This window comes from Mailhella massiliensis, from assembly GCF_900155525.1.
Lineage (GTDB): Bacteria > Desulfobacterota > Desulfovibrionia > Desulfovibrionales > Desulfovibrionaceae > Mailhella > Mailhella massiliensis.
This window is the reverse complement of record NZ_LT706952.1, coordinates 138,084-195,015: the sequence shown is the minus strand read 5'-3', so window position 1 is coordinate 195,015 and position 56,932 is coordinate 138,084. Positions and strand designations below refer to the sequence as shown.

Here is a 56,932-nt window from a genome sequence, read left to right as displayed (position 1 = left end):
TCACCGAACGCGTGGTGCCTCTGGAAAACAAGCTGCTCCCTCTGCCCGAGGATTCGCCCTACCTCATCTCCCACCCCATACTGGAACCTTCCTTCGTCACGGTGAAGGGGCCGGAAACCCAGGTCAATTCCCTGGACAGGCTCATCGTGGTCTACGACCCCACCAAGAACGCCAGCGAAGGCCCGCATGAAGCCAACGTGGCCATCGTGGCTCCGCCGCAGGTGGAAATCACCCCGCCCGTCACCACGCTGCGCTACTCGCTGGACATGAAGACCGAAAACGTGACGCTCACGCGCGACATTCTGCTCGACAGCGAAAACGCGATATACGAAGTGAGCCCGAACAAGGCCAGCGTGGAGATTTCCGTCCCCGAAGCTCTGGTGGAAGACAAGGACTACCTCGACGCGGTGCGCGTCATCGTGCGGGAGCCGGCCGCCTTCACGCCCGGCGACAGGGCCGAGATTCCGCCCATCGTCATGCTGCCTTCGGGCGCGGGGCTCGTGTCCATCGAGCCTTCCAGCGTGGTTCTTTCCCTGCGCGAGGAAGAAGGCGGCGCCGTGTGGGCGCCTGCGGAAAGCATTTTCTCCATGCCGAGTTCCAGCTTCGGCATGGGCCTGCCGAACCAGCGCGTCACCGGGGATTTCTCCCTGAACGACATTCCCCTGCCTGCGGACGTGCTCCAGCCCGGCGATCTCAAGGCCCCCACCATGATGTCCGGCGAAAAGCCCCGTGAGGAAAAGGCCTCCGGCGCGGCACAGAAGCCCGCGGCCGTCGCCGGGGCGGCAGCTCCCGCTCCCGCAGCTCAGAACCGGAACGGCGCAGCCCCGGAACAGGCGCAACAGAAAGCAGAAAGCGCCGATCAAGAACACAAGTAAGAACAGGAAGAGCCATGTCTGAACGTCTTTTCGGAACCGACGGCCTGCGCGGCCGTGTGAACACCTATCCCCTCACCGCAGAAATGGCGCTGCGCCTCGGCCTTGCCGCAGGCACGGTGTTCCGCTCCGACGAATGCCGCCGCAAGGTCATCATCGGCAAGGATACGCGCCTTTCCGGCTACATGTTCGAATCCGCCCTTACGGCGGGGCTCTGCGCCTCGGGCATGGACGTGTATCAGGTAGGCCCGCTTCCCACGCCCGCCATCGCCTTTCTCACCCGCAACATGCGGGCCGATTTCGGCGTGGTGATTTCCGCCTCGCACAATCCCTATCACGACAACGGCATCAAGTTCTTCGACCGCGAGGGCTTCAAGCTCCCCGACGAGGTGGAAGACCGCATGGCCGAGCTCATCCTCAACAAGGATTACGAGTGGGACTACCCCGCCTCCAACAAGGTGGGCCGCGCCTACCGCATTGTGGACGCCTCGGGCCGCTACATCGTGTACCTGAAGAGCAGCTTCCCCCAGCAGCTCACCCTGGACGGCCTGCGCGTGGTCATCGACTGCGCCAACGGCGCGAACTACAAGGTGGCTCCGCTGGCGCTCGAGGAGCTCGGCGCGGAGGTGTTCCGCCTCGGCACCTCGCCCGACGGGCTGAACATCAACTATCAGTGCGGCTCCCTGCACCCCGAAAACCTTCAGGCCAAGGTGCGCGAAGTGCGCGCCGACGTGGGCCTCGCCCTTGACGGCGACGCCGACCGCCTGCTCGTGGTGGACGAAAAGGGCCGCCTGCTCGACGGCGACCAGATCATGGCCATCTGCGCCGAAGACCTCATGAGAAAGGGCAAGCTGAACAACAACATCCTCGTGGGCACGGTGATGAGCAACATGGCTCTGGAAGTGTTCATGAAGGAACGCGGCGGCGAGCTTCTGCGCACCAAGGTGGGCGACCGCTACGTCATCGAGGCCATGCGCCGGCACAACGCCATGCTGGGCGGGGAACAGTCCGGCCACCTCATCTTCCGCGAATACGGCACCACCGGCGACGGGCTTCTGGCCGCGCTGCAGATTCTGCGCATCATGCGCGAATCGGGCCGCCGCCTCTCCGAACTTGCGGACAGGCTCAAGCTCTACCCCCAGAAGCTCATCAACGTGAAGATCACCCGCAAAACGCCCTTTGAGCAGTGCGAGAAGCTCATGGCCGCGCAGAAGGACATCGAGGAAAAGCTCGGTTCCCACGGCCGCGTGCTGCTGCGCTATTCCGGCACGGAAAACCTCTGCCGCGTCATGGTGGAAGGGGAAGACGAGGACTTCGTGCGCCGCGCGGCAAGGCAGCTTGCCGAAGTGGCGGGAGAAGAACTTCGCTGAAACGCCGGGCCTTCGCCCGCCTCCTTCGCGCCGGAAGAACCGGCACATCAGAAAACGCCAGGGGACATTATGGCTATCGAAATACGGCAACAGTTCAAGCTGAGCCAGCAGCTCCACATGACGCCCATGCTCAAGCAGGCCATTTCCCTGCTTCTGTTCTCCCGTCAGGAGCTTGTGGAAGCGGTGCAGCGCGAACTTCTGGAAAACCCTTTTCTTGAGGAGCGCGAGGCGGAAAGCGTCCCCGCGACTCCCGAGCCTGAAAGCGGCAGGAACGCTTCCGAACAGGACAGTCCCTGGCCGCAGGAGGAAGTGAACCGCAGCGCGGAATGGGAGGAATATCTCGGCGAATTCTCCAGCCAGTCGCGCATCGCCCAGCAGGAATACGAATCTGCGGAGGAAGACAATAATCCCCTGGAGGCCTGCCATTCCGCCGAACCCACGCTGGAGGCCCACCTCATGGCCCAGCTTCTGCTTTCCCCGCTGACCGAAAAGCAGAAGGCCATAGGCGAGTGCATCATCGGCAACCTCGACGAAACGGGCTACCTCACCGCCACCGATGAGGAAATCGCCGCTCTTGCCGGGGCGGACGCGGCGGAAATCGCGCCCGTGCTTTCCGTCATACAGAACTTCGACCCCGTGGGCGTGGCCGCGCGCACCCTTTCCGAATGTCTGCTCATTCAGATGCGAGCCGAACATTACGACCGCGACCCCATTCTCGTGAGCCTTGTGCGCGATCATCTCGAAGACCTGGAAAAGCAGCGCTACAAGCCCCTGCTGCGCCAGTTCCGCATCGACATGGAAACGCTCAAGGACTACATCTGCATCATCCAGAGTCTGGAACCGCGCCCGGGCGGGAGCCTCGGTTCGAGCACGCCCTGCTATGTGAGCCCCGACATTTTCGTGCGCAAGGTGAACGGCGAGTTCGTCATTCTCATGAACGACGAAGACCTGCCGCACCTTCAGCTTTCCCCCCTTTCCGAGGAGCTTTCCGGGCAGAACCGCTCCAGCGAGGAAAAGGACTACATGAACGACCGCCTGCGCTCCGCCGTGTGGATCATCCGTTCCCTCGAAGAGCGGCAGCGCACCCTGTATCAGGTGATGGAAAGCATCGTGAAGCATCAGCGAGACTTCTTCGAGCACGGCATCTACGGCCTGAAGCCCCTGGTGCTCAAGGACATCGCCGAAGACATAGGCCGCAGCGAATCGAGCATAAGCCGCATTACCACCAACAAGTACGTGGGCACGCCGCACGGAATCTTCGAGCTCAAATACTTCTTCAACAGCGCCCTTTCCTCCAGCGACGGCGGACAGGTGGGTTCGGAAAGCGTGAAGGCGCGCATCCGTTCCCTCATCGACAACGAAGATTCCGCCCACCCCCTTTCCGACGAGGAAATCAGCACGCGCCTCAACGACGGACTCGGCGTGAAGATAGCCCGCCGTACCGTGGCCAAGTACCGCGAGGAACTCGGCCTGCCCTCCTCCTCCCGCAGGAAAAAACACCTGTAGCACGCCGGTCTGCGCCTGCTCCCTCCGTCCGCGCGCAAAGATGCGCCCCTCTCCTCGTCCGGGCCTGCCCGGAGGGAAAGCAAACGCCCCTTCTGGAAACCCCGCTTCTGCGGGGTTTCTTTTTTCCTGCTTCCGGCGGCATTGCAGGGCAAGGGCCGCAGAGGGATACACGGCTCTGCTGCCGGAAAAGCCTTGAGGGAAAATTTTCCTGCACCTCCCCCGCCGCAGGATGCCGGAAAGACACCAAAAGCCACCTCCCGGCCCGCACCTCCCCCGCCGGGCCTTCCGAGTTCGCCGGGGCAGGAGTATCCGCTGCCGGGAAAACGCCGCACGGCATTTCCCAGGCGCAGATGGCCGACAGGCCGGGCATGCGCCGCACCTTACTTCGGCGCGCCCTGCGCGAACTCAGAAAGCGCGGCGTCATCCATACCCTGAACGAACGCCCGCTCGTCATTGCCGACATGGATGCGCTGCGCCGTCTGGCCGAAAACGGGCAGGCGTAGCCCGCCCGGCAGTTTTCCGCCCATACGGAGGGAGGGGCATTTCTCCCCCGTCCCGCTTGAAAGGCTCATGATGCGGCGTTACTCTTTCCCCGTGCCGCCTTTTTCCCGGGCGGCAGGCCGCAGCGAGTTTACCGAAGGAGCGCCCGCATGAATGAGGAAACTGCCGTCCGTTCTCTGGAAGATGCCCTGAAGAAAAAACACTTTGTCGTCAAAAGCTATCAGCGCGGCTACCGCTGGACGGAAAGGCAGGTGAGGGAACTTTGCGAAGACATCGCCACTTTTGCAGAGAAAAGGAAAAAGCCCGGCGAAGATTCCGCCTCCGACGGAGAGAGGGGCGACATCTATTTTCTGCAGCCCCTCATCGTCAGACGGGATGGGGAAGACTGGGAACTCATCGACGGACAGCAGAGACTCACCACCCTTTTTCTCATGGATGCCGTGCTTTGCCGCGCCCTGCAGAAAGAAAGCGCCCTTTCCTTCCACATCACCTATGAAAACCGGCCGCAAAGCGGCGAGTTTCTGAAGCGCCTTGCCGAAGACCCGGACCATGCCGACAGCCCGGAGGGAAAGGCGCAGGCCTCGAAAAACATTGATTTTCACTACATGGCGCAGGCAAGCTGCGTCGTACGGCATTACTTTCAGGAGCATACGCCGGACGAACACCTGTACCGGATACTCACTCAAAACGTCCGCGTGCTCTGGTACGACGTCACCCATGAGGAAGGCAGCGCGGAGGAGCGCTTCACCCGCCTGAACATGGGCCGCATACCCCTGACGTGCGCGGAACTGTGCCGCGCGCTGCTTCTCAGCGCCCCCGGTGAAGACGACATGCGCGAAAAAAGCCGGAAAAGCGCCCTTCTCGGCTCGATGTGGGACGACATGGAACGCTCCCTGCGCGAGGAAGACTTCATGGCCTTTCTCGGCGGCGATCAAGGGGACGATGCGCCGCGCATGGGTTTTCTGCTGGACCTGTACACCGGAAGAGGGAACAATACGGACGAGCTTTTCTCCTTCCATGCCATAAGCAAACTGCTGGAGGAAAAAAGCGCCGAAAGCATTCTGCACGAACTCTCCCTTCAGCATGAATACCTGCGCTTCTGGTACGAAGACAACGAGTATTATCACCGGCTGGGCTACCTGAACAACGTGGAGGGTAGAAGCGTTCTCGGAGAACTTCTGAAGCAGGCGAAAATCAGCCCGAAACCGGCCCTCAGGGACTGGATATCCGACCGCATACGCGGAAGCCTCTCCCGTAACGGGGCCTTTCCCGTGCTGGAAGACCTGCACTACCCCCAAAACAACCATATCATTTTGCGGCTGCTTTTCCTCTTCAACGTGAAATATGCGCGCAGAAGAAAACGGCGCTTCCCCTTCCGCATGTACCGGAGAAACAGCTGGAGCCTTGAGCACATTCAGGCGCAGAACGTGGAGGCGCTGCATACGAAGGATCAGTGGCAGACGTGGGCGAAAGAGCATGAAAAGGCCCTTTCCACCCTGCGCTTCGCCGCGCTCCCGCCTGCGGCAGGCGTGACGGAAGAAGCCTTCACCGCCGAAAGGAAGCGCTGCACCGAGGAACTTCAGAGCTTTCTGGCCCAAAAAAATCCGACGCGGGAGGACGTTGACGCCCTTTCCCGCACCGTGTTCGACTTCATGAAGCGCATGGGCGCTTCGGACGGAGGCGATGTTCATTCCCTCTTCAACCTCGCCCTTCTGGACCAAAACGCCAACAGCAGCCTGAACAACTCCCTGTTCGTGGTCAAGCGCATGAAGATACTGGAAAAAATCAAAAACGGCGAAGACATTCCCCCGGCCACGGAAGCCGTGTTTCTGCGTTACTTCACCGAAGAGGAGGAAACGCTGCCCTGGTGGTCGGAAAAAGACAGGGAGGGTTATGCAAAGGCCCTGCATGAAATGCTCGACGCCTTCCGGCCGGAACAGGGAGAAGCCACGGTATGAAAAACACGACCTTTCACACGCTTATCCGGGAACATGAAATCCGCATTCCCCTCATCCAGCGCGATTACGCTCAGGGCAGGGAGGATGCCCGAAGCCGCCGGGTGCGCCGGGACTTTCTTCGTGCGCTGAAGGAGGCGCTGACCTCGGAAAAACCGCTGCATCTCGACTTCATCTACGGAGAAGAAGACGGGCGCACCTTCCTGCCCTTTGACGGACAGCAGCGCCTGACCACGCTTTTTCTGCTGCACTGGTATGCAGGTTTGCTGGATGAGAGCACCATGCCCTTTACCTACGAGGTGCGGGAAAGCGCGCGGCTCTTCTGCCGGGAACTGCGCTCCCGCCCCCATGCCGGGCACCTCCCCCGGAACGGGGAGAAGCTTTCCAGCTTCATCAAAAATCAGTGCTGGTTCAGCCCCGCATGGAGGCACGACCCCACCATCGCGGCCATGCTGGTCATGCTGGACGAGATGGACGACACCTTCCGCGATATGCCCGACCTTGTGCGGCGGCTGAAGGAAAAAGAGCCCGTGCGCTTCTTCTACGAAGGCGTGCGGAACCTCGGCAACTCGCCCGAGGAAATCTTCATCAAAATGAACGCGCGCGGCAGGCTGCTCACGGACTGGGAACACTTCAAGGCGCAGTTTCTGCCCCATCTCAGGGAAAAATTCCCGGAGAAACGGGCCAAAGATATCGCGGATAAGCTGGACAACGACTGGCTCGACGTGTTCTGGACGCACTTTGCCGACAGAAGCGGAAAGGAAGACCCCGCGGAAGCGACGGACCGGAACTTTGCCGCCTTCTGCCGTTACCTTGCGGATATGATGCTTGCCCTGCCGGACCCGGAAGCACCGGACGACGCGCCGGGAGACGACCTTTTCTCCCGCATGGTCGCCGCCCTCTCCCCTTCCCGCGAACGGCTCTGCCCCTCCTGCGACAATCTCGACTTTCTGACGAAGGCGCTGGATGCGCTGCATGAGCGTATTGTTCCAGAAAAACGGATACCTTCCTTTTTTACAGGGTTCTTTATCAAGGCCAGCCCCGCCACCTTACCCCAAAAAGGAAAGATTTCTCTTTTCAGTCAGAGCGTCGACGAGAATGCCGACCTTTTAATATGCTGCTGCGAAGGCAGGGCCGGTCATGCCGAAAACTTCCTGCTTTTCGCCTGCCTGCTGGTGCTTGCGGAAGGCATCGGGCAGGAGGAGGCGAAAACGAGGCTCCGCATCCTGCGCAACCTGCTGGAACATTCCTCCCACGAATTTGTGCCCGAATACAGGGCCGCGCAGCTCAAGGGCGTGTACAGCCTCATGGTGAAAGGACGCCTGGATGAGGAAAGCCGGTTCAACGCCTGGCAGCTCAGGGAAGAGCAGGCGAAACGCAACCTGCGGACGGCCTTTCCAGACGATGCGGAACTTCAGGAAGCTGTGGACTCTCTGGAAGACCACCCCCTTCTGCGCGGCAGAATCGCCGTGTTCTCCCGCGAAGAGAAGGAAACCGAAGCCAAAACAAAGACGCTTGTTTTCGAACGCGAACCCGTGCTCCTCGCATGGCGCTTCTTCCGCCTCGCCTTCGGCGAACATCCCGTCCCTTACGACACGGTGCTGCGCGGCCTTCTCAGCTTCGGCGGCTATGAGCCGCCACGCCGGAAGTTCTGCCTGAGCAGTCATGAAGGCAACATCGGAAAAAAGCGGGAATTTCTCTGTGCTTCCCCGGGAAACGAAGAACACTTTTCCCGCATGAGGCACGCCCTTCAACTGATGGCACGAACCGTCCGGGAAGCTGAGACCGCGGAAGAAGCAGAAAAAAGCATGAGCCGTGCCGCAGAGGCATGGCTGAACGCCTGTGAAGAGCGGTTGCCGTGGCGCTGGTATTTCGCCGCCTACCCTTTCATGCGGCCCGCCCCCTGCAACACGCGGGGCTGGTACAGCCATGCCTTCGGCACCAGTCCTTACAAGACCTTTGAATGGGAACATTTGGCGACGGGCAACAGGAACGGCTCGTACTGGTCCCCCTTTGTCCGCGCCGCTTTTGAGCTGGCGCGGGAAAACGGCGTCGAAGGCCTGATATGGGATGACGAGTCCAAACCGTGCAGGCTGCTTGCGCCCTGCGGCCTTTCCCTGACCATGAACGAATGCGCCTGGATCATCACCGGCGCCGAAGGCAGGGAAACGCCCCTGACGGAAGCACAAAAAAGCCTGCTTGAACGCCTGCGCGCCCTTCATCCCCGCATCGACGAAGAGGGATATCTGCCCGTCCGGGGAAAAGATTCGGAATACGGCGTGGACTGCCACGACATCCAGGGGCATCAGTGCCGCTTCTACGATACCGAAGACCGCATACAGCTCATCCTGCCCGTGCTGGAAAGCATGGCGAAGCTGGAACACTCCTGAAAAACCGGGCCTTGCAGGGGCTAGGCTCAGGACTCATTAATTGCCAAAAGGGTAAGAAGTTCTTATTGTCGGCATAGGGAGGATGCCATGAAGGAACTTTTTTATCTTTCTCATGAACAGATTGCTCGTATCAAACGCTACTTTCCTCGTTCCCATGGCATTCCGAGAGTCGATGACAGGCGTGTCGTCAGCGGCATTATCTATGTCATCAAGCACGGCCTGCAATGGAAAGATGCTCCGCGCGAGTATGGACCATACAAAACTCTCTACAATCGTTTTATCCGCTGGAGCCGATTGGGGGTCTTTAACAGGATTTTNAAGGAACTTTTTTATCTTTCTCATGAACAGATTGCTCGTATCAAACGCTACTTTCCTCGTTCCCATGGCATTCCGAGAGTCGATGACAGGCGTGTCGTCAGCGGCATTATCTATGTCATCAAGCACGGCCTGCAATGGAAAGATGCTCCGCGCGAGTATGGACCATACAAAACTCTCTACAATCGTTTTATCCGCTGGAGCCGATTGGGTGTCTTTAACAGGATTTTTGCGGAGCTTGTTGAGCAAAACGGCTCCACAACACGCTTGATGATTGATGCCACACATCTCAAGGCACACAGGACAGCAGCAAGTTTGCTGAAAAAAGGGGCCTTTCCCGATGTATCGGACGCACAAAAGGCGGCCTGAATTCAAAACTCCACGCTGTCTGCAATGCCTTCGGTCAACCGTTGGCCTTCCATCTGTCCGGCGGTCAGGTGAGCGACTACAAAGGCGCTGCTGTCCTGCTTGATACTCTGCCGCAGGCCGGGGAGCTTCTGGCGGATAGAGGCTATGATGCCGACTGGTTTCGTCATGCCTTGTCCCGTAAAGGAATCACGCCGTGTATTCCCGGCAGACACAGCCGGAAAACTCCGGTGGCCTATGACAAGGAGGTTTACAAGCAGCGGCACAAGATAGAAATCATGTTCGGCCGACTCAAGGATTGGCGCAGAATAGCCATGCGTTATGACCGTTGTGCCCACACGTTCTTTTCGGCTATTTGTCTCGCTGCCATTGTCATCTTTTATATTTAATGAGTCCTGAACCTATTCTTCCTCCTTCATGCGCCTTTGCCCCCCTCTTTCCGCTCCGCGGAAAAAGGGGGGCAAATTTTTCCACACTTTTTCCACCGTGTAAACACAAAAATGAAAAAAGGGCGTTTTTTCTTCCCCGCAGGAAAAAGTGCAAAAAAACCTATATTTTTCCTAACCATGCACACAAAAAAGACATCTTTATTCTCAAAGAGGCGCTTCGCCGGGGGGAAGTATGCGTTTTTACCGCCTTCGTGATTGCACATAATCGTAAGATTCTATACTATCCCTTCATCTCTTTTCACACGAACCCGTTTCGCTACCCGGAGGACCCGTTATGAAACTTTCCCGTGTGTTCGCCTCCGTCGCCATGGCCGCTCTGGCCTGCGGCGTCGCCTTCCCCGCCATGGCCGCCGAACCTGTCAAAATCGGCGTGTATCTGCCCCTCACCGGCCAGAACGCCTTCGGCGGACAGCTGGAACTCGACGGCATCGAACTTGCCAGAAAGGCCAAGCCCCAGGTGCTCGGCCGCGACGTGGAACTCATCGTCGTGGACAACAAGTCCGACAAGGTGGAAGCGGCCAACGCCGTGAAGCGCCTTGTGGAACGCGACAAGGTTTCCGCCTACATCGGCACTTACGGTTCCTCCCTGGCCATGGCCGGCGGCGAAGTGGGCGAAAAGGCCAAGGTTCCCGGCGTGGGCACCTCCTGCACCAGCCCCCTCGTCACCCAGGGCAAGAAGTACTACTTCCGCGCCTGCTTCATCGACCCCTATCAGGGCGCGGCCGCCGCTTCCTACGCCTACAAGAACCTCGGCATGAAGAAGGCCGCCATTCTCATGGACGTGGCCAACGACTATTCCGTGGGCCTGTGCAGCTTCTTCAAACGTTCCTACAAGAAGCTCGGCGGTGAAATCGTGGCCGACATGAAGTACAATTCCGGCGACCAGGACTTCACGGCGCAGCTTACCGAAATCATCAATCAGAAGCCCGACATCGTGTTCATGCCCGCCTACTTCGCCGAAGGCGCCATCATCATGAAGCAGGCCCGCGAACTCGGCGGCACCTTCGTCATGATGGGCGCGGACGCCATGGACAACCCCGATACCGTGAAGATCGGCGGCAAGGCCGTGGAAGGCTTCCTGCACACCACCTTCCCCTATGACGTGAACATGCCCAACATGAGCGAGGCCGCCAGGGCCTTCACCGCCGAATGGAAGGCCGCCTACCCCGACAAGGACCCCAACGTGAACTCCGCCCTCGGGTATGTGTGCTACAACCTCATCCTCGACGCCATCACCCGCGCCGGTTCCGACAACCCCGAAGCCATCACCAAGGCCCTTGCGGAAACCAAGAATTTCGCCACTCCTCTGGGTACGCTCTCCATCAACGCCACCCACGACGCCGAACTGCCCGTGGGCATCATTCAGTACAAGGACGGCAAGCGTTCCTACATAGGCGAAGCCATCGCCGACTGACGGCCTGAACGGCCGGATTCCCGGCCCTGAAAAAAACGCTGACGCGCCGCCCGCGCCCTCTCCCGCGCGGGCGGCGCAACGCGGAAAAAGCCCGCACCTTTTACCACGGCCGAATCTTCCCGCTTCCGCCCTTCGGCCGGAAAGGGTTCCCCATGAGTCTGGAATTATTCCTCCAACACTTTTTCAACGCGCTTACGCTCGGCTCGCTCTACGGGCTCATCGCCATCGGCTACACCATGGTGTACGGCATCCTGCGCCTCATCAACTTCGCCCACGGCGACATCCTCATGCTCGGCGCGTACTTCGTGTTCTACGGTACCACGCTCTTCTGCCTGCCCTGGCCCGTGGCCGTGGTGGTGGCCATCTTAGGCTCCGCCGGGCTCGGCGTGCTCATGGACAAGATCGCCTACCGCCCCCTGCGCGACGCCCCGCGCATTTCCGCCCTCATCAGCGCCATTGCCGTTTCCTTCTTCCTGGAAAGTCTGGCCGTGGTGGTCTTCACCGGCCTGCCCCGCCCCGTGCATCAGCCCGAATGGCTCGTCAGCATCATCACCATCGGCGGCGCGCGCCTCATGCCCCTCACCCTGCTCGTGCCCGGCGTAACGGCCATTCTCGTGGCCGCGCTCCTCTATGTGGTCTATCATACCAAGCCGGGCCTCGCCATGCAGGCCATTTCCAAAGACATCGAAACCACGCGTATGCTCGGCGTGTCCGTGGATAAAATCATAGCCCTCACCTTCGCCATCGGCTCCGCCCTCGCCGCGGCTTCGGGCATCATGTGGGCCCTGCGCTACCCGCAGATCAACCCCTACATGGGCGTGTTCCCCGGCTTCAAGGCCTTCATCGCCGCCGTTTTCGGCGGCATCGGCTCCATTCAGGGCGCCGTCATCGGCGGCCTCATGCTGGGCTTCATAGAAATCATGGCCGTCGCCTTCTTCCCGGAACTTTCCGGCTACCGCGACGCCTTCGCCTTCATTCTGCTGGTCGTTGTCCTTCTGGTGAAGCCCACCGGCCTGTTCGGTGAAAAACAGAAGGAGAAGATATGATGACCGCGCAAAGGGTACCCTTCTCTCTGGCCCGCAACCGCACCTTCAACGCCGCTGCCGTGGCGCTGCTCTTTCTCTTCCTCTGGTGGGCCGACGGCAGCATGGCGCTGGATCTCGGACTTTCCTTCCTGCCGGAGCCGCTCAACGGCTATGAGGTGCAGATTCTGAACCTCGTGGCCGTGTACGGCATTCTCGCCATTTCCCTGAACATCATCTACGGCTTCACCGGCATGTTCTCCCTGGGGCACGCCGGATTCATGGCCATAGGCGCCTACGTTTCCGCCCTGTGCGTGCTCACGCCCGACCAGAAGGAAATGATGTGGATCATCGACGAGATACTCCCCTCCCTCGCCTCGCTGCACACGCCCTTCTGGTTCTCCGTCATTCTGGGCGGGCTGGTGGCCACGCTCTTCGCCCTCGTCATCGGCATTCCGGTGCTCAGGCTCGGCGGCGACTACCTCGGCATCGCCACGCTGGGCTTTTCGGAAATCATCCGCGTGCTCATCGTGAACGCCACGCCCATCACCAACGGTTCTCTGGGCATCAAGGGCATTCCCTGCCATACCGACCTGTTCACCAGCTACATCTGGCTGCTGCTGGTGGTGTTCTGCACCGTGCGGCTGCTTTCCAGCAACTTCGGCAACGTGCTCAAGGCCGTGCGCGACGATGAAATCGCCGCTCAGGTCATGGGCATCAACGTCTTCCACGCCAAGCTCTTCTCCTTCTGCCTCGGGGCCTTCCTCGCGGGCGTGGGCGGCGCGCTTCTCGGGAACCTCCTCACCACCATCGACCCGAAAATGTTCACCTTCCTGCTCACCTACAACATTCTCATGATCGTCGTGGCGGGCGGGCTCGGTTCCATTACCGGCAGCATCATAGGCAGCGTCATCATCACGGTGCTGCTGGAATGGCTGCGCGTGGTGGAAGAACCCATGAACCTCGGCTTCGTGGAAATTCCCGGCATTCCCGGTATGCGCATGGTGGTGTTTTCCGTATGCCTGCTGCTCATCATCCTGTACCGCAGAGAAGGCATCATGGGTATGCGCGAAATCACCTGGGACGGCATCGCCGCCTTCCTTTCCCGCCGCTTCGGCGGCAAGAAGGAGAAAAAGGCATGAACGGGAAGAACATCATTGAAGTAAGAAACGTGACCATGCGCTTCGGCGGCGTCACCGCCGTGAGCGGTCTCGACATGAACATTCCCGAGGGCGGCATCGTGGGACTCATCGGTCCCAACGGGGCGGGCAAGACCACGGTGTTCAACGTCATCACCGGGTTCTACAGACCCACGGAAGGCGACGTGGTCTTTGCAGGCAGAAGAATCACCGGCATGGCCCCCCATGCCATCTGTTCCCTGGGCATGGCGAGAACCTTCCAGAACATCCGCCTCTTCTACAACGAAACGGCTCTGGAAAACGTGATGATCGGCCGCCATGTACGCCGCAAAAGCCGCTGGTGGGGTTCCGTGCTCGGCCTGCCCGGCACCATGCGCGAGGAACGCGACATACGCGAAAAATCGCGGCAGCTTCTGGAACGCATCGGCCTTTCCGCCTACGCGGGGGAAGTGGCCTCCGGCCTGCCCTACGGCGCGCAGCGCCGCCTGGAAATCGCCCGCGCGCTGGCCACGGAACCGAAGTTCCTGCTGCTCGACGAACCCGCCGCGGGCATGAACCCGCAGGAAAGCCTGGAACTTATGAACTTCATCCGCCAGATACGCGACGAGTTCCATCTGACCATTCTGCTCATCGAACACGACATGAAGGTGGTCATGGGCGTGTGCGAACATATCTGGGTGCTGGAATACGGCAAGCTCATCGCCGAGGGCGACGCCGAGGCCATACGCTCCAACCCGCGCGTCATCGAAGCATACCTGGGCGAGGATGTGAACCATGCTGCAGATTAAAGACCTTCATGTGCATTACGGCGGCATCCATGCCGTCAAGGGCGTGTCGCTTTCCATCCCGCGCGGGAGCGTGGTCACGCTCATCGGGGCCAACGGCGCGGGCAAGAGCAGCATCATCCGTTCCATCGCCGGGCTGGTGAAGGGCGCGAAGGGCGAGATTCTGCTCACCAGAAACGAGGGCGACAAGCCCCTGAACCTGCTGGGCCTGCCCGCCGAGAACATGGTGAGAAACGGCATTGCCCTGAGCCCCGAAGGCCGCCGCATTCTGCCCCATCTCACCGTGGCCGAAAACCTCACCCTCGGCGCGTGGTGCCGCAAGGATGAAGACGGCATCGCCCGCGACAGGGAACTGGTGTACGACATGTTCCCCCGCCTCCGGGAACGGAGCTGGCAGAAAGGCGGCACCCTTTCCGGCGGCGAGCAGCAGATGCTCGCCGTGGGCCGCGCCCTCATGAGCCGCCCCGACCTCGTCATGCTGGACGAACCCTCCCTCGGGCTGGCCCCCCTGCTGGTGCGGGAAATCTTCGACATCATCCGCCGCATCAACGAAAACGGCAAAACCGTGCTCCTTGTGGAGCAGAACGCCTATGCCGCCCTTTCCATTGCGGACTACGCCTATATTCTCGAAACCGGTTCCGTGGTGCTGGAAGGCCCGGGCAGGGACATGCTGAAAAACCCCAAAGTGCGCGAGGCCTACCTCGGCGGCTAGAACAGAGGCCCGACAACCGTTTATGCCTGAAGGCCGGGAACGTTCCCGGCCTTTTCTTTCCCTGCGAAAAAACGCGAACACCGCCCCGCACTGAGGGAAGAGCACGACGAAGGCCGGAGAGGCGGATAACGGCGGAAAAGGCCGCTGCGCGCCTCAAAAGCGCCGAAGAGGAAAACACGGGCCGTTCTCCCCTTCCGCATTCGGCACGGAAACGGCGGGAAACTCGCGACGTTGGCGGGGAAAGACGCTGTTCCTGCCGCTGTGCCATCCGGTCCCCGGCGGAAAAACGGCGCGTACCGTGCCGCCTTTCCGGCAAAAGCCTGACGCAGACGCGCCCGCACACTCGCCGCGCCTCGCCCCCCCGGCGTTTTCCGCCCGCGAAAAAACGCCGCCCGCCCCGAAGGCGCGAACGGCGTTCTTTACGGGGCGCGTTGCGCCCCCTCCCCTGCCGCAGGCGGAAAACCTCCCCTGTAACGGCTACGCCATATAGAATATGACGGCCTGGTCTTCCTTTGCGGCCTCCTCGAAGAATTCCCGCAGTTCTTCCACCGCGTCCCAGACATAGTCGAAGAAATCTTCCTCATCGTCGTCTTCCGTGACGGGATAGATGTCGTTTTCCAGCATCTGCTCCACATCGAAGCGTTCCCGGAAGTCCTCCCGCGTGAGCGCGGCGAGCGCCGGAACCATGGCCTTCACGTCGGAAGCGGAAATGAGCATGGGGGAAAATTCCTCGTCGCCTTCCATGAGCATGTTTCCGCTCAGAACAAGGCGGCTGAGAATATTGTCGTCGTCCCCGCCGTAGGCATTGCCGGCAAGAGTGAAATGCAGGGCGTGCCATGCCTTGTCGATATCCACGATATTATCCTTCTGAGCCTTATCGCAGATGATATCCGACAGCGCAACCGCGCCCCGGCGGATATTCTCGACAGTACTTTCATCCGTTCTGAAGTAATTTCCCGACATTCCCATACATATTCTCCTTAACGTGAACCGTGAAACCATGTATGTTTCACCGCCGCATCAAAGTGCGGCGTCTTCATACGCATGTTGTCCGCACGGCTTTCCGCCGTGCCGTCGGATTCCGTTCCTGTCCCGACAGTCCGCGTTGTGCGGACATGTACGAACGCTTACTCCTTCCTTTCCCGTCATGTTCAATAAAGCACTTATGATTTTCTCCGTCAATGCCTGTACCTCCGCCATGCGGCTGCACGGGTCCGGCCGCATCACCGGGCCGCGCTCCGCGCAGGCCAAGGCGCACGGAAACGGCGGGAACTTGACATCTTCGCCCGTTAAGTTTCTGCTGTTCTGCCGCACGATTCTCTCTTTCCGCCCGCTGCGGCGGGTCCGGCTTTTCAGGTGAAGCATGAAAACAGTTCTTTCCCTTCTCGTATGCCTTGTTCTCGGCCTTTCCTCCCCGACGGGAGCCGCCGCCCGGGAAATCACGGCTTCCGTCTTCCCCGTATGGCTTCTGCTGCGCGAGGTGGCGCGCGACGTGCCCGACGCGCATGTTTCCCTTCTTCTGCCCCCCGGCACGGGCTGCCCCCACGACTATGCCATGACGCCGCAGGACAGGCGCGGCCTCGCCCGGGCGGACGTGCTCGTCATCAACGGCCTCGGGCTGGAAAGCTTTCTCGGGGAAAAGGGACGCGTGGAGGAACTCATGAAGAAAGGTTCCGCCGTCATCGACGTTTCCCGGGGCGTGGAAGGGCTCATGCATGATGAGGACGACGACCACGGCCACAACCACGGGGGCGTGAACCCGCATATTTTTGCAAGCCCGGCCATGATGGAGCGCATGGCCGCCTCTCTGGCAGAGCAGCTTGCCGCGCTGGACCCGGCAAACGCCGCCCTGTACGGGGAAGGCGGCAGGCGCGCCGCCGCGCTCTACGCCGCGCTGGCCGAGGAATGCCGNCCGCCGTCATCGACGTTTCCCGGGGCGTGGAAGGGCTCATGCATGATGAGGACGACGACCACGGCCACAACCACGGGGGCGTGAACCCGCATATTTTTGCAAGCCCGGCCATGATGGAGCGCATGGCCGCCTCTCTGGCAGAGCAGCTTGCCGCGCTGGACCCGGCAAACGCCGCCCTGTACGGGGAAGGCGGCAGGCGCGCCGCCGCGCTCTACGCCGCGCTGGCCGAGGAATGCCGCGCAACCGGCGCGCGCCTTGCAGGCAAGGGCGTGCTCGTGCAGCACGAAATCTTCAGCTACCTTGCCCGCGACATGGGGCTGCGCGTGGACGGCGTGATCCGGCAGGGCGAAGGGCTGGAACCTTCCGCACGCGGTATGCTGACCCTGGTGCGCGCCATACGCGAAAAGGGCACCTCCGCCGTGATTACGGAACCGCAGTACCCCGACCGCGCGGGCAAGACCCTGGCTGCGGAAACGGGCATCACCTGCATTACCCTCGACCCCATGGCGAGCGGCCCGGAAGACGCGCCCCTCGATTATTATGAAAACGTCATGCGCGAAAATCTGCGCATTCTGGAGCAGGCCCTTGGAAGCTGATACCCCCGCCATTGTTTTCGACCATGTGAGCGTGACCAGAAGCGGGCTGAACATTCTCGATCAGGTGAACGCCGTCGTGCCCAGAGGCAGCTGCACGGTGCTCATCGGCCCCAACGGCGCGGGCAAGACCACGCTGCTGCTCGCGCTTCTGGGGGAAGTGAACTACAGAGGCCGCATCACCCTCGGCGGCGGGAAGGGCCTGCGCATAGGCTATGTGCCGCAGAAGCTCATGCTCGACCGGGGTATGCCCTTCACCGTGGCGGAATTTCTGGCCATGGGCGTGCAGAAGCGCCCGCTGTGGCTCGGCATTTCCCGCAGGGCGAAGGACGAGGCCATGGCCCTGCTGGAACAGGTGCACGCCGCGCATCTCATAAAGCGCCGCGTGGGCACGCTTTCCGGCGGAGAAATGCAGCGCGTGCTGCTTGCCCTCGCCCTTCAGCAGAAACCCGAACTGCTGGTGCTGGACGAACCTTCCGCCGGGGTGGACTTCGAAGGCGGCCGCCTGTTCTGCGAACTTCTGGACGATCTGCGCCGCACAAGAAAGTTCACCCAGATCATGGTGAGCCACGACCTCGGCATGGTGGCCCATCACGCCACCTGCGTCATCTGTCTGAAACGGCGCGTCGTCGCGCAGGGAGCGCCCCGGGACGTGCTTACCGGAGAAGTGCTTCAGGCCCTGTTCGGTATGCACATGGGGCTTATCTGCGCGCAGGACCACACCCACGCCATGCCCTCTTCCGGGCACAACCACCACGGGGAGCACCGTCATGCCTGATCTTTCGTGGCTCTTTTCCCTTGCCTCCCACTTCCCGCTGGACGGCATGGACATGCGCTTCATGCAGCAGGCGCTCATCGCCCTTGTGCTGCTCGCCCCCATGACGGCCGCCCTCGGCGTGCAGGTGGTGCATTACCGCATGGCCTTCTTTTCCGACGCGGTGGGCCATTCCGCCTTTGCGGGGGTGGCCACGGGGCTCGTGCTCGGCGTGGACCCGCACCTTTCCATGCCGCTGTTCGGACTCGCGGTGGGGCTCATCATCATGTTCATGCAGCGCTTCAGCGCCCTGCCCTCCGACACCGTCATCGGCGTGGTGTTTTCCGCCGTGGTGGCCGGGGGCCTTGCCGTGGTAAGCCGCAACAACACCATCGCGCGCGACCTGCAGCAGTTCCTTTACGGCGACATCCTCACCATGACGGAAACGGACATCGTGTGGCTGTGCGGGCTGTTCCTGCTCTTCGTGCTTTTCGAGCTTCTCGCCTTCAACCGCCTGCTGTACGCGGGCACGAGCGGCATCATCGCCCGGGCGCACCGCGTGCCCGTGGCCCTGTTCGAATACCTCTTCGCCGCGCTGCTTGCGCTTGTGGTCATGTTCTCCGTCTGGGGCGTGGGCGTGCTGCTCGTCACCGCCATGCTCACCGTTCCCGCAGCCTCGGCCCGCAACTTCGCCAGAAGCGCGGGAGGCATGTTCTGGTGGGCCATACTCGTAGGCACAAGCTCCGCCGTGGCGGGACTCGCCCTTTCCGTCCAGCCCTGGATGGGCACGGCTACGGGGGCCACCATCATTCTCGTATCCTGCCTGTGGTTCCTGGCAAGCGTGGTGGCCGCCTCCGTACGCAACGAACGCCAGGCATAAGGCGGCAAAAAACGCATAACGGGGCCCCGCCCCGCCGAAAAGCCCCGAAGGCCGTGCCCGAGGGGCTTTTCTCTGCCCCGCAGGGAACGGGCCGCACGCCGGAAGCGCAGCGCCGCGCCGGGAACACGCCTGCCCCCCGTCCGCCCTCTCCGACGCCGGGAAAGAGGGCGGACGTCCGTTCCCCTCCGCCTCGTACAAGGCCCGCCGAAGCCGCATACTCCGCCACATCACGGGCGGGCCCGCGCCCTTCTGCCCGGAGCCTCCGGCCCCCTTTTCCCGAAGCAACGGGTGCGCATACGCGCTCCGCATACATGGCTTCGGCAAAGTGCTCCGTTCGGGGAGGATACCTTCCGCTCTGTTCCGCTGAAGCCCTTCTTGATGTTTCTCTGCAACGCGCTACAATAGTTCCGTCATTTTCATGGTATTATTTTACAGCGACACAGACGAGTGCCGGGCTTTCATGCTCCGCTGCGGGCGTAAAGAGAGAATCAGCGCTCCTTTTCCCGCAAACACCGCCCACGGCCGCGCTTTCCCTTTATCCGCCAGATGCGAAGGAGACTCTTGTGGGACATCACCTCATGCTGGAAAAGCAATCCGCCTACGGCCGGATGATCGACAGACTCAACCGCTTCCCCCAGGGCGCGCCGGAATCGGAAACGCTCTACTCCATCCTCAAAATGCTCTTTACGGAAAAAGAGGCCGACCTTGTGGCGCAGATGCCCATACGGCCCTTTACCGCTGCCGACGCCGCAAAGCGCTGGAACATGTCGGAAACGGAAGCGCACAAGATTCTGGACAACCTCGCTTCCCGCGCCATGCTGGTGGATATGGACGTGAAGGGCGAACAGATGTACTGCCTGCCCCCGCCCATGGCCGGATTCTTTGAATTTTCCATGATGCGCGTGAGAAAGGACGTGGACCAGAAAACCCTTGCCGAGCTCTTCAACCAGTACATCAACGTGGAAGAAGACTTCATGCGCGAGCTTTTCGTCACCGGCGATACGGGCCTCGGCCGCGTTTTCGTGCAGGAACCCACGGTGAAGGCACCCTACGCCATGGAGATTCTCGACTGGGAACGCGCCACCCACGTCATTGAAACGGCCTCCCAGTGCGGCATAAGCATGTGCTACTGCCGCCACAAGAAACAGCACCTCGGCACCGCCTGCGACGCGCCCATGGATATCTGCATGACGTTCAACACCGCCGCCCATTCCCTCATCAAGCACGGCCATGCCAGAGAAGTGAGCAAGAGCGAATGCCTCGAACTTCTGCATCAGGCATGGGAACACAATCTCGTGCAGTTCGGGGAAAACGTGCGCGAAGGCGTGAACTTCATCTGCAACTGCTGCGGCTGCTGCTGCGAGGCTCTCGGCGCGGTGAAGCGCTTCCAGATGACGCAGACCATCCATTCCAACTTCATCATGCACATGGACGAATCGGCCTGCGTGAAGTGCGGCCGCTGCGTCGAACTGTGCCCGGTGAACGCCCTGACCATGGTACGGGGCGAAGACGGCTCCCGCCGCGTGGACTTCAATGCGGAACTGTGCCTCGGCTGCGGCGTGTGCACGCGCGGCTGCGCCAAGGGCGCCCTGACCCTCGTGCCCCGGCCGGAACGCACCATCACGCCCCTCAACACCACGCACCGCGCCGTGGTCATGGCCACGGAACGCGGCAACCTGCAGGACCTCATCTTCGACAACCGCATGCTCTTCAGCCACCGCCTGCTGGCGGGCGTGCTCGGCTCCATCCTGCGTATGCCCGCGGTGAAGCGTTCTCTGGCGCAGAAGCAGCTCAAGTCCCGCTTCATCGAAAAAATCTGCGAAAAAATCTGACCGTATGCCGGGCGGAGCGCGCTCCGTCCGGCCCCTGCGGCGTCTCTGCCGCAAGGCAGGCCTGTTCAGAAAAAACTGCCGGGAAAAACTCCGGCCGGGCCGAAGGCCCGCATCCCGCCCTGTACGGAACCGTGCCGAAACCATGCGAAAAACGCCCTTTCGGAAGCGCAGGCCCTGCTGCTCCGCCTCAGAAAGGGCGTTTTTCGTGTCTTCCCGGCAGAGCGCCGGGCCGCCCCCCCGGGCAAGCGATAACCAATGCGTACGGCCGGGCAGCGCCCGCAGGCGGCACGCCCCTGCGGCAGGCGGCACGCCCCTGCGGGCGGCTCTCCCTGCCGGAACCGGGCGGTCGCGGCCGACGGAAGGCCGCGTGCGGCCGAGGCTTTTTTTATCCTTCCGAATCGGCTATCGTGCCCTGCATGAAAAAATTCCTTTTCTTTCTGCTTCTGGCAATGGCTGTCCCCGGCATGGCGGCGGGGGCCGGAAACGAACGCAACGAATCCTTTGCCAAGGCAAAGCGCCTGCTTGAGGACAAGGTGTACGTCGACCACCGCGTCACCGTGTACTGCGGCTATGCCTTCGATGAGGACAAACGCATCTGCCTGCCCGCAGGCTTTACCACGGAAAAGCACCGTCAGCGCGCCGAACGCATGGAATGGGAACACGCCGTTCCTGCGGAAAACTTCGGACGGGCCTTCCCCGAATGGCGTGAAGGCTCCCCCGTATGCGTCGACCGCAAGGGCAAGGCCTACAGGGGCCGCAAATGCGCCGAAAAGGCCAGCCGCGAATACCGGCTCATGCAGGCGGACATGTACAACCTCTTCCCCGCCGTGGGAGCGGTGAACGCCGTGCGGAGCAACAAACAGTATTCCGAACTGCCCGGAGCGGCCCCCGCCTTCGGCTCCTGCCCGGCCAAAGTGGAGGGAAACCGCTTTGAACCGCCGCAGCAGGCCAAGGGCGAACTGGCCCGCGCCGGGCTTTACATGGACGGGGAATACCCCGAATTCCGCCTCAGCCGCCAGCAGAAAAGGCTTTTCGAGGCCTGGAGCAGGCAGGACCCCGTGGATGAATGGGAATGCACCCGGACAAAGAGAATCGAAAAGCTGCAGGGCAACGAAAATGCCGTGGTCAAGAACCTGTGCATAGACGCCGGGCTGTGGCGCTGACATGACGCCTGCGTGCGGCACGCCGAGGGCATGACTGTGCCCCGCGCCCGCCCCTTCCGCAGGAAACGACGGGCGGCAATGCCGAAAGCGGCGCCTGCCTCCGGCAACATGCCGCCTATCCGCCTTCCCGGCGCGGAACGCCGCAGAAAGCGGCCCGGAAAAGGGGCGGGCGAAAGCGCAGGCAACCATGGGGCGGAAGCCGCTTCTGCCCGCAGGCATAACCATGATGCGGACTGCCCGCAGCCGTTTCACGGGGGGAAGCCTTCCCCCGTTCCGCGAACATGCGGCCCGGAAGAAACTGCCCCGGACAGCCTCGGCTTCAGCCGTTCTTGAAACAGGGCCGTAAGCGAAAAGAAACGCCCCAAGCCCTCTACCTCAGAAACAGCATAAAAAAAGAGGCCATGGAAGCAGCGTGCTTTCATGGCCTTTTTGACGGGGTGGTGGACCCGGCAGGCTTCGAACCTACGACAATCCGGTTATGAGCCGGGGGCTCTACCAACTGAGCTACGGGTCCAACAGCGGGAATATGACTCCATTCTCTTCATTTGGCAAGAGAAAAGATGACGCATCCGCCAAAATCTTCCCCCTCCTCGCCCCGGGCGGAAGGTTCCCTCTTTCCGCAAAAGCACGGGCCTGAGGCTCCGCACACCTTCCCGCAGGAAGGATTCCCGCCGGGGACGCGCCCCAGCCGGAGAAAGAGTCAGGACCGCCCCTTCAAGGGGCGGTTTGATTTGACCCTATAAGGGTCTGTTACCCGGCTGCCCTCTTAAGAGGGCTCTGTCTCGACTCTTGCCGAAGAGTTATTTCCTGCTGCTCGTAAACGAGCTGACGGGCCGTTCTACCAGGCTATACTGGTCTGTTATTTTGTCTCGTTCTTCCTGCTCCCTCACATATTTGATGATGGTCGCCTCATTTACTCCCACCGTGCTGACAAAATAACCGGTACACCAGAAATAGCGATTGCCGAACTTGTAGCGCAGATGCGGAAAACTCTCGAATATCATCAGAGAACTCTTCCCTTTCAAATACCCCATGATCTGCGCCACGCTATACTTGGGCGGAATCTTGACGCACATATGAATATGGTCCACACACGCATTTGCTTCCACTATCTCTATTCCTTTGTATTCACACAGTTTTCTCAGAATTTCGCCGATCGTTCTGCGATACCTTCCGTATACCAGCTTGCGTCTGAATTTCGGAGCGAAAACGATGTGATACTTGCAGTTCCAACGGGTATGGTTTAAACTCTGGTCATTCATTATTGGGTTCCTTTGTGTATAGATTTCGAGTCAAGACAACTGGTTATCTCACAAAGGAACCCCTTTTTTAACTTATGTAAAGGCTTCGCCTTTTTGGAACTCCCCGCATAGCGGGGAGTTTTCAGTCTTAAAAAAAGTCGGCCTGTCCGGGAGGGACAGGCCGACTGAGAAGAGGAGAGAAAGAAGAGAGTATGGAACCGTTTCCGTGGTATGACTTTCCACGACTCCTTTCTACAAAATGCCTGAAAAAAGTCACGTTTCAAACTCTTTCCCCTCCCGCAACACTTCGCAAGGCAAAACCCCGCCGCACGGCATGGAGGGGCGGAAAAGAGCGTCGCCTTTTTCCGCCTTCCTTCCCGGCGCACCATGCGGCAGAAAAACGCCCGCCCCAAAACGCCGTGCCTCCCCGTTGCCGGGCGCGGGAGGAAGGCATGACACGTCGACGACAAAAGGCCCGCCCGCAGGGATGCGGACGGGCGGAGCAAAAGGATGAGGGAAAAAGGAGGAGAGTTCCCGACCACCCGGGGGAGGGATGGCCTCAATGATTCCGTTATACGCCGAGGGCGGCACAAGTCACGTTTCAAACTCTTTCTGCGCTGCAATATTATGAAAGCTTTCCTGAAAAACGAAAGAAACGGCGAAAAAGCGCATGATAAAAAAACGCTTCCCCCATGCTCCTGAGCCGGAAAAACGCCGTACCGTGAGGGAAACATTTGCCTTTTCACATGGGCGCGGCTATGATGAGTCATATTTCCGGCCCCGGCTCCGCATCGGGGAAGAACGGAATAACCTGCCTTTCCCTACAGAACGGTAAGCACAGGAAGGACGTGCCATGAAAAAAATCTACACTCTCGGACTCATCGCCACCCTGATGCTCGGCAGCGGCTGCGCCATGCAGAGCAACACGGGCAAGGGCGCGGCCTACGGCACCGCCGGCGGCGCTGCCGCAGGCGCCATTCTCGGCCAGATCATCGGCGGCAACACCAAGTCCACCCTCATCGGCACCGCCGCAGGCGCGGTGATCGGCGGCCTTGCCGGAACGGGCATCGGCGCCATGATGGATAATCAGGAAAGCGACATGCGGCAGGCTCTGGCCAATTCCGAGGCCGTCGCCGTTCAGCGCCAGGGCGACGCGCTCGCCCTCACCTTCAAGAGCGACTTCACCTTTGCGGTGAACTCCTCCTCCATCCGCCCCGGCATGTATTCCGAAATCGACCGCATCGCGCAGGTGCTCTCCCGCTATCCGCAGACCACCATCACCGTCATCGGTCATACCGACAGCACGGGTTCGGAATCCTACAATCAGCAGCTTTCCGAACGCCGCGCCGACAGCGTGAAGAACGCCCTGGTACAGCGCGGCATTTCGCCTTCGCGCATTTCCGCCATGGGCTACGGAGAAAGCGCCCCCATTGCCGACAACAACACCGAATACGGACGCCAGCAGAACCGCCGCGTGGAAGTCCGCATCAACCCCGTACAGTAACAGCCGCAGGGCCCGCAGAACCGCTGCGGGCCTTTTTCCGTCAGCCTGAACCGGGAATGCCCCCTCACGGGGCCGCTCTGTCCCCGGTCATGCCGCGCCATGCCCGGCGCTTCTTCCTCCGCCCCCCGCCTTCTCCGCTCCGCTCAGCTTCCGCCGTTCCGTTCCGCCCCATGAAGGAATATATCCTTATGTTCGCCGTGGCCTTTCTGGCCGCCACGCTTTTTCCCGCACAGTCCGAAGCCGTGCTGGTGGCGCTCGTGGCCGAAGGGGAACATTCCCTCTGGGGACTTGTGGGAACGGCCACCCTGGGCAACAGTCTGGGTTCCGCCCTCAACTGGTACCTGGGCTCCCTCTCCCACCGTTTTCTGCACAGCCGCTGGTTCCCCATAAGCGAAGCCAGGCTCCGCAAGGCCGAAACCTGGTACCACACCTACGGCCGCTGGTCGCTGCTCTTGAGCTGGGTTCCCTTCATCGGAGATCCGCTCACCTTTGCGGCAGGAGTACTCCGGGAACCCTTCGTCTCCTTCTTTGCCCTCACCCTGACGGCCAAGCTCTGCCGCTATCTCGTGCTCGTGGGGGCGTATCTGGCCCTTTTCTAGCATCCTTGCCCTTCCCTCCCGAAGCGGCCGGAAGGCGCATAGAGGCCCGTCTCTCCCGCCCCCGTCCCCCTGCGCGAAGCGGAGCTTCCGCGCCCCTGTCCGTCCATGCCGGACGCCCACGGCGGCAAAGCGCCGCAGCAGAAAGGCGGCCCGCCGGGAGGGCCTGCCCGCTTCTTCTGCGGGCTTTCGTTTCCCTCTGCCCGGAATGGCGGAAGGCGCAAAGCCCCGCATCCTGAGGCGCGCCTCAAAGACGGCAGCGCCGGTCACGCCGCTTCATCCGTGCCGGTACGGCACTTTCTCCGCATTCTTTTTCCCCGGGACGGGAGCCGGAGAGCTCTCCGCAGGGGGAAAGAAAACCATGACCTGCCGGAGAGAAAAGCCGGTCCGCCCCGCGCTCCACCGCCGGAAGGCGCATACGAAAAGGCCCCGCCTCCTTTTCAGGAGACGGGGCCGTATGTGTGGTCTGGTGTCAGCCGGAGGGCTTACTTCACTTCGGTGAAGTCGGCGTCGACCACGTCGTCGTCCTTCTTCTCGCCGCCCTGGGCCTGCTGGCCGCCCTGGGCACCTTGGGCGCCCTGCTGGGCCTGAGCGTTCTTATAAAGCTGTTCCGCCAGCTTGTGGGAAGCCTGGGACAGGTCTTCGGAGGCCTTCTTGATGGCGTCGGTATCGGAGCCTTCCATGGCCTTCTTCAGAACTTCGGTCTTGCTTTCCACATCGGCCTTCACCGCGGGGTCGACCTTGTCGCCGAGGTCCTTGAGGGACTTTTCGGTGGCGTAGATGAGGGCGTCGGCCTGGTTGCGGGCTTCGATGTTTTCCTGCTTCTTCTTGTCTTCGGCGGCGTTGGCTTCGGCTTCACGCACCAGCTTGTTGATTTCTTCCTCGCTGAGGCCGGAAGAAGACTTGATCTGGATGGACTGTTCCTTGCCGGTGCCGAGATCCTTGGCGGACACGTTCACGATGCCGTTGGCGTCGATATCGAAGGTGACTTCGATCTGCGGGACGCCGCGGGGAGCCGCAGGAATGCCCGTGAGCTGGAAGTTGCCCAGCGTCATGTTGTCGGCCGCCATGGGACGTTCGCCCTGGAGCACATGGATGTCCACGGCGGGCTGGTTGTCGGCCGCGGTGGAGAAGGTCTGGCTCTTGCGGGTAGGAATGGTGGTGTTGCGGTCGATCAGCTTGGTGAACACGCCGCCCATGGTTTCAATACCGAGGGAGAGCGGGGTCACGTCGAGCAGCAGCACGTCCTTCACGTCGCCGGTGAGGATGGCGCCCTGGATGGAAGCACCCATGGCCACCACTTCGTCGGGGTTCACGGAACGGTTGGGTTCCTTGCCGAAGAATTCGCCCACCTTCTTCTGCACCAGAGGCATACGGGTCATGCCGCCCACGAGCACCACTTCGTCGATTTCGGAAGCGGAGAGACCGGCGTCGGCAAGAGCCTTGCGGCAGGGTTCGATGGAGCGTTCCACAAGATCCATGACCATCTGTTCCAGCTTGGCGCGGGAGAGCGTCATCATGAGATGCTTGGGGCCGGAGGCGTCGGCCGTGATGAAGGGCAGGTTGATCTGCGTTTCCAGAGAGTTGGAAAGTTCCTTCTTCGCGTTTTCGGCCGCTTCCTTCAGGCGCTGCAGAGCCATGCGGTCCTGCGAGAGGTCGATGCCGTACTGACCCTTGAATTCGTCCACCATGTAGCGGATGATGCGCTGGTCGAAGTCTTCGCCGCCGAGGAAGGTGTCGCCGTTGGTGGCGCGCACTTCCACGACGTTGTCGCCCACTTCGAGGATGGAGATATCGAAGGTGCCGCCGCCGAGGTCGTACACGGCGATCTTTTCATTGGCCTTGCGGTCGAAGCCGTAGGCCAGAGAGGCGGCCGTAGGTTCGTTGATGATACGCTTCACATCGAGGCCCGCGATCTTGCCGGCGTCCTTGGTGGCCTGACGCTGGGCATCGTTGAAGTAGGCGGGAACGGTGATGACCGCTTCGGTCACGGGTTCGCCGAGGTAGGCTTCCGCATCCTTCTTGAGCTGACCGAGGATGACGGCGGAAATTTCCTGGGGGCTGTAGTCGTGCCCGTCCACACGCACGGCGGCGTCGCCGTTGGCGGAAGCCACGATGGCGTAGGGGGCGTGCTGCATCCAGTGCTGCACTTCGGGAGCGTCGGCGCGGCGGCCCATGAGACGCTTCACGGCAAAAATGGTGCGGTCGGGGTTGGTCACGGCCTGGCGCTTGGCGGTTTCGCCGACCAGACGTTCCTTATCGGTAAAAGCGACGATGGACGGAGTGGTCCGGCCGCCATTGGGATTGGAGATGCACTTGGGCTCCTTGCCTTCCATCACATAAACGCAGCTGTTGGTGGTGCCAAGGTCGATACCAATAATCTTGCCCATACTATATTTCCTCCTCAATTCTTGCTTGGTTGGGGTAAGGGGCGCCGTCCGGCGCGCTCGCTTACAGGCAATAGGTAATTCCGTTTTGTTCTCCGTCTAGGGGGGGAAAGACAACTTTTTTGAAAAAATCGCCCCGTGCGGCCCGGATTTCGCCTTTTTTGCGCCATGCAGGACCCCGGCCCGCCCTTCCCCGGCCCCGGGGAGAAGGCCCCTCTCCGCCTTTCCCGCCCCCAAAAGGCCGTTCGGCCTTCTCCCAGGGCCGGGCGGCAGGAGAAAGCCTGCCGAAGCGTGGGAGCGGCGCGTTCCGCATCTCTTCTTCCGGCAAAGCCGGCGGAATCCCGCTCCATGGCGCAAGGGGGACATGCCCGCCCGCCCCATGCCGGAACGCTCCTTAAAAAGAAAAGGGAGGAAATCCTCCCTGAAAAAAACCATCGCCCGCCCGGAAGGCACGCCCCTGCCGCAGCAGGCACGCGCTCCGCTTCCCGGCACGGGGAGGGCAGGCTCCCCAAAACTCAGCGGGAAGCGCCCTCCAGCGCCTCGAGCACGGCATGGAGGGCGGCAACATCCATCTGCCCCGGAGCGCTGGCCCTCTCCGCCGCGCCGAAGGTGGCGGCGCTGCCGAAGAAGCGCCCGCTCACGCGGCTGATGACGCCGAGCGGCCCCATGCTCATGGTGATGAGGGGGCGCCTTGCCCGGGCAAAGGCCTCCTGCGTGGCGGAAAGCAGGGTGAGCACGTCGGCCGGACTTTGCGGCATGACGGCGATCTTGGCGATGTCCGCCACCAGTTCTTCCTGCATGAAGAGCAGGCGGCGCACGATTTCCTTCTTCCCGGGCGTGGCGTGAAAATCGTGATTGCTGGCCACCACGGGCACGTTGCAGGCATGGGCGCGGGCTATGATGTCCTTTGCCTCTCCGGTACGGAAGAAGGCCTCCACGTCCAGAAGGTCGACAAGGCCGCTTTCGCACAGCAAAGCGCAGAGCGGAGCGTAGTCTTCCGCGTCGAGGGGGCGCTTTCCGCCTTCATCCGTGGTGCGGAAGGTGGCCAGAAGCGGCACGGAAAGTTCCCCGCGCAGCATGCGCAGGGCCTCCTTCACGGCTCCTTCATCCACAGGGGCGGGAGCGCCGAACATGTCCACCCGCCATTCCGCCATGTCCGCAGGCAGAGAACGGAGCTTCCGCGCCTCCTCGCGCAGGCCCTCCATGGTGGAAGACGTAAGGGGAACGATGATGCGGGGACTGCCCCCGCCTATATCCAGACGGCCGACTCGAACCATATCCGCAGGCATGGAAAACATCCTGAAAAAACGGCAGACAACAGGCGCCGTGCGCCCTGCCGGAAGACGCACGGAAAAAGCGCGCAAAAAACCGAGCCGGACGCGCGCCTCTTCCGGCAGCGAAAACGGGACGCCGCCGGAAAAAATCGCGCGCCCGCAGCAAAGCTCTGCGGAAAAAGCCCCTGCCTGCGCCGCATCGGCCGCGCCCCCGCCGCTTCCGGGCAGAGGACGCATGACGAAATCCGGCGCGGAAAACAGCGCCGGAACCGCAGACGCAAGGGCGTTTTCAGGCCTTCCGGCCGCAGGGAGACTCAGAGCCAGGGCTCGTTGTCGGCTTCATCAAGGAATTTATAGGAGCGCACATAAATCTGGCGCTGGCCTTCTTCCATGACCTTGCACAGAAGTTCCACGGGGGAACCGACCATTTCGGCCAGATCCGCGCCGGCGCCGCGCGGAAAAATGGGCCATTCCTGTTCTTCGCCGTCAAGAAGCGCTACGCGGCAGGGGCCGCCTTCAAGGGGGGAAACTGTACCTCTGAGTGTGAGCGGAGCGGAACTCATGCAAAAAGCCCTCAAAACATCGTGAAATCGTTGGCCCGCAAGGGGTCAGCGGAAAGCCGCCGCAGGGGCGGGCGTTCCTTGTACTGTGTTTGTTACAGTTCAGTTTTCTTGTCAAGACGGATGCGGCACAAAAAGCTGCCGGAAAACAAAATCTTCGCCCTCTCCCGCCTGCCGGAGGGCGCGCCATTGACCTTTCCGTTCAAGGCGCGCTAGGAACGGTGTGGGCGAAGGCCCGATGAAAACAACCATGCGAGGGCGTATGATCACCACTCAGGGCATATCCTCAAGCCTCTCCCCCCAGCGCGAGCTGCCCATAGGCCTTTTCGATTCCGGCGTGGGCGGCATGACGGTGCTGCGCGCCATGAGGGAACAGCTTCCCAACGAGTCCTTTCTCTATCTGGGCGATACGGCCCGCATGCCCTACGGCACCAAGGGCGTGGAAACCGTGCGGAAATACTGCCTTGAAGCCGCCGCGAAACTGGTGGAAAGGGGCATCAAGCTCCTTGTGGTGGCCTGCAACACCGCCACGGCGGCCGCGCTCCCCCAGCTTCAGGCCGCCTGCCCCGGCATGGACGTGGTGGGCGTGGTGGAACCCGGGGCCGAAGCCGCCTGCCGGGCCACCAGAAGCGGCTACATCGCCGTCATCGCCACAAGCGGAACCATACGCGGCCGCGCCTACGAGGAAGCCATACTGCGCCGCATGCCTGACGCGCGCATTTCCGCCAAGGCCTGCCCGCTCTTTGTTTCCATGGCGGAAGACGGCCTGCTGGAAGGGCCGCTGGCCGAAGCGCTGGCCGCCCGCTACCTCGACCCCATTTTCCGCAATCCGCGGGAACAGGGGCTGGAAGTGCCCGACACCCTCGTGCTGGCCTGCACCCACTTCCCCCTGCTCAGAAACGCCATCGCCCGCGCTGCGGGAGAAGGCGTGACCATTGTGGATTCCGCAAGCAACACCGCTCGCGAAGTGCGCGCCCTGCTGCAGAAAAAGCACCTTGCGCGCGGTTCCGGCCCCAACGTGGGCATGCCGCTCTGCCCCGGCTCCGTGCGCTTTCTCACCACGGACGACGTGCCCCGCTTCACCCGCATGGGCGAACTTTTCCTGGGCATTCCCATTGCACCCTGTACCGTGGAACTGGTGGAACTCTGATGCCGCGCCTCAAGCTTACCCTTGCCTATGTGGGCACGCATTATCACGGCTGGCAGATACAGGCCTGGAAGGACAGAGAAGACCCGCCCACCGTACAGGCCTTTGTGGAAAAGGCCGTTTCCCAGGTGGCGGGCAGGCCCACCCATGTGCAGGCTGCGGGCCGCACCGACGCGGGCGTTCACGCCGACGCGCAGGTGGCCCACTGCGACATTCCCGAGGAACGGACCCATGTGCGCTGGAAGCTCGCGCTGAACACGCTCCTGCCCCGCGACATCCGCGTCATGGACGCATGCCTCGTGCCGGACGACTTCGACGCCTGCTTCAGCGTGAAGCGCAAGATATACACCTATTCGCTGTGGCTCGACCACATCTGCACGCCGCCGAAGCTCTACCCCTTCGTGTGGGCCTGCGGCCCCTTCGACATCGACCGCTTCGACGCGGCCGTTCCCTACCTTGTGGGGGAACACGACTTTGCGGCCCTGCAGAATGCGGGCACCCCGCACAAGAGCACGGTGCGTACCCTCTACTCCATACGGCGCACGCCCGCGCGCACGCCGTATGCGGCCCTGCCCGAAAACTGCCTGAACATCGACGTGCGCTTCGAGGGCAACGGATTCCTCAAACAGATGGTGCGCAACCTCGTGGGGCTCATGGTGGCCTGCGGCCGCGGCAGATTCGAGCCTGAGCGCATTCCCGAACTTCTGGAATCAAAAAACCGGCGGCTCGCCCCCTTCACCGCTCCGCCTCAGGGCCTGACCATGACGCGGATATGGTATGAGGGAGAACCCATGCCCGAAGGATGGGAAGCATGAAAACCATACTCGTTCCCGAAGAAGACGACGGCGCAAGGCTCGACCGCGCTCTCGCCCGTCTGACGCCGGACATGGGGCTTCGCGGCCGCCGCAGGCTCTGCGAGATGCACCTTGTCCTTGTGAACAGCAGGGAGGCCGCAGCCTCGTACAAGGTGCGCGCAGGCGACAGCCTCGCTCTTTGTAAAGAAGCCCCTGACGGGGAAAAAGAGGCCCTCCCCCGCGCCGACGCGCCCCGCCTTGTGGCGCGCACGAAGCACCTGGCCTTTCTGTACAAACCTGCGGCCATGCACACCGAATCTCTGGCAGGCAAGCCCGGGGAAAGCCTGGAGGCCGCGCTTGAGGCTATGCTCGGCTGCCGGGCCCGCCTTCTGAACCGGCTGGACTTCGCCACCTCCGGCATTACGGCCGCGGCGCTCTCCCCTGCGGGGGAAGAGGCGTACCGGGCCGCGCAGGATGCGGGGTTGACGCAGAAGCGCTACCTTGCCCTGCTGGAAGGGAACATGCCCCGCCCCGTGCTGGCCGACCGCAGGCTCCTTCTGAAAAACCGCAGCCGCGTGCTCGTGGAACTCGAACGCCACCCCGACGCGCGCCGCCACACGCACATCACGCCCCTTGCCGTCATGGAGGCCGCGCCTGTTCTTGCCGCGCTGGGGCTGCCCGCATCCGGCAGCGCGCCGGAAAGCATCACCCTTGCCGGATGCGTCATTTTAAAAGGCGCGCGGCATCAGATACGCGCCCACTGCGCCTTTTGCGGCTTCCCCCTCGCGGGAGACGGCCGCTACGGCGCAAAGACTGTCCCGGAGGGGGAGGAACGCTTCTTCCTCCATCACGGCCGCCTCATTCTGCCGGAAGCGGATGCCTTCTGCCTGCCGCCGTGGCTGGACGCGCTGGATGAGGAAGCCGCGCGCCGGGCACGGCTCTGGCTGAAAGCCTGAGGAAGATTCCGGCTCCAGAACGCCTGAAGATACGAGTCAGGACCGCCCCTTCAAGGGGCGGTTTGATTTGACCCTATAAGGGTCTGTTACCCGGCTGCCCTCTTAAGAGGGCTCTGTCTCGACTCTTGCCGAAGAGTTATTTCCTGCTGCTCGTAAACGAGCTGACGGGCCGTTCTACCAGGCTATACTGGTCTGTTATTTTGTCTCGTTCTTCCTGCTCCCTCACATATTTGATGATGGTCGCCTCATTTACTCCCACCGTGCTGACAAAATAACCGGTACACCAGAAATGGCGATTGCCGAACTTGTAGCGCAGATGCGGAAAACTCTCGAATATCATCAGAGAACTCTTCCCTTTCAAATACCCCATGATCTGCGCCACGCTATACTTGGGCGGAATCTTGACGCACATATGAATATGGTCCACACACGCATTTGCTTCCACTATCTCTATTCCTTTGTATTCACACAGTTTTCTCAGAATTTCGCCGATCGTTCTGCGATACCTTCCGTATACCAGCTTGCGTCTGAATTTCGGAGCGAAAACGATGTGATACTTGCAGTTCCAACGGGTATGGTTTAAACTCTGGTCATTCATTATTGGGTTCCTTTGTGTATAGATTTCGAGTCGAGACAACTGGTTATCTCACAAAGGAACCCCTTTTTTAACTTATGTAAAGGCTTCGCCTTTTTGGAACTCCCCGCATAGCGGGGAGTTTTCAGTCTTAAAAGAAAGGCCGCCGCGCCATGCGCGACGGCCTTCGTCATTTCTGAATAAACGCTCCGTTACTGGCGTTCCTTCTCCCATTCCTCCTGGCAGGAGAGGCACAGGCCCACGCCGGGAATGGCCTTGAGCCGGGCCTCGGGAATGGGTTCGCCGCATTCGCGGCAGCAGGGCTTGCCGTCTATCCACTCCGGGCCTTCCTGATAGCCGACATTGGCGGCCTGCCGCAGTGCGGATTCACGTTCAATTCGTTCCAGTTCCGTAGCCTGATCAAACACATCCATAATTATGCTCCTGAAAAACTCTCCCGCGCAGGCGGGAAAAGAGCGTAAGGCAAGGCGCGCCCAGAGCGCGCACGGATTTGGGGAGATCCTCCCCGGGACCGCGGTTACAGAGAATGCGGAGCAGCCAGAAGCTCCGCCGGTATCTTGACCACCAGCTTCTTCACCCTGCCGGAAGCGGCTCTGAGACAGGGCATGTGGGCTTCCCCGGGCATGACGAGGGCGAACATGCCCGGCGTGAGGTGGGCGCGGGCCGCGCACGCGGGCTTATCCTCATAGAAGGCGAGATCGCGCGCTTCGTCACGCATACTTTCTTTTTCATCCCCGCGGAGAAAAAACACGTTGATGAACTCATCGCCCGAAAGCACGGCCTGTATGTCGGCCATGCGATCATGGCTTTCGTAGCGGGCCCGGGATTCCTCCCTCGGCTCGTAGCTTTCCACATTGGCCGCGACGCCGCCCTTCTCCGGGCCGCCCGCCAGAAGGTAACGGCCGTCCGGCAGGTTTTCCCCCTGACGGACAAGCTCCATGAGTTCGGGATAAAGGGCGCTCCAGCACTCTCCGAGAGGGTACTGCGCGCCGCGTTCGAAGGTATCGATAATCATCGGGGCAAACTCCACAAAACACATGCGCCGGATCATCCGACCATGCTTGACGATGGGCGAGAATGCCTTGTGCGGCAGGCAATGTCAAGAGCCGGGAAGCGCGTTCTGCAGGGAAAAAAGGCCCCGGGAACATCCCCTTTCCCTGCGGAAAAAGCGCCTTCGGAAAGGCCGGTATATACCCTTATGCCCGAAAAGCGCAACGCTGCGCCGCGCCTGCGGCGCCCGCGCCGGGAAAAAAGCCCCGCCGCCGGATGCTTTTTCCTGAAAAGTCTTATTTTACCAAACGGTTCCGGCCTGTTATCTTCTCCTTTCCTTCCCGTCGGCCCCCAAAGACGCGACAGAAGGACTCGTGAGGCCCCGAAACGCCCGGACGACGGGCCCGGCGCACCGGCACATTCCCCCCGCAGGAGCGAAACACCATGGGAAACATCTACGGATACATCCGCATATCGAGCACGGAACAGAACGAACGCCGCCAGATTATGGCGCTGGAACAGTACCCCCTGCCCATGACCGGCATCTACATGGACAAGATGTCGGGCAAGGACTTTCACCGCCCGCAGTACCGGGCCATGCTCCGCCGACTCAGGCCCGGAGACCTCGTATGCGTGACCAGCATCGACAGGCTGGGCCGCAACTATGAGGAAATACAGAGGCAGTGGCGCATCCTCACCAGAGAAAGAAAGGTGGATATTCTGGTACTCGACATGCCCCTGCTCGACACCCGGCGCGACAAGGACCTTCTCGGCACCTTCATCGCCGATCTCGTGCTTCAGGTGCTTTCCTTCGCCGCCCAGAACGAAAGGGAAAACATACGCAGACGCCAGGCCGAAGGCATTGCCGCGGCCAGGAAAAAAGGCGTCCGTTTCGGAAGGCCGCCCAAACCTCTCCCCGCAGAATTTCCGGCCGCGCTCCGGCTATGGACAGAAGGAAAAATCACCCTGGCCGACGCCGCACGCTCCTGCCGCATGGCGAAATCCTCCTTCCGGTACAGGGCCATGCGGGAAATGAAATTCCGCTGAGACGGAAAAGTGTACTTTTTTGTCCCTCGGCCTCCGGGAACGCAACGGTTTTCATTCTAATGCAAAATCATTCATCATTCCAGTAAAAAATACCCCTCCGGCACGGTGCGCGAACTATTTTTTCTCATTCGAAAAAGTACATTTGATTCCCCGCTCCGTTCCTTTTACCCGGAGAAAAAATATGTACGCTCAGGAAAAACGTCCCTTTGGGTCTGTACCTCAAAGACATCGCACATAAAGAAATCTCATCCTTCCGCATGGGTCTTCCTTTCCGCGCCATGCGCCGCACAACATGCCGCTGATACGGATTTTTTGAGAAGATACTGCACGGATACAGATTCCGCGCCTGCGTTCCCTGCACGGTCATGCAGCTCGAACAGGCGTGACGCACGTCCCGTACCCGGCCTTTTCCCGCACGCTCCGGCCTCTTTCTGCCCGGCTCTCCACGCCCGGCCGGTCTCCCGAAGGACCCGCCGACATTCAGGCAAGGCGAAGGCCGCGCAGGAGCCTGCCTCCGCCTTGCCCATGAAGGACACGGAAAGTTCGTCCATCTCTTCCTCACGGAGAAAGCCATGCGCACCGCAGTCCCCCTGCTTCTGTGTCTGCTTCTTTATGCCGCGCCGGCCGCCCCCCTGGACGCGGCGGAACCCTTCCCCGCCTGGGGCGCTTCCCCGGGCGAGGTGCTCGACATGCGCCGCCCCCGCCTTGTTGCCTGCGAAGAAAGCAGAAGCCTGCTCTTCCCCCTTTCCGTGTACGCCGTACTCACGCAGGAACAGGTGAACGGGCGCCCCGCCTCCGTCCTCTACGGCTTTTCCGGCGGCGCGCTGCTGGAATACGCCGTTTCCTTCCACGGCGATTGCCGGAGCCTTTACGCCGAGCTGAAAGCCGGGCTTCAGGCTTCCTGCCGCCCGTACCGCGGCCCGTACTTTCCCGGTATCGACGATGCCTTCATCAATGAGAATGAGGACACGCTCTACCTGCTGCTGCCCGGCAGGGAGGCCGTGCTCTATGCGCTGGATATGCGCGCCTACGCCCGCCATGTCCGCCCTTCCGCCGGAGAAAACGGACGACGCGCCCTCCGGCGGCCGGTCTCCCTCCCGGCATCCTGAAAAGCAAAAACCGGAACAGCGCGGCGAACGAGGCGACATCCGCCGGTAAAAAGCATCCTCCTCACCAGACCACGCGGATACGCTTCCTTCCGGCAATAACGACACGTTGCGGGACGCCCGGAACAAGGGCATGAAAAAACGCCATGGAAATTCCATGGCGTTTGTTGCGGCTCCCGGGCCCCTGCGGGCCCTGTCGTGCCGGGGCGGCCCTTCCTTCATGCGGGAAAGGCGCGCCCTGCAAAAAACCTAGTCTGCGCCCTTGGCCCTGCTTTCGCAGTAGATGCAGCGGTAGACGCGGTTTTCCCTGTCGGTGAGCTTGAAGATGTGGGGCAGTTCCTGTTCCGTGGAGGTGATGCAGCGCGGGTTCTTGCAGCGGATGACGTTCACCACCCGTTCGGGAAGTTCCACGCTGAACTTGCGGTCGAGCCTGCCGTCGCGCACGATGCTCACGGTGATGCCCGGGTCCACATAGCCCAGCACCGCAAAGTCGAGGTCGATGATTTCGTCGATCTTGATGATGTCCTTGCGGCCCATCTTGCGGCTGGTCACGTTCTTGAGAACGGCCACGGAGCACTGAAGCTTGTCCAGATGAAGAATCTGGTACAGCTCCATGCTGCGGCCCGCCTTGATATGGTCGAGAACGATGCCGTTGGAAATTGCGTCGATGACCATTTAGTTCACCCCCAGCAGTTTCATGATGAGCGCCATGCGCATGTATTTGCCGTTCATGACCTGCCGGAAGTAGGCCGCGCGCGGGTCGTCGTCCACAGCCACGGAGATTTCGTTCACGCGGGGCAGCGGGTGCATGATGCACATGTCGCTTTTGGCGCCGTTCAGCTTCTCGGGCGTGAGGATGTAGCTGTCCTTCAGGCGGATGTAGTCGGCTTCGTTGAAGAAGCGTTCCTTCTGCACGCGGGTCATGTACAGAACGTCGAGCTGCGGCATGGCGGCCACGAGGTCGGTGGTCTCCTCGTAGGCGATGCCGTTTTTCTCCATCACGTCCTTGCGGATGTAGCCGGGCAGGCGCAGTTCATCGGGCGAGATGAGCACGAACTTCACGCCCTTGTAGCGGGACATGGCCGCAATGAGCGAATGCACGGTACGGCCGAACTTGAGGTCGCCGCAGAGGCCGATGACCAGATTCTCCAGCCTGCCCTTCTCGCGCCAGATGGTGAGAAGGTCGGCAAGGGTCTGCGTGGGATGGTTGTGCCCGCCGTCGCCCGCGTTGATGACGGGCACCGGGGACTTCATGGAAGCCACGAGCGGCGCGCCTTCCTTGGGGTGACGCATGGCGATGATGTCGGCGTAGCAGCCCACCACCTGCACGGTGTCGGACACGCTCTCGCCCTTGGAGGCGGAAGAGCTCTGCGCTTCGGAAAAGCCGAGCACCTGGCCGCCGAGTTCGTACATGGCGGCTTCAAAGCTCAGGCGCGTGCGGGTGGAAGGTTCGAAGAACAGCGTGGCCAGCTTTTTGCCCGCGCACTTGTGGGCGTAGACTTCGGGACGGGCGATGATGTCCAGCGCCGTGGCAAGGAGCTTTTCGATGTCCTCCGTGGACAGGTCGCGGATATCGATGAGGCTTTTCATGTTACGCACCGATCCAGCTTTCATCGGAAGGATTGTTGCGGAAGGCGATGAGGCGCGCCACGTCTTCCTGACGGATGTAGCCCGTTTCCGCAGCCACGGCCGCGATGGTGTCGAAATTGGTGAGGCTCACGTTCTTTACCGAGGCTTCGGCCAGACGGTCCAGCCCCTTCTTCATGCCGTAGGTGAAGATGCTGGCCACGCCGAGCACCTCGGCTCCGGCTTCGCGCAGCACCCTGACCACGTCGAGCACGCTGCCGGCCGTGGAGATGAGGTCTTCGATGACCACCACCTTCTGCCCGGGCTCCAGGCGGCCTTCAATCTGATTGCCGCGGCCGTGATCCTTGGCGCTGGAGCGCACATAGCCCATGGGCAGGCCCATGATGTGGCCCACGATGGCCGCATGGGCGATGCCCGCCGTGCTCGTGCCCATGAGCACTTCACATTCGGGGTATTCCTCGCGCACCACGGCGGCAAGGGCGTTTTCCACATCGTTGCGCACTTCGGGCGCGGTGAGGGTCAGGCGGTTGTCGCAGTACACGGGGCTTTTGATGCCGCTGGCCCAGGTGAAGGGTTCGTCGGGGCGGAAGAACACGGCCCTGATGGAAAGCAGATCCTTGGCGATGAGTTTTTCGCGGGATTCCATGCTGATGCTCCTTCGTTATGCTGATGCTTGTTCGTTTCTCTTATACATGGCCGGGCCTTCCGGGCCCGGAGGCAAAAGGCGCGGCTGCGCCCGACAGAGGCAGGGCACGGAAGAAACCGGAAAAACGGCGTCTTCCTGCCGGAAAAAGGGGAAGCTCGGCGCCTCCCCTTGAACACTCAGCCCAGAAATTCCTTCACGCAGCGGCGGTAGGCTGCCACGGGATCGGCGGCCTGCGTGATGGGACGGCCCACCACGATGAAGTCGGACCCGAGTTCCCGCGCCTTCGCGGGAGTGGTCACGCGCACCTGATCGCCCTTCTCCCCTTCGGCAAAGCGCACGCCGGGAGTCACGGTAAGGAAGGAGGAACCGCACACCTCGTGCACGCGGCCCGCTTCCAGCGGAGAGCAGACCACGCCGTCCAGCCCGGCTTCGCGCGCGCGGGAGGCATAGTGCATGACCACTTCCTCCATGGGGCGTTCGATGAGCAGGTCGGAACGCATCCTCTCCTCGCTGGTGGAGGTGAGCTGCGTCACGGCGATGAGCAGCGGCCTTGTGCCGTCCGGCCGGGTGAGGCCCTTCAGGGCGTCCTGCATCATGGCCACGGTGCCCGCGGCGTGCAGGTTGCACATGTCCACGTCCAGCGCGGAAAGCACGGCCATGGCCTTGCGCACCGTGTTGGGAATGTCGTGCAGCTTGAGGTCGAGGAAGATCCTGTGCCCCCTGGCCTTGACGGCGCGCACGATGTCCGGCCCTTCGGCATAGTACAGTTCCATGCCTATCTTCACAAAGGGCTTCTCTTCGGTGAACAGGTCGAGAAAATCCATGACCTCGCGCCTTCCGCTGAAGTCGCAGGCCACCATGACGTCTTTCTTCGGCAAAGTCATCAGTGCGCTCCTCCGATGATGTCTTTGAGGGAATCCATGCCGTACCGTTCCATGACGGCGGGCAGCTCTTCCAGAATATGCGGGCAGGCCCACGGGTCCACCAGATTGGCGGAACCGATTTCCACGGCCGTGGCCCCGGCCAGCATCATTTCCACAACGTCGTACGCGCTCGTCACGCCGCCCATGCCGATGATGGGCAGCTTCACGGCCTCATACACCTGATAGACCATGCGAAGCGCCACCGGGAATATGGCGCTGCCGGAAAAGCCGCCCATCTTGTTGGCGATGACGGGCTTTCTCGTGCGCAGGTCGATGCGCATACCGAGCAGCGTGTTGATGAGGCTTATGCCGTCCGCCCCGGCTTCCGCGGCGGCGACGGCAATGGGCACGATGTCCGTCACGTTGGGCGAAAGCTTCACATACACGGGCTTTTTCGTGGCGGCCTTTGCGGCCTTCGTCACGGCGGCGACGCCCAGAGGATCGGTGCCGAAGCTCATGCAGCCGTTGTGCACGTTGGGGCAGCTCACGTTGAGCTCAATGAGGCCCACCTGCTCCACTTCGTCTATCTTCGCGCAGCACTCGGCGTATTCCTCCACGGAAAAGCCGCCGATGTTGGCGATGACCTTCTTATGAAAGCACTCGGCAAGCCGGGGCAGCTCTTCGGAAATGACCTTGTCGATGCCCGGATTCTGCATACCCACGGCGTTGATCATGCCCGCGGGGGTTTCCGCGATGCGCGGCGTGGGGTTGCCGAAGCGCGGTTCCCGCGTGGTTCCCTTGAAGGAAAAGGAACCGAGAATGTTGATGTCGTAAAGACGGGCGAATTCGTAGCCGTAGCCGAAGGTGCCGCTCGCGGGAATAAGCGGATTGTCCAGTTCCCAGTCGCCGAGGGTTACTTTCAGATCTGCCATGCGAGTTCCTCCTTCCCGAACACCGGCCCGTCCTTGCAGACGCGGCGGCTGCCCTTTGTCGTCATGATGCTGCACCCCATGCAGGCTCCGAAACCGCAGCCCATGCGTTCCTCAAGGCTGAACTCGCCGGGAACTCCCTGCGTGGCGGCGTAGAGCGCGCGCAGCATGGGCATGGGGCCGCAGCTGTACACATAGCTGTACGAGGCGGGAAGCGCGGCGGTGACGAACCCCTTCACACCGGCGCTGCCGTCCACCGTGGTGACGGCGACCTCTGCGCCGAGGGCCCTGAATTCCCCGGCATAGAAGATTTCCTCGGCCCTGTTGAAGCCGAGCACCACAAAGGGCCTTGCGCCCTGAGCGATGAGCCTTTTCGCCAGGTGGTAAAGCGGCGGAACGCCCACGCCGCCGCCCACGAGAAGCGGCGCTTCCCCGCCCTTCTCCGGCGAGAAACCGTTGCCGAGGCCGGTGAGGACGTCGAGCGTTTCCCCTTCCTTCATGGCGGCCATGGCGTCCGTGCCGCGGCCCACCACCTTGTAGATGAGCGTCAGGCCGGAGGCGTCGTAATCGCACACCGAAATGGGACGGCGCAGGAAAAAGCCCGGCAGGCTTATTTCCACGAACTGTCCGGGCGCGCTCATGGCCGACGTGTCCCCGGCAAGGATCATGCGGTACACGTCCTTCGTGAGGGCTTCATGCCCGGTTATGGTGTATGTTCCCTGTTTCATGCTGGCTCCACATGTTTCAGTCCACGGCACGCGGCACGCGCCTGCCGCATATCCCCCGGGGGCCTTCGCCTTTCCCGGAAGAGGCCCTTTCCGCGCGTCGTGCGCGGCGCATCAGTCTTCTTCGCTCCAGACGCGTTCCCCGCCCACCAGCGTGAGCACGCAGCGGCCGGAAAGCTTCATGCCGGCAAAGGGCGTGGCGTGGCCCATGCTCAGAAACTTCTCGGGCTCCACCACCCACTCGCGGGAAAGGTCGAACACGGCAAGGTCGGCGGGGTCGCCTTCCTCAAGGCCGGTTTCCAGCCCGAAACGCCGCGCGGGACGCACGGCCATGAGCTCCACCAGCCTTTCCAGAGAAAGCACGCCCTTCCTGACGAAATGGGTGTACATGACGGCAAAGGCCGTTTCCAGCCCCACCACGCCCATGGCGCTGCCTTCCAGCCCCTTGTTCTTGGCTTCGGCCTCGTGGGGCGCGTGGTCGGTGGCTATCATGTCCACCGTACCGTCGAGAATGCCTTCGATGAGGGCGGCGCGGTCTTCCCTGCCGCGCAGGGGCGGATTCATCTTGAAGCGGCCGTCTTCCTGCAGATCCTCGTCGCAGAACACAAGGTAATGCGGCCCCGTTTCGCAGGTGACGTCCACCCCCCGGGCCCTGGCGCGGCGGATGATGTCCACGCTTTCCTTCGTGGAAATATGGCAGACGTGGTACTTCGCCCCGGTTTCCCGCGCGATTTCCACATCGCGCGCAATCTGCCCCCACTCGCTTTCGGAGCAGATGCCCCTGTGGCCGTGGGCGCGGGCGTACACGCCGTCGTGAATATAGCCCCTGTTGAGCAGCGCGTTCACCTCGCAGTGGGCGGCGATGATCCTGTCAAGGCGCACGGCCTCTTCCATGGCCGCGCGCATCACGGCTTCATCCTGCACGCCTCGGCCGTCGTCGGAAAAGGCGGCCACACGGCCCGCCATGCCCGCCATGTCGGCAAGCTCGCGGCCCTTTTCCTCCATGGTGATGGCTCCGTAGGGCACGACGCGGATCACCGCGTCCCTGCGGATGATGTCAAGCTGCTCTTCCAGATGCTCCGGCGTATCGGGCACGGGATGCAGGTTGGGCATGGCGCACACCGTGGTGTAGCCCCCGGCTGCGGCCGCCCGGCTCCCGGTACGGATGGTTTCCTTGCGGGAAAAGCCCGGTTCGCGCAGATGAACGTGCACGTCGATGAGGCCGGGCAGAAGATGAAGGTCCTCAAGGTCGCTCTCCTCCGCGCCTTCCACGGCGTCCAGCCGGGGCGCGATGCGCGCGATGCGGCCTTCGCGGACAAGAACGTCGGCCTTTTCAAAACCGCCCGGGCGGTAGACCGTCGCGTTTCTCAGAATGCGGTCCATAGCTCCTCCTTACAGGAAAAACCCGGCCCATGGGGGCCGGGCATGTCGTTACGCGATTTCGCGCAGCACCTTTTCCAGCGTGTCGGCAAACGCCTCGAGATCCGACTCCTCGATGGTGAGGGGCGGCAGCAGGCGCAGCGTGGGGCCGTAGGTGAGATTGAGGATGAAGCCGCGCTCCATGAGCGTGAGCCACACCCTGCGGGCCGCCTCGTCGCTCATGTTGAGTTCCACGCCGATGAGAAGCCCCATGCCGCGCACGTCGCGGATCACGCCCTCGAGCCTCTCGCCCATGGCGCGGAAGCGGGCGCGGGCCCTGTCGCCCAGAAGCGCCGCACGTTCCACAAGGTGGTCGCGCTCCATGATTTCCAGCACCTTGCGGCCCACGGCCGTAACCAGAGCGCCGCCGCCGAAGGTGGTGGCGTGGCTGCCGTAGTCAAAGCCCTGCGCCACTTCGTCCGTGGCCATCATGGCGCCGAGAGGCAGACCGTTGGCCATGGACTTGGCGCTGGTGAACACGTCGGGCTTCAGGTTGAAGTTCTGGAAGCCCCACCATCTGCCGCTGCGGCCCATGCCCGCCTGCACTTCGTCGCACATGACGAGCACGCCGTGACGGCGGCAGATGTCCACCACGCCGTCGGCGTATTCCTGCGTGACGGGAATGATGCCGCCCTCGCCCTGAATGGCTTCAAAAAGCACCGCTGCGGTGGTGGGCCTTATGGCCTTTTCCAGCGCGTCGAGGTCGCCCCACGCCACACGGCCGAAGCCGGGCGTTTCCGGTTCAAAACCTTCCGTATGCTTGCCCGTGGCGGCGAGCGTGGCCAGCGTGCGGCCGTGGAAGCAGTTGGAAAGGGTGATGACCTCCCACGCGTCGCGGCCCTTCACCACGCGCTGATAGCGGCGCGCGATCTTGATGGCGGCCTCGTTGCTTTCCGCACCGGAATTGCAGAAGAACACCTTGCCCGCATGGCTGGTGGAAAGCAGCTTTTCCGCATAGTCGAGCTGCTCTTCCTGATAGAAAAGATTGCTCACATGCACGAGCTTTCGCGACTGTTCGGCCATGACTTCCGCTATTTCCTCGTTGCAGTGGCCGAGGCCGATGACGGCGATGCCGGCCAGAAGGTCGACATACTCCTTGCCGTCCACATCCCAGAGACGGGAACCTCTGCCCCGGACTATGCCCAGCGGATACCGCGAATAGGTCCGGCACATCAGGGACTTTTCCCTCTCCTTCAGTCTTTCCAAAGCTTCGCTCATGTTCGTGTCCTTCGTGGAACTTGTTTTTTTCACCCTGCGCCCGTACAGGCGCAGGCAACGCGGGGTATGATAGCCTATTTGCGCGCGATAGCCAAGAGCGGCCCTTCCGCCCTTCCCCCTCGACAGGGCATAACGCGGCGGGGAGCCTGGAAAAAGCTCCCGCAGGAGCGCTCCCTTCTTCATGGATGCGGTCTCTTCCGCGGTAAGAAAACAGCGTACGCCTCCGCCCGGCCTTTTCCGTGACCGGGGGCATGGTTGCGCCGGAAACCTGGAAAAAGCGCCCTCCCCGTTCCCATCGGAGGAGGGAAAAACGCGCGCCTTCCCCCGCCATCCGCGCCTTCCGAAAAACTTTTCCGCAAAAACGCCCGCGTATCCGCCTTTTAAGCAGGGAGGCGGGGCCCCCGCCCTCCGCCCGAGCAGGGGGAGGCCCGCCCGTTTGCGCACAGGGCGAGTTAATAGTACCCTGCCGCCCGCAGGCGCGAAAACGCCCGCACCTCAGCACAAGAGAAAAACGCACGGACTTTTCCCATGAAAAACGCCTTTTCCATGCTCCGCCCCCTTGTCCTCGCTTCCGCCTCGCCGCGCCGGCGCGACTTTCTGGAAAGCGCGGGCGTGCTTTTCACCTGTATGCCCGCCACCTGCCCGGAACCGCGGCCTCTGCCCGGGGAGGAGCCGCGCCTCTACGCCATGCGCAGCGCCGAAGCCAAGGCCCGCTTCGTTCTCGACGCGCTTTCGGCAAGAAGGGACGGCCCCGCCGTGCTTGCGGCGGACACCATCGTCATTCTGCGCGGGGAAGGCGCGGCCTCCATTCTCGGCAAGCCCCGCGACGAAGAGGAAGCCCTTGCCATGCTCACCCGCCTTTCCGGCCGCACCCACGAGGTGGCCACGGCCTGCTGCCTTGCCGTGGACGGCCGCACCGTGTGCTTCGACGATGTGACGAAGGTGACCTTCGCCCCCTGGCCCCGCCCCGTGCTCGAAGCCTATGTGGCCGGGGGCGACCCCATGGACAAGGCCGGAGCCTACGGCATACAGGGCGAAGGCGCCTTTCTCGTGCGCGGCATAGAAGGTTCGTGGTCCACCGTGGCGGGCCTGCCCCTCGACCTTGTGCTGGAAAAGCTCATTCAAAACGACGTTCTCGCCCTGAAAAAACGCTGAACCGCATGGCGGGAATATCCTTTTCCCAAGAGGAAGCATGATGAACAGAAATATTTTGGACGCCGTGCGCGCCGTGTATGAAAAAAAGCCGCTGGTGCACAGCATCACCAACTTCGTGGTCATGCAGGTTTCGGCCAACGCCCTGCTTGCCGCCCACGCCTCGCCCCTCATGGCCCACGCCGCCGAGGAAATGGACGACCTCACCACCATCGACGACGCGCTGGTACTGAACATAGGCACTCTCGACCCGGACTGGCTCGCGAGCATGGAACTTGCCGGTTCCCTCATGAAGAAAAAGGGCAAGCCCGTGGTGCTCGACCCCGTGGGGGCCGGAGCCTCCGCCCTGCGCACGCGCTCGGCGCTGCGCCTGCTGGATATGGTGCGGCCGGATATTCTGCGCGGCAACGCCTCGGAAATCATGGCCCTCGCCTCGGAAATCCGCTCCGCCGACAGGGTGCTCACCAAGGGGGTGGACAGCCGCAACGAAAGCGCCGAAGCCGTGGCCTCCGCCAGGGAACTCGCCGCGCGCTTTTCCTGCACGGTAAGCGTGAGCGGGGAAACGGACTTCATTACCGACGGGCGCGACACCTTCGCCGTGGAAGGCGGCTCCCCCCTCATGCCCCTGGTGACGGGCATGGGCTGCTCCGCCTCCGCCGTCACCGGAGCCTACGCCGCGTGCGCCCCGTCCCTCGTGGCGGCCTGCGCCGCCATGGCCGTCATGGCTTCCGCCGGAGAAAAGGCCGGGAAAAAGGCCTCCGGGCCGGGGAGCTTTCTGCCCGCCTTCCTCGACGAACTCTATCTGCTCGACGCCGGGGACGCGGCCCGGAGGGTACGCAGGGCATAAGGCCCGTTTTCAACGCGCAAAGGCCCCCGGCCGCCGGAAGGCGGACGGCGCGCATGTTCCGCCCCCGTACCGCAGGCCGGACGAAACGGTCTGCCGGGACGCAGGCGGCAAACAACAGAAAAAGCATCATGAAACACTGGCGGGAATACGACAATTACGGCGTGTATCTGGTAACGGACAGGGCTCTCTGCCTCGGCAGGCCCCTGGATGACGTGGTGCTTGCCGCCGTGCGCGGCGGCGCAGGAGCCGTGCAGCTTCGGGAAAAGCAGGCCTCCACACGGGAATTTCTGGAACTGGCCCGCGCGCTGGTTTCCCGCCTTCAGCCCATGGGCATTCCGCTCATCATCAACGACAGGGCGGACATCGCCCTTGCCTCGGGCGCGGCCGGGCTGCATGTGGGACAGAGCGACCTGCCGCCGGAAGACGCCCGCCGCCTCATGGGAGAAAACGCCATCATCGGCCTTTCCGTGGAAACGCGGGAGGAGCTTCTTGCGGCGGAGAAGCTCGACATCGACTATGTGGGCATAAGCCCCGTATTCGCCACGCCCACCAAAACCGACACCCGCGAACCGTGGGGACTTTCCGGCCTGCGCTGGGCAAGGGAACATTCTCCGCTCACGCTGGTGGCCATAGGCGGCATTCACAGGAAAAACGCCGCCTCCGTGCTGGAAGCCGGGGCGCACAGCCTTGCCGTGGTGTCGGAAATATGTTCCGCCCCCGACCCGGAAAAGGCGGCTGAGAACCTGCGGGCGCTTCTCGGCTGAAAACATTTCAAAACATCCGGTCTTCCGCAGCGCTGCGGGCGCCTTTCCGGCGTGAACGAATCGTGGCAAGGCGCACGGAAAAAGCGCAACGGGCCGGAAGAGAGGACGCGCCATGAATCACCCTGCCCGGAACGCGCCCGGACATATTCTTGTCCGGGGCGCACGCGTGCACAATCTGAAGAACATCGACGTGGACGTGCCCCTGAACGGCATTGTCGCCGTGGCCGGGGTATCCGGTTCGGGCAAGTCCTCGCTGGCCCTCGGCGTTCTGTATGCGGAAGGCTCGCGCCGCTATCTGGAAGCGCTTTCCACCTATACGCGGCGGCGCATGACGCAGGCGACGAAGCCGCCGGTGGACGAGGTGCTGCATGTGCCTGCGGCCCTCGCCCTGCGGCAGAGGCCGGGCATTCCCGGCATACGCAGCACCTTCGGCACGGGTACGGAGCTTCTGAACAGTCTGCGCCTCATGTTCTCGCGCCTGGCAAGCCACGTCTGCCCGAACGGGCACCATGTGCCGCCCACGCTCGCCGTGGCGGCGGAAAAGCCCATCGTCTGCCCGGTATGCGGGGCCGTGTTCCACGGGCCGGGCGCGGAAGACCTGGCCTTCAACAGCCGGGGAGCCTGCCGCACCTGCGACGGCACGGGCGTGGTGCGCGCCGTGGACATGGATTCCCTCGTGCCGGACGATTCGCTGACCATCGACCAGGGGGCCGTGGCCCCGTGGAACTCGCTCATGTGGTCGCTCATGACCGACGTATGCCGGGCCATGGGCGTGCGTACCGACGTGCCCTTCCGCGATCTTACGGAAGAGGAAAAGAACATCGTCTACCACGGCCCGGCGGAAAAGAAGCACATCTTCTACAAGGCCAAAAGCTCCAATCAGGCCGGGGAACTGGATTTCACCTACTACAATGCCGTGTACACGGTGGAAAACGCCCTTGCCAAGGTGAAGGACGAAAAGGGCATGAAGCGGGTGGAAAAATTCCTGAAGGAAGACATCTGCCCCGACTGCGGGGGCACGCGCCTCTCTGCCGCCGCACGCGCGCCCAGGCTCCACGGCCTCACGCTGGACAGAGCCTGCGCCATGACGCTTTCCTCCCTCGTCCGCTGGGTGGCGGAAGTGCCCTCCTCCGTGCCCGACGCGCTTTGCGCCATGGCGGAAAGCATCTGCGAATCCTTTCAGAACACGGCAGAGCGCCTGCTCGACCTCGGGCTCGGCTATCTCACCCTCGACCGGGCGGCCGCCACTCTTTCCACCGGGGAGCGGCAGAGAATGCAGCTTGCCCGCGCGGTACGCAACCGCACCACGGGCGTGCTCTATGTGCTGGACGAACCTTCCACAGGTCTGCACCCTTCCAACCTCGCAGGACTCAGGGGCGTGATGCACGACCTTGTGGCGGACGGCAATTCCGTCATTCTCGTGGATCACGATACCAGCGTTCTTTCCTGTGCCGACTGGCTCATCGAACTCGGCCCCGGGGCCGGAGCGGGCGGCGGCAACGTCATCGCGCAGGGCAGCATTGCCGACATCAGGCAGAACCCCGACTCGCTCATCGGGCCCTTTCTGAACGAAACGACGCGCCTGCCCGAAAAAACCTCGGAAGGGCTCTTCGACGGCGGGAGCATCCGCCTCCGAACCGGGGCCATTCATACGGTCAAGTCTCTTGAAGTCGCCTTCCCCAAAGGGAAGATGACGGTGGTAACCGGCGTTTCCGGCTCCGGCAAGACCACCCTTGTGCTGGAAAGCCTCGTTCCTGCGCTTCAGGCCTGCATCGACGGCGCGCCCCTGCCCGCCCATGTGCGCGCCGTAAGCGCGGAAGGCATCCGCCGCGTGAAACTCATCGACGCCGCGCCCATAGGCGTCAACGTGCGTTCCACCGTGGCCACCTATGCGGACGTGCACGACGAAATGCGCAAAATCTTCGCCCGCAGCCCGGAAGCGAAAAAACGCGGCTTCAAGGCCGGAGATTTTTCCTACAATACCGGAAAGCTTCGCTGTCCCGCCTGCGACGGCACGGGCATGGTGAGCCTCGACGTGCAGTTTCTGCCCGATGTGGACATTCCCTGCCCCGAATGCCGGGGCAGCCGCTTCTCTCCCGAAGCCCGGGATGTCACCGTGCCCGGCGGCGACGGAAGAAACCACCCCCTGCCCGAACTCATGGCCATGGACATTCATACCGCGCTGGACGTATGCGCGGACATGAAGCTGGTGCGCCAGCGCCTTGCGGTGCTGGAAAGCCTCGGCCTCGGCTACCTCACCCTCGGGGAGGGCACGCCCGGCCTTTCCGGCGGCGAGGCGCAGCGCCTCAAGCTCGCCGGAGAAATGAGCCGGGGGCAGAACGACACCCTCTTCGTCTTCGACGAACCCACCATAGGCCTGCATCCGAAGGACGTGGAAACCCTGCTTTCCGTGTTCCGCACGCTCATGAAGAGCGGGGCCACCGTCATCGTCATCGAGCACGACCTTGCAGTGATGCGAAACGCCGACTACATCGTGGACATGGGGCCGGGCGGCGGCGAGGAAGGCGGACGAGTGGTGGCGACGGGCACGCCGTGGGAAATCATGCAGGAGCCTGCAAGCCTCACCGGCGCGTGCCTTGCCGGACGCCTGTAGCCTTTCGCCCGCCAAAGGCCGACAAGCCGGGAGCTTCTCCCGGCTTTTTCCGTCGCGGCCTGCGAAAGCAGCCCGGCCAGCTTTCGCAGGAGAAAAGGCCGCGAGAGGCAGGGTTCCGCCTTTTCCTTCCCGGAAAGCGCGCAAAAGCGTCCCGCCCCTCATGCCCGCGCCGCGTACCACACGCCGCGGCGGGGCACAGCGCCGCGCGCCTCCTGCGGGAGTACCCCGGAGCCTTTTCCCGGACGAGACGGAACTCCTGCGCGGGCCGGCGCAATCCTTTGCGCGCACATGACGCACAGGCCCGGCAGAACCCGGGCGTAAAAAAAGGGCGGAACGGCCCGTCGCCGCATCCGCCCTTTGTCCGGCATCAGTATTTCCTGGGAATGAAGAAGCTCGACGGCGGCTTGCACGCAGGGTCGCCGGGCATACAGTCGTTATCCTCCGCACGCAGGGCGAAGAAGAGGAAGAGGGAAGCCACCAGGCAGCCCGTGAAGTCCGCAATGGGAATGCTCAGCCACACGCCGTCCAGCCCGAAGAACAGGGGCAGGATGAGCAGCGCGGGCACAAGGCATATCATCTGACGGCACAGGGAGACGATGCTCGCTATCTTGGCCTGCCCTATGGACTGGAAATAGGTACCGATGATGATCTGCGGGCCCACGAAGATGAACACGCCGCCGGTGATGCGCAGGGCCCTTGCCGACACTTCCACAAGCTGGGGGTGATCGGTGAAGATGCGCACCAGAAGTTCGGGAATGAACCAGGAGCCGAGCATACCCGCAAGGGTGATGACCGTGGCGCTGATCATGCCGTACTTCAGGGCGAGGCGCACGCGGTCGGGCCTTTTGGCGCCGAAGTTGAAGCCGATGATGGGCTGCATCCCCTGCCCCAGCCCGATGACGCTCAGCGCAAAGAGCATGAGCAGGCGGTTCAGGATGCCGAAGGCGCCGATGGCCATGTCTCCGCCGTATTCCTGAAGGGCGCGGTTGATGACCACCACCACGATGCAGGCGCAGAAGTTGATGAGGAAGGGCGCCATGCCTATGGCCAGAATCTTGCGTATGCTCTTCATCCTGAGCTTCCAGATATCCTTCTGGAAGTGGATGAGCGAGCTTTTGCGGGCAAAATGCGTCACCAGCCAGATGACGGACATGGTCTGCCCGGCTATCTGCGCCCAGGCCGCGCCGTACATGCCCCAGCCCCACCAGTAAATGAAGATGGGGGAAAACACCACGATGCCCAGGGCGGAGAGCATCGCCGTCATCATGGCCGTCTTGGGGTATCCCGTGGCGCGCGCCAGGAAGTTGAAGCCCAGCATGAGAAAACCGATGGGCGAAAGCACCACCAGGGGCAGCATGAACTCGTGGGCATAGCGCAGCGTATCGCCGCTTGCCCCGAAGAAGACGAGCAGAGGGTCGAGGAAAATCCAGAAAATGATGCCGAAAATCAGCCCGAAGAGGATTTCCAGCATGACGGAATGGCCCAGCATGCTGCGGGCCTTGACCATGTTCTTGCGGCCGAGTTCTATGGAGCACAGCGCCGCGCAGCCCACGGCCACAAGCTGGCAGAAGGCCATGAGCAGGTTGATGAGCGGGAAGGTGACGGCCATGGCCGCAAGGGCCAGATGCCCCACGCCGTGGCCTATGTAGATGGCGGAAATGATCTGGTTGAGGGCCACGATGATCATGCCGAGAATGGCGGGAATGGAATATTCGAGAAGAAGGCGGCCCACGCCCTTCGTTCCCATTTCATTGGCCTTGGTGTTCTGAGTCATGCTCCCCCTTTCCGGCCCGAATATGCAGGCCGGCCCGGAATCAGGCCCCGGAAGCCTCCGCCAGGGCGGACCGGCAACGCGGGCCGCTCTCCCCAGGATCGGGCGGCGCGCAACCGCGTTGCGTGCCCGTGGCGGAACAGATGCAAATAAATCATAAAAGAAGAAAAGGCCGAAACGGCCCTTCCCCGGGCAAACGCCCGTACAGAATACCGCCCGACGGGACGGCGGAACTTTCCGCCTTCCCTCCTCTCATGCACGGGCGTCCTGTTTTCCCTCTGCGCGGGAAACGAAACGTCCCCGCCCCTGCCAAGGGCTTCTCTTTATTCCTTCACAGGGTTCAGAGAAAAAAGCAAGTCCTCAGTCCTGCTCCTCGGTCTCTCCGGCGGCAGCCGCTTCCGCTTCGGCAGAAGCCTCTTCTCCGGCCTTTTTCCTCGTCGTGCGGCGCGCAGGCTTTTTAACGGCAACGGGAGCGCGCCTTGCGGCGCGGGGTTCCTCGTTGAGGAAAGGCATGGGAGAATCCCAGTCCAGCAGAGTGACGCCGATGAGATACGAAATCCAGGCCGCATATTCCTCGGGCGTCCAGTTGAGCACCTTGGTCAGCCTGCGGTGCATACCCGGCGTGGTGATGCTCCAGTAAAGTTCCGTGGCGCGCTCCTCGGAAAGACCGGGACGCAACATGCCGTCTTCCGCCATCTTGTGCACGGACTTGCGGCATTTTTCCAGCAGCATGAGGCTCTGGTCGCGTTCCTGCTCGGCAAATTCCGGCGAAAGCACGCTCATGCCCCGGATGATGTCGAACACGGGCATGGCGTCTTCCATGAGCAGGGCCGTGAAATGGCCTATCTCCTTCACGCGCTCCTTGCCCGTCATGATCTGCGGGATGGAGTCGCGCAGCTTGTCGTAGCGCTTGGCCTCCACGGTGGTTTCCAGTATGGCGGCCAGCACGCCCTTTTTCGAGCCGCACACCGCGTACACCGTCTGCGGAGCCACGCCCGCCTCCCGGGCTATGGCTTCCAGCGTCATGTCGGCATAGCCCTTTTCCTTCATGAGCTGCATGGCTGCCGCGACGATGCGCGCTTTCGTCACATTTGCCTGCTCCTTTCTGCGGGGCGAATGGTAGGCACGCGTCTTCTTCACGGGTTCCTGGACACCGTCTGCGGCTTTTCTGGCCATGTGGAATTCCTCAATATTGAATAGAAATGAACTAAGATAATCGGAGCGTATCCTATCCATTACCGATAAGCAATGTTAAAAATGTCTTCTGCGCGGCAGAGGAAAAAACTGCTCCATGGCAATAAGAGAAACGCGCCGCCGAGGACTCTTACTCCCGGCATCCTTTTCCGGCAAGCCCCTTTCCGGGCGGAAAAAAGGATACGACGCAGAAAAGGAAGGGGCGCCGCCCCCTCCCTGAGGGGAAGGCCGCAAAAAAACTCCCGTTTCCCTTCCGCCGGAAAAAAGTCCCGGCCGCCGGGCGGAAAAAAGCTCCGTCGCCGAAGAGCCCGAAAGCGTTTCCCCCTTCCCGCACCTTGACAGGAGAGGTGATTTTCACTAGAAGAAATATCTATTGAATATGTTTTCACCAGCTGCCCCAGAGGCCCGCTCCGCGTTGCCATCCTTTCCGTTTTCTGGTGAAATACCGCAAGGCCGCAATCTTTTCCGCCGGGCATTCCGGCAAGGCCGCCTTTCCGGCCCGGACATACAGAATTTCTAACCGTTATGGAGTTTTGCCATGGCCATCACTCTTTACAGGGCCCCCAACTGTATCCGTTGCCGCATCACGCATGAATTCATGGATGCCAAGGGCATCACCTACGGCAGCTACGATCTCGAGGCCGACAAGGACATCGTGAACGGCTTCTACCGCGCCAACCGCAAGTTCCTGCACCGCAACGAAACCGGCGTGGAATTCCCCATGTTCCATGACGACGACGGCGACGTGGTGCTTCAGGGCACGGGCGTCATCATCGCCTACCTGCTTTCCGGCAAGGCTCTCGGCGACGCCGGCGCCGTTTCCGAAAGCAAGATGCTGCACGGCTGGATTTCCGGCCTGAACGTGTCCAAGGTTCCCGCCGGTGAGGAAGACCACTTCGTGGAACTCGTCACCGCGCTGGCCAAGGGCGGCCTTCAGGTGGTCATCGACAGCGACGGCCGCAATGCCGACCTGCTGGAAAGACTCATCAACACCGGCTGCCTGACCCGCGTCCGTCTGAACATTCCCGGTCCGGCTTCCGTGTACCCCGCCGCCACCGGCGGCGAAGCTCCCTCCAAGGAAGACCTCGGCAAGAGCATCGCTCTTGTGCGCGCCTTCAAGGACAACGTCATCCGCCTCTACCTTGAGCCCATTCCCCAGGCCGACGGTTCCCTCGCCTGGCTCTCCCCCGCCGACGCCGCCCTTGCCGGCAAGATGGTGGCCGAAGCCTGCGGCGACATGATGCTGCCCTTCGGCATTCAGGCCAGCACCGAACCCGTGAAGGGCATCGAACCGCTCGCCAATCTGCTGCCCTACCGCTCCAAGGTTCGCGCGGCCCTTCCCAAGACCGACATCATCAAGGGTGAATAACCCGGGAGCGCCTCCCGCCGCGGCGGGAGGCGCATCTTTCGCCCCGCAGCTCTTCCCGCGCGGGACAGAAAGGCTTGTTTCCCACCACGGGCCCGCTTCCTGAAGGCCGTCGGGCCTGAAACATATTTACCAAGGCAGGCAACAACATGGCTCTTCGCATCACCGTCATCGGTGCAGGCCCCGGCGGCTATACGGCCGCCTTCGACGCCGCAAAACGCGGCGCGGACGTCACCCTCGTGGAATCCACCTGGCTCGGCGGCACCTGTCTCAACTGCGGCTGCATTCCCACCAAAACCCTGAAATCCTCGGCAGAAGCGCTGGAAACCATCCGCCGCGCCGGAGAATTCGGCATTTCCTGCGAAGGCGCCCCTTCCGTGGACATGCCCTCCGTCATCGCCAGAAAGCGCAAGGTTTCCGAAACCCTGCGCGGGGGCCTCGAAAAGACCTGCCGGAAGCTGAAGGTCAACGTGGTCATGGGCCGCGGCCGCGTGGTGAGCGCAAACCTCGTGCAGGCCACCCTTGCCGACGGCACGGTTCAGGACATCGAAGGCGACAGGGTCATCATCGCCACCGGCTCCAACGTGCTGAATCTCCCCTCCCTGCCCGTGGACGGCAAGTATATTCTTTCCAGCAATGAAGCTCTGGAACTCGAGCATGTGCCCGCGCGCCTCATCATCGTGGGCGGCGGCGTGGTCGGCACGGAACTGGCCTTCATCTTCCGCGCCTTCGGCAGCGAAGTGACCATCGTGGAAGGGCAGAACCGCCTTCTGCCCGTGCCCTCCGTGGACGAGGAAATGAGCAGGCTCCTCCTGCGCGAAGCCAAGAAGAAGGGCATCAAGGTGGAACTCGCCCGTACCGTGAACGCCACGAAGGTGGAAGACGGCAGGGTCTTTGCCGACCTCGGCCCCTCTCCCTTCCTCGCTCCCGAGCTTGTGCCCGCCTCCGCCAAAAAGCCCGTCACCCTTGAGGCCGACTGCATCTTCATGACCATCGGCCGCGTGCCCGTGACCGACGGCCTCGGCCTTGCCGAAGCGGGAGTCGCCACCGACAAGCGCGGCTACATCACCGTGAACGACCAGCTCGAAACCTCCGTGCCCGGCATCTACGCCATCGGCGACATTCTCGGCCCCGCGCGCATCATGCTGGCGCACATGGCCTCTGCCGAAGCGCATGTGGCCGTGGCCAACATCTTCGGCGCGAGCGAAAAGCCCAATTACGACGTGGTTCCCTCCGGCATCTTCAGCTCGCCGGAAATCGGCGACGTGGGCCTTACCGAAGCGCAGGCCAAGGCCAAGGGCTTCGACGTCGTCACCTCGGAATTCCAGTTCCGGGAACTGGGCAAGGCGCAGGCCATGGGCGAACTGCCCGGCGTGTTCAAGCTGGTGGCGGACAAGGAAAGCGGCAGGCTCCTCGGCGCGCACTTTGCCGGCGCCCATGCCACGGACCTCATTGCCGAATGCGCCCTCGCCCTTGAGATGGGAGCGAAGGTTTCCGACATCTCCCGCACCATCCACGCCCACCCCACGCTGGCCGAAGGCGTGATGGAAGCCGCCGCAGGCATTGCGGAATAAGCCCTGCCGCGCCTGCGCGCGGTATGGACATGTCCTTTTCTCCGTCGTACATATGAGGGAGCGGCGCACGCCGCTCCCTTTCCCGCCGCCCTTGTGCGGGGCGGCCCCCACCCATGGGGCATACACCTGAAAACGCCATACAAGGAGAACTCCCATGGCCAAGACCGTTGCGGAACTCAACCTCCCCGCCAGCCTCAAGTACACCGACGAACATATCTGGGCCCGCGTGGAAGGCGATGAAATCGTCGTGGGCGTGAGCGACTACGCTCAGGATCAGCTCGGCGAAGTGGTTTATGTCGATCTGCCTTCCGAAGGCGACAGCTTCGGCGCGGGCGACGAATTCGGCGAAGTGGAATCCATCAAGTCCGTGAACAAGCTCTTCATGCCCGTGGCCGGTGAAGTCACCGCCGTGAACGGCGAACTTGCCGACACCCCCACCCTGCTCAACGCCTCCTGCTATGAGAAGGGCTGGCTCATCAAGGTGAAGCCCGAAGACATGGCCGCCGTGGACGCCCTCATGTCCGCCGACGCCTACAAGGCCACCCTGTAAGCTTTTACGCCACAACACCAAAAAGCCGCGCTCCCCCGGGGGAAACGCGGCTTTTTGTGTGTTTTACTGACGGAAAATTCTCCCGTCTTTCAGAAGTTCCGCCGACTCTCTGCTCCCAAAAGCAGGTATACGTTCTGCTCAGGAACCACCTACCATCTGCTGGAATAATGACTTCTGTGACTGGAGTGGCTGTAGTGACTGGAATGGCTGGAATGACTGTAATGATAGCTCAAAAGATGATCGCGATATTCGGGCATGAGATCGGAAAAAATCAGCGGACGTTCCTCCAGATTACCCGTTACACCTTCATCATGAGGAACGGCAGCCTGTGCCCGCCCTGAAATATTCCCCCAAAGGGAAAACACTATTCCCGCCAACATGAATAATCTATACACGAAACTTCTCATACTCCTCCTTTTCCGTAAAAGGTTTGATCATAATTCCGGCAGATACGATGAAGTACTGAAGAATCCGCAACACCGGCTCTTCATAACACAGTCGTCACACTGTGGCAGGTATCTGTTCTTCCAACTGGAAATGGATTTTCTTGCATACTTGCGTACCGCATTTTCACACATGCAAAGAGGTATATTGTATAGAGATACGGGTATTCCCCGCCTTACAAGCGTCAGTACAGCATCTTTCAGATAACTTCCGTATTCTACGGGAGAAACATCCACCTTGTTCTTATTCTTTTCCGCCCATCCATGAAGTTCCAGCCCCATAAAGGCACAATGAGCACAAAATGGAAAATAATTGCCTATATGCTCCGCAAAATCCTTAAGATACCTGTAGTTATATCGTGATATCACAGTGCGTATTTCTACGGCAAAGCCCAGAGATGCCAGCCTGTATATCCCCTGCTGAGTTTGTGAGCAGCTTCCCCGGACTCCGGTTATCCCGTCATGCAGCGTATCAACTTCAGAATGAAGTGATACGCAGAAAAGAACATTCCGCAAAGGAATACCATTCAGTTTGCGGGCAAACTCTCTGTCAGCAAAAGCCCGCCCGTTGGTCAGAACACTGACCAGCGCTTCGGGGTGCTCCACTGCACATCGCCGAAGAATGTCGAAAAAAGCATCCCCCACAAGGGAAGGTTCTCCCCCCGTGATGCAGCAGTCCGAAATCTTTCTGCCGCGTATGAGATGCAACACTTCTTCAGCCTGCCGCAGAAAACGCGCCGGGTCACTCTGCGCCGGCGGCTGAGGACACATAACGCAACGGCAGTTGCAGTTTTCCGTAAGAAAAAGACAGTTCTGGGAAGAGCCTTCCTCCCACAACACCTCAATATTACCCGCCCCGTCCATAGAGACGATATCGCCCTCATGCAGCAGGCCGGTATTCTCCACCCCATGGATATGATGCGGATGAAACCATGCTCCCCGCAGCCCGGAAGTAATGCATCCTTTATACCCCAAAGCCGAACGGGTCAGTTTGTCGCAGACAAGAACAGCCCGACTTCTTGCATGAAAGGGCCTTCCCGCAAAGGTCACTTCTCCGACAAGAGGACAAAACGTATCTGAAGCCGTTCCCTGAAGTCTCAACATGGTCTGCTCACCAGATCTGCATTTCCGGTTATCCAGCTC

52 protein-coding genes, 1 tRNA gene and 1 pseudogene (2 of these 54 only partly in view) are annotated in these 56,932 nt (G+C 61.8%); 33 read left to right on the top strand and 21 right to left on the bottom strand.

Features of this window, described 5'->3' with window-relative positions; genetic code table 11:
* The 13 genes and pseudogenes from CZ345_RS10990 to CZ345_RS10925 all read left to right on the top strand — a co-directional run.
* Positions 1-875: the 3' portion of a CdaR family protein gene (locus CZ345_RS10990; protein ID WP_077073191.1), read on the top strand. The gene continues 379 nt to the left of window position 1, outside the view; only the last 875 of its 1,254 coding nucleotides appear in the window; its start codon lies off the left edge, out of view; its stop codon occupies positions 873-875.
* Positions 876-889: 14 nt separating this feature from the next.
* Positions 890-2,242: a phosphoglucosamine mutase gene (glmM, locus tag CZ345_RS10985; protein WP_077073190.1), complete on the top strand. Its 1,353-nt coding sequence runs from the start codon at positions 890-892 to the stop codon at positions 2,240-2,242.
* A gap of 69 nt (positions 2,243-2,311) precedes the next feature.
* Positions 2,312-3,748, top strand: a complete 1,437-nt coding sequence (gene rpoN, locus CZ345_RS10980; RefSeq protein WP_077073189.1) for an RNA polymerase factor sigma-54 — start codon at positions 2,312-2,314, stop codon at positions 3,746-3,748.
* A 92-nt stretch (positions 3,749-3,840) separates the two neighbouring features.
* Complete coding sequence (locus tag CZ345_RS17575) at positions 3,841-4,251, top strand: helix-turn-helix domain-containing protein (RefSeq protein ID WP_275425394.1); 411 nt, start codon at positions 3,841-3,843, stop codon at positions 4,249-4,251.
* 147 nt (positions 4,252-4,398) lie between these two features.
* Positions 4,399-6,207, top strand: coding sequence for a DUF262 domain-containing protein (locus CZ345_RS10970; protein ID WP_077073188.1), 1,809 nt, complete (start codon positions 4,399-4,401; stop codon positions 6,205-6,207).
* Positions 6,204-8,594: a DUF262 domain-containing protein gene (locus tag CZ345_RS10965; RefSeq protein WP_077073187.1), complete on the top strand. Its 2,391-nt coding sequence runs from the start codon at positions 6,204-6,206 to the stop codon at positions 8,592-8,594. Before CZ345_RS10970 ends, CZ345_RS10965 begins: the two co-directional genes overlap by 4 nt.
* An 87-nt stretch (positions 8,595-8,681) precedes the next feature.
* Positions 8,682-8,909, top strand: a pseudogene (locus tag CZ345_RS17210) (transposase); the annotation flags it as partial.
* A protein-coding gene (locus CZ345_RS16295; protein WP_144277403.1) for an IS5 family transposase occupies positions 8,907-9,664 on the top strand; the annotation gives its coding sequence in 2 pieces (ribosomal slippage) (positions 8,907-9,243 and positions 9,243-9,664; 759 coding nt in all). The pseudogene CZ345_RS17210 and the gene CZ345_RS16295, both read left to right, overlap by 3 nt.
* Before the next feature lie 334 nt (positions 9,665-9,998).
* Complete coding sequence (locus tag CZ345_RS10945; protein ID WP_077073185.1) at positions 9,999-11,138, top strand: ABC transporter substrate-binding protein; 1,140 nt, start codon at positions 9,999-10,001, stop codon at positions 11,136-11,138.
* 152 nt (positions 11,139-11,290) lie between these two features.
* On the top strand, positions 11,291-12,184 hold the full coding sequence (locus CZ345_RS10940; protein WP_077073184.1) for a branched-chain amino acid ABC transporter permease: 894 nt from the start codon (positions 11,291-11,293) through the stop codon (positions 12,182-12,184).
* On the top strand, positions 12,181-13,302 hold the full coding sequence (locus CZ345_RS10935; protein ID WP_077073183.1) for a branched-chain amino acid ABC transporter permease: 1,122 nt from the start codon (positions 12,181-12,183) through the stop codon (positions 13,300-13,302). The genes CZ345_RS10940 and CZ345_RS10935 overlap by 4 nt, the downstream gene beginning before the upstream one ends.
* Complete coding sequence (locus CZ345_RS10930; RefSeq protein WP_077073182.1) at positions 13,299-14,087, top strand: ABC transporter ATP-binding protein; 789 nt, start codon at positions 13,299-13,301, stop codon at positions 14,085-14,087. The genes CZ345_RS10935 and CZ345_RS10930 overlap by 4 nt, the downstream gene beginning before the upstream one ends.
* Positions 14,074-14,796, top strand: coding sequence for an ABC transporter ATP-binding protein (locus CZ345_RS10925; protein ID WP_077073181.1), 723 nt, complete (start codon positions 14,074-14,076; stop codon positions 14,794-14,796). Before CZ345_RS10930 ends, CZ345_RS10925 begins: the two co-directional genes overlap by 14 nt.
* A gap of 477 nt (positions 14,797-15,273) precedes the next feature.
* Here CZ345_RS10925 and CZ345_RS10920 read toward each other — a convergent pair whose 3' ends face one another.
* Positions 15,274-15,765, bottom strand: a complete 492-nt coding sequence (locus tag CZ345_RS10920) for a YfbM family protein (RefSeq protein ID WP_077073180.1) — start codon at positions 15,763-15,765, stop codon at positions 15,274-15,276.
* 394 nt (positions 15,766-16,159) lie between these two features.
* Here CZ345_RS10920 and CZ345_RS10910 point away from each other — a divergent pair, with 394 nt between their 5' ends.
* The 6 genes from CZ345_RS10910 (at position 16,160) to CZ345_RS10885 (ending at position 21,930) form a co-directional block, all read left to right on the top strand.
* Complete coding sequence (locus CZ345_RS10910; RefSeq protein WP_077073178.1) at positions 16,160-16,792, top strand: metal ABC transporter substrate-binding protein; 633 nt, start codon at positions 16,160-16,162, stop codon at positions 16,790-16,792.
* Positions 16,747-17,304 carry a metal ABC transporter solute-binding protein, Zn/Mn family gene (locus tag CZ345_RS10905; protein WP_162274968.1) on the top strand — a complete coding sequence of 186 codons (558 nt, stop codon included), beginning with the start codon at positions 16,747-16,749 and terminating at the stop codon, positions 17,302-17,304. The genes CZ345_RS10910 and CZ345_RS10905 overlap by 46 nt, the downstream gene beginning before the upstream one ends.
* Positions 17,294-18,079: a metal ABC transporter ATP-binding protein gene (locus CZ345_RS10900; RefSeq protein WP_077073176.1), complete on the top strand. Its 786-nt coding sequence runs from the start codon at positions 17,294-17,296 to the stop codon at positions 18,077-18,079. Before CZ345_RS10905 ends, CZ345_RS10900 begins: the two co-directional genes overlap by 11 nt.
* On the top strand, positions 18,072-18,935 hold the full coding sequence (locus CZ345_RS10895; RefSeq protein ID WP_077073175.1) for a metal ABC transporter permease: 864 nt from the start codon (positions 18,072-18,074) through the stop codon (positions 18,933-18,935). Before CZ345_RS10900 ends, CZ345_RS10895 begins: the two co-directional genes overlap by 8 nt.
* Positions 18,936-19,498: 563 nt before the next feature.
* Complete coding sequence (locus CZ345_RS10890; protein WP_239446678.1) at positions 19,499-20,767, top strand: 4Fe-4S dicluster domain-containing protein; 1,269 nt, start codon at positions 19,499-19,501, stop codon at positions 20,765-20,767.
* A gap of 416 nt (positions 20,768-21,183) precedes the next feature.
* Entirely contained in the window at positions 21,184-21,930 is a 747-nt protein-coding gene (locus CZ345_RS10885; RefSeq protein WP_077074069.1) for an endonuclease, read from the top strand.
* Between the two features lie 438 nt (positions 21,931-22,368).
* Here the strand turns inward: CZ345_RS10885 and CZ345_RS10875 are convergent.
* Both CZ345_RS10875 and tnpA (CZ345_RS10870) read right to left on the bottom strand, forming a co-directional pair.
* A tRNA-Ile gene (locus CZ345_RS10875) sits at positions 22,369-22,444 on the bottom strand.
* Between the two features lie 286 nt (positions 22,445-22,730).
* The gene (gene tnpA, locus CZ345_RS10870) at positions 22,731-23,192 is read right to left on the bottom strand and encodes an IS200/IS605 family transposase (RefSeq protein ID WP_077073173.1); all 462 of its coding nucleotides are present in this window, start codon (positions 23,190-23,192) and stop codon (positions 22,731-22,733) included.
* 832 nt (positions 23,193-24,024) lie between these two features.
* Here tnpA (CZ345_RS10870) and CZ345_RS10865 point away from each other — a divergent pair.
* On the top strand, positions 24,025-24,675 hold the full coding sequence (locus tag CZ345_RS10865) for a YiaD family glycine zipper/OmpA-like lipoprotein (RefSeq protein ID WP_077073172.1): 651 nt from the start codon (positions 24,025-24,027) through the stop codon (positions 24,673-24,675).
* 188 nt (positions 24,676-24,863) lie between these two features.
* Positions 24,864-25,274, top strand: a complete 411-nt coding sequence (locus tag CZ345_RS10860; RefSeq protein ID WP_239446677.1) for a YqaA family protein — start codon at positions 24,864-24,866, stop codon at positions 25,272-25,274.
* Positions 25,275-25,756: 482 nt separating this feature from the next.
* Here the strand turns inward: CZ345_RS10860 and dnaK are convergent, their stop codons facing one another.
* The 3 genes from dnaK to CZ345_RS10840 form a co-directional block, all read right to left on the bottom strand.
* A complete protein-coding gene (dnaK, locus tag CZ345_RS10855; RefSeq protein ID WP_077073171.1) occupies positions 25,757-27,661 on the bottom strand; it encodes a molecular chaperone DnaK in 1,905 nt (634 codons plus the stop codon).
* A gap of 512 nt (positions 27,662-28,173) precedes the next feature.
* The gene (gene aroD / locus CZ345_RS10845; RefSeq protein ID WP_077074067.1) at positions 28,174-28,947 is read right to left on the bottom strand and encodes a type I 3-dehydroquinate dehydratase; all 774 of its coding nucleotides are present in this window, start codon (positions 28,945-28,947) and stop codon (positions 28,174-28,176) included.
* A gap of 299 nt (positions 28,948-29,246) precedes the next feature.
* Positions 29,247-29,495 (bottom strand): hypothetical protein, encoded by a 249-nt coding sequence (locus CZ345_RS10840; RefSeq protein WP_077073169.1) that lies wholly within the window; start codon positions 29,493-29,495, stop codon positions 29,247-29,249.
* 259 nt (positions 29,496-29,754) lie between these two features.
* Between CZ345_RS10840 and murI the strand changes: the two genes are divergently transcribed.
* From murI to CZ345_RS10825, 3 genes are read left to right on the top strand one after another with little or no spacing between them, the layout of a single operon-like run.
* The gene (gene murI, locus CZ345_RS10835; protein ID WP_077073168.1) at positions 29,755-30,642 is read left to right on the top strand and encodes a glutamate racemase; all 888 of its coding nucleotides are present in this window, start codon (positions 29,755-29,757) and stop codon (positions 30,640-30,642) included.
* Positions 30,642-31,454: a tRNA pseudouridine(38-40) synthase TruA gene (truA, locus tag CZ345_RS10830; RefSeq protein ID WP_077073167.1), complete on the top strand. Its 813-nt coding sequence runs from the start codon at positions 30,642-30,644 to the stop codon at positions 31,452-31,454. The genes murI and truA overlap by 1 nt, the downstream gene beginning before the upstream one ends.
* Positions 31,451-32,389 (top strand): pseudouridine synthase family protein, encoded by a 939-nt coding sequence (locus CZ345_RS10825; RefSeq protein ID WP_162274967.1) that lies wholly within the window; start codon positions 31,451-31,453, stop codon positions 32,387-32,389. Before truA ends, CZ345_RS10825 begins: the two co-directional genes overlap by 4 nt.
* Before the next feature lie 136 nt (positions 32,390-32,525).
* On the opposite strand, the gene tnpA (CZ345_RS10820) is transcribed toward CZ345_RS10825, so the two are convergent.
* From tnpA (CZ345_RS10820) to CZ345_RS10810, 3 genes are all read right to left on the bottom strand, one after another.
* Positions 32,526-32,987: an IS200/IS605 family transposase gene (gene tnpA / locus CZ345_RS10820; RefSeq protein ID WP_077072120.1), complete on the bottom strand. Its 462-nt coding sequence runs from the start codon at positions 32,985-32,987 to the stop codon at positions 32,526-32,528.
* A 188-nt stretch (positions 32,988-33,175) separates the two neighbouring features.
* Complete coding sequence (locus CZ345_RS10815) at positions 33,176-33,397, bottom strand: TraR/DksA family transcriptional regulator (protein WP_077073165.1); 222 nt, start codon at positions 33,395-33,397, stop codon at positions 33,176-33,178.
* Between the two features lie 104 nt (positions 33,398-33,501).
* Positions 33,502-33,999 carry a NanQ anomerase/TabA/YiaL family protein gene (locus CZ345_RS10810; RefSeq protein ID WP_077073164.1) on the bottom strand — a complete coding sequence of 166 codons (498 nt, stop codon included), beginning with the start codon at positions 33,997-33,999 and terminating at the stop codon, positions 33,502-33,504.
* A 419-nt stretch (positions 34,000-34,418) separates the two neighbouring features.
* Between CZ345_RS10810 and CZ345_RS10805 the strand changes: the two genes are divergently transcribed.
* The gene (locus CZ345_RS10805) at positions 34,419-35,021 is read left to right on the top strand and encodes a recombinase family protein (RefSeq protein ID WP_077073163.1); all 603 of its coding nucleotides are present in this window, start codon (positions 34,419-34,421) and stop codon (positions 35,019-35,021) included.
* 572 nt (positions 35,022-35,593) lie between these two features.
* On the top strand, positions 35,594-36,130 hold the full coding sequence (locus CZ345_RS10795) for a hypothetical protein (RefSeq protein ID WP_077073161.1): 537 nt from the start codon (positions 35,594-35,596) through the stop codon (positions 36,128-36,130).
* 246 nt (positions 36,131-36,376) lie between these two features.
* Here the strand turns inward: CZ345_RS10795 and CZ345_RS10790 are convergent, their stop codons facing one another.
* The 8 genes from CZ345_RS10790 to CZ345_RS10755 all read right to left on the bottom strand — a co-directional run bounded on the left by CZ345_RS10790 (position 36,377) and on the right by CZ345_RS10755 (position 43,514).
* Positions 36,377-36,802, bottom strand: a complete 426-nt coding sequence (locus CZ345_RS10790; protein WP_077073160.1) for an aspartate carbamoyltransferase regulatory subunit — start codon at positions 36,800-36,802, stop codon at positions 36,377-36,379.
* Positions 36,803-37,717 carry an aspartate carbamoyltransferase gene (gene pyrB, locus CZ345_RS10785; RefSeq protein WP_077073159.1) on the bottom strand — a complete coding sequence of 305 codons (915 nt, stop codon included), beginning with the start codon at positions 37,715-37,717 and terminating at the stop codon, positions 36,803-36,805. It lies immediately after the preceding gene.
* A gap of 1 nt (position 37,718) precedes the next feature.
* On the bottom strand, positions 37,719-38,360 hold the full coding sequence (gene pyrE / locus CZ345_RS10780) for an orotate phosphoribosyltransferase (protein WP_077073158.1): 642 nt from the start codon (positions 38,358-38,360) through the stop codon (positions 37,719-37,721).
* A gap of 176 nt (positions 38,361-38,536) precedes the next feature.
* The gene (gene pyrF, locus CZ345_RS10775) at positions 38,537-39,244 is read right to left on the bottom strand and encodes an orotidine-5'-phosphate decarboxylase (protein ID WP_077073157.1); all 708 of its coding nucleotides are present in this window, start codon (positions 39,242-39,244) and stop codon (positions 38,537-38,539) included.
* On the bottom strand, positions 39,244-40,155 hold the full coding sequence (locus tag CZ345_RS10770; RefSeq protein ID WP_077073156.1) for a dihydroorotate dehydrogenase: 912 nt from the start codon (positions 40,153-40,155) through the stop codon (positions 39,244-39,246). Before CZ345_RS10770 ends, pyrF begins: the two co-directional genes overlap by 1 nt.
* Complete coding sequence (locus CZ345_RS10765) at positions 40,143-40,880, bottom strand: dihydroorotate dehydrogenase electron transfer subunit (protein WP_077073155.1); 738 nt, start codon at positions 40,878-40,880, stop codon at positions 40,143-40,145. Before CZ345_RS10765 ends, CZ345_RS10770 begins: the two co-directional genes overlap by 13 nt.
* A gap of 111 nt (positions 40,881-40,991) precedes the next feature.
* The gene (locus CZ345_RS10760) at positions 40,992-42,260 is read right to left on the bottom strand and encodes a dihydroorotase (protein ID WP_077073154.1); all 1,269 of its coding nucleotides are present in this window, start codon (positions 42,258-42,260) and stop codon (positions 40,992-40,994) included.
* A 48-nt stretch (positions 42,261-42,308) separates the two neighbouring features.
* Positions 42,309-43,514 carry an aspartate aminotransferase family protein gene (locus tag CZ345_RS10755; RefSeq protein WP_077073153.1) on the bottom strand — a complete coding sequence of 402 codons (1,206 nt, stop codon included), beginning with the start codon at positions 43,512-43,514 and terminating at the stop codon, positions 42,309-42,311.
* 528 nt (positions 43,515-44,042) lie between these two features.
* Here CZ345_RS10755 and CZ345_RS10750 point away from each other — a divergent pair.
* From CZ345_RS10750 to CZ345_RS10735, 4 genes are all read left to right on the top strand, one after another.
* On the top strand, positions 44,043-44,669 hold the full coding sequence (locus tag CZ345_RS10750; protein WP_077073152.1) for a Maf family protein: 627 nt from the start codon (positions 44,043-44,045) through the stop codon (positions 44,667-44,669).
* A gap of 37 nt (positions 44,670-44,706) precedes the next feature.
* The gene (thiM, locus tag CZ345_RS10745) at positions 44,707-45,513 is read left to right on the top strand and encodes a hydroxyethylthiazole kinase (protein WP_420843772.1); all 807 of its coding nucleotides are present in this window, start codon (positions 44,707-44,709) and stop codon (positions 45,511-45,513) included.
* Between the two features lie 128 nt (positions 45,514-45,641).
* Positions 45,642-46,277, top strand: coding sequence for a thiamine phosphate synthase (thiE, locus tag CZ345_RS10740; RefSeq protein ID WP_077074066.1), 636 nt, complete (start codon positions 45,642-45,644; stop codon positions 46,275-46,277).
* 112 nt (positions 46,278-46,389) lie between these two features.
* The gene (locus CZ345_RS10735; protein WP_077073150.1) at positions 46,390-48,891 is read left to right on the top strand and encodes an excinuclease ABC subunit UvrA; all 2,502 of its coding nucleotides are present in this window, start codon (positions 46,390-46,392) and stop codon (positions 48,889-48,891) included.
* Positions 48,892-49,258: 367 nt separating this feature from the next.
* On the opposite strand, the gene CZ345_RS10725 is transcribed toward CZ345_RS10735, so the two are convergent.
* On the bottom strand, positions 49,259-50,665 hold the full coding sequence (locus tag CZ345_RS10725) for an MATE family efflux transporter (protein WP_077073148.1): 1,407 nt from the start codon (positions 50,663-50,665) through the stop codon (positions 49,259-49,261).
* 357 nt (positions 50,666-51,022) lie between these two features.
* Positions 51,023-51,838 carry a TetR/AcrR family transcriptional regulator gene (locus tag CZ345_RS10720; RefSeq protein ID WP_077073147.1) on the bottom strand — a complete coding sequence of 272 codons (816 nt, stop codon included), beginning with the start codon at positions 51,836-51,838 and terminating at the stop codon, positions 51,023-51,025.
* A 556-nt stretch (positions 51,839-52,394) separates the two neighbouring features.
* Between CZ345_RS10720 and CZ345_RS10715 the strand changes: the two genes are divergently transcribed.
* The 3 genes from CZ345_RS10715 (at position 52,395) to gcvH (ending at position 55,346) form a co-directional block, all read left to right on the top strand.
* A complete protein-coding gene (locus CZ345_RS10715; RefSeq protein ID WP_077073146.1) occupies positions 52,395-53,225 on the top strand; it encodes a thioredoxin domain-containing protein in 831 nt (276 codons plus the stop codon).
* Between the two features lie 146 nt (positions 53,226-53,371).
* On the top strand, positions 53,372-54,796 hold the full coding sequence (lpdA, locus tag CZ345_RS10710) for a dihydrolipoyl dehydrogenase (protein ID WP_077073145.1): 1,425 nt from the start codon (positions 53,372-53,374) through the stop codon (positions 54,794-54,796).
* A 154-nt stretch (positions 54,797-54,950) separates the two neighbouring features.
* Complete coding sequence (gene gcvH / locus CZ345_RS10705) at positions 54,951-55,346, top strand: glycine cleavage system protein GcvH (protein ID WP_077073144.1); 396 nt, start codon at positions 54,951-54,953, stop codon at positions 55,344-55,346.
* A 434-nt stretch (positions 55,347-55,780) separates the two neighbouring features.
* On the opposite strand, the gene hxsC is transcribed toward gcvH, so the two are convergent.
* Positions 55,781-56,893, bottom strand: a complete 1,113-nt coding sequence (gene hxsC / locus CZ345_RS10700; RefSeq protein ID WP_083717374.1) for a His-Xaa-Ser system radical SAM maturase HxsC — start codon at positions 56,891-56,893, stop codon at positions 55,781-55,783.
* Positions 56,887-56,932, bottom strand: the 3' portion of a protein-coding gene (gene hxsB / locus CZ345_RS10695) for a His-Xaa-Ser system radical SAM maturase HxsB (protein WP_077073142.1). Its footprint extends 1,400 nt past the window's final position; 46 of the gene's 1,446 nt are visible here — the last part of the coding sequence; its start codon lies beyond the right edge, outside the window — the gene reads right to left on this strand; it ends in the stop codon at positions 56,887-56,889. Before hxsB ends, hxsC begins: the two co-directional genes overlap by 7 nt.

Coding starts and splice junctions, on each gene's coding strand:
- glmM (WP_077073190.1), top strand. CDS start 890: ATGTCTGAACGTCTTTTCGGAACCGACGGCCTGCGCGGCCGTGTGAAC.
- rpoN (WP_077073189.1), top strand. CDS start 2,312: ATGGCTATCGAAATACGGCAACAGTTCAAGCTGAGCCAGCAGCTCCAC.
- CZ345_RS10970 (WP_077073188.1), top strand. CDS start 4,399: ATGAATGAGGAAACTGCCGTCCGTTCTCTGGAAGATGCCCTGAAGAAA.
- CZ345_RS10965 (WP_077073187.1), top strand. CDS start 6,204: ATGAAAAACACGACCTTTCACACGCTTATCCGGGAACATGAAATCCGC.
- CZ345_RS10945 (WP_077073185.1), top strand. CDS start 9,999: ATGAAACTTTCCCGTGTGTTCGCCTCCGTCGCCATGGCCGCTCTGGCC.
- CZ345_RS10940 (WP_077073184.1), top strand. CDS start 11,291: ATGAGTCTGGAATTATTCCTCCAACACTTTTTCAACGCGCTTACGCTC.
- CZ345_RS10935 (WP_077073183.1), top strand. CDS start 12,181: ATGATGACCGCGCAAAGGGTACCCTTCTCTCTGGCCCGCAACCGCACC.
- CZ345_RS10930 (WP_077073182.1), top strand. CDS start 13,299: ATGAACGGGAAGAACATCATTGAAGTAAGAAACGTGACCATGCGCTTC.
- CZ345_RS10925 (WP_077073181.1), top strand. CDS start 14,074: ATGCTGCAGATTAAAGACCTTCATGTGCATTACGGCGGCATCCATGCC.
- CZ345_RS10920 (WP_077073180.1), bottom strand. CDS start 15,765: ATGGGAATGTCGGGAAATTACTTCAGAACGGATGAAAGTACTGTCGAG.
- CZ345_RS10905 (WP_162274968.1), top strand. CDS start 16,747: ATGCATGATGAGGACGACGACCACGGCCACAACCACGGGGGCGTGAAC.
- CZ345_RS10895 (WP_077073175.1), top strand. CDS start 18,072: ATGCCTGATCTTTCGTGGCTCTTTTCCCTTGCCTCCCACTTCCCGCTG.
- CZ345_RS10885 (WP_077074069.1), top strand. CDS start 21,184: ATGAAAAAATTCCTTTTCTTTCTGCTTCTGGCAATGGCTGTCCCCGGC.
- tnpA (WP_077073173.1), bottom strand. CDS start 23,192: ATGAATGACCAGAGTTTAAACCATACCCGTTGGAACTGCAAGTATCAC.
- CZ345_RS10865 (WP_077073172.1), top strand. CDS start 24,025: ATGAAAAAAATCTACACTCTCGGACTCATCGCCACCCTGATGCTCGGC.
- CZ345_RS10860 (WP_239446677.1), top strand. CDS start 24,864: ATGTTCGCCGTGGCCTTTCTGGCCGCCACGCTTTTTCCCGCACAGTCC.
- dnaK (WP_077073171.1), bottom strand. CDS start 27,661: ATGGGCAAGATTATTGGTATCGACCTTGGCACCACCAACAGCTGCGTT.
- aroD (WP_077074067.1), bottom strand. CDS start 28,947: ATGCCTGCGGATATGGTTCGAGTCGGCCGTCTGGATATAGGCGGGGGC.
- CZ345_RS10840 (WP_077073169.1), bottom strand. CDS start 29,495: ATGAGTTCCGCTCCGCTCACACTCAGAGGTACAGTTTCCCCCCTTGAA.
- murI (WP_077073168.1), top strand. CDS start 29,755: ATGATCACCACTCAGGGCATATCCTCAAGCCTCTCCCCCCAGCGCGAG.
- truA (WP_077073167.1), top strand. CDS start 30,642: ATGCCGCGCCTCAAGCTTACCCTTGCCTATGTGGGCACGCATTATCAC.
- CZ345_RS10825 (WP_162274967.1), top strand. CDS start 31,451: ATGAAAACCATACTCGTTCCCGAAGAAGACGACGGCGCAAGGCTCGAC.
- tnpA (WP_077072120.1), bottom strand. CDS start 32,987: ATGAATGACCAGAGTTTAAACCATACCCGTTGGAACTGCAAGTATCAC.
- CZ345_RS10815 (WP_077073165.1), bottom strand. CDS start 33,397: ATGGATGTGTTTGATCAGGCTACGGAACTGGAACGAATTGAACGTGAA.
- CZ345_RS10810 (WP_077073164.1), bottom strand. CDS start 33,999: ATGATTATCGATACCTTCGAACGCGGCGCGCAGTACCCTCTCGGAGAG.
- CZ345_RS10805 (WP_077073163.1), top strand. CDS start 34,419: ATGGGAAACATCTACGGATACATCCGCATATCGAGCACGGAACAGAAC.
- CZ345_RS10795 (WP_077073161.1), top strand. CDS start 35,594: ATGCGCACCGCAGTCCCCCTGCTTCTGTGTCTGCTTCTTTATGCCGCG.
- CZ345_RS10790 (WP_077073160.1), bottom strand. CDS start 36,802: ATGGTCATCGACGCAATTTCCAACGGCATCGTTCTCGACCATATCAAG.
- pyrB (WP_077073159.1), bottom strand. CDS start 37,717: ATGAAAAGCCTCATCGATATCCGCGACCTGTCCACGGAGGACATCGAA.
- pyrE (WP_077073158.1), bottom strand. CDS start 38,360: ATGGAATCCCGCGAAAAACTCATCGCCAAGGATCTGCTTTCCATCAGG.
- pyrF (WP_077073157.1), bottom strand. CDS start 39,244: ATGACTTTGCCGAAGAAAGACGTCATGGTGGCCTGCGACTTCAGCGGA.
- CZ345_RS10770 (WP_077073156.1), bottom strand. CDS start 40,155: ATGGCAGATCTGAAAGTAACCCTCGGCGACTGGGAACTGGACAATCCG.
- CZ345_RS10765 (WP_077073155.1), bottom strand. CDS start 40,880: ATGAAACAGGGAACATACACCATAACCGGGCATGAAGCCCTCACGAAG.
- CZ345_RS10760 (WP_077073154.1), bottom strand. CDS start 42,260: ATGGACCGCATTCTGAGAAACGCGACGGTCTACCGCCCGGGCGGTTTT.
- CZ345_RS10755 (WP_077073153.1), bottom strand. CDS start 43,514: ATGAGCGAAGCTTTGGAAAGACTGAAGGAGAGGGAAAAGTCCCTGATG.
- CZ345_RS10750 (WP_077073152.1), top strand. CDS start 44,043: ATGAAAAACGCCTTTTCCATGCTCCGCCCCCTTGTCCTCGCTTCCGCC.
- thiM (WP_420843772.1), top strand. CDS start 44,707: ATGATGAACAGAAATATTTTGGACGCCGTGCGCGCCGTGTATGAAAAA.
- thiE (WP_077074066.1), top strand. CDS start 45,642: ATGAAACACTGGCGGGAATACGACAATTACGGCGTGTATCTGGTAACG.
- CZ345_RS10735 (WP_077073150.1), top strand. CDS start 46,390: ATGAATCACCCTGCCCGGAACGCGCCCGGACATATTCTTGTCCGGGGC.
- CZ345_RS10725 (WP_077073148.1), bottom strand. CDS start 50,665: ATGACTCAGAACACCAAGGCCAATGAAATGGGAACGAAGGGCGTGGGC.
- CZ345_RS10720 (WP_077073147.1), bottom strand. CDS start 51,838: ATGGCCAGAAAAGCCGCAGACGGTGTCCAGGAACCCGTGAAGAAGACG.
- CZ345_RS10715 (WP_077073146.1), top strand. CDS start 52,395: ATGGCCATCACTCTTTACAGGGCCCCCAACTGTATCCGTTGCCGCATC.
- lpdA (WP_077073145.1), top strand. CDS start 53,372: ATGGCTCTTCGCATCACCGTCATCGGTGCAGGCCCCGGCGGCTATACG.
- gcvH (WP_077073144.1), top strand. CDS start 54,951: ATGGCCAAGACCGTTGCGGAACTCAACCTCCCCGCCAGCCTCAAGTAC.
- hxsC (WP_083717374.1), bottom strand. CDS start 56,893: ATGTTGAGACTTCAGGGAACGGCTTCAGATACGTTTTGTCCTCTTGTC.